Source organism: Pseudomonas sp. CH235 (assembly GCF_004368175.1).
Lineage (GTDB): Bacteria > Pseudomonadota > Gammaproteobacteria > Pseudomonadales > Pseudomonadaceae > Aquipseudomonas > Aquipseudomonas paraglycinae.
On the sequence record NZ_RRZJ01000011.1, the window covers coordinates 57,333 to 115,003 of the forward strand.

The 57,671-nt window shown below is 61.5% G+C and carries 48 protein-coding genes and 1 tRNA gene (2 of these 49 cut by a window edge); 29 read left to right on the forward strand and 20 right to left on the reverse strand.

Annotation, left to right across the window (positions count from 1 at the left end; translation table 11 throughout):
* The 13 genes from EIY71_RS14045 to EIY71_RS14105 form a co-directional block, all read left to right on the forward strand.
* Positions 1 to 2,842, forward strand: the 3' portion of a protein-coding gene (locus EIY71_RS14045) for a bifunctional diguanylate cyclase/phosphodiesterase (protein WP_129972180.1). It extends 905 nt beyond the left edge of the window; the window shows 2,842 of its 3,747 coding nt (coding positions 906–3,747); its start codon lies beyond the left edge, outside the window; the stop codon is at positions 2,840 to 2,842.
* 15 nt (positions 2,843 to 2,857) lie between these two features.
* Positions 2,858 to 2,934 (forward strand) — tRNA-Ile (locus EIY71_RS14050).
* 214 nt (positions 2,935 to 3,148) lie between these two features.
* Positions 3,149 to 4,237 carry a pyridoxal phosphate-dependent aminotransferase gene (locus tag EIY71_RS14055; RefSeq protein ID WP_134022029.1) on the forward strand — a complete coding sequence of 363 codons (1,089 nt, stop codon included), beginning with the start codon at positions 3,149 to 3,151 and terminating at the stop codon, positions 4,235 to 4,237.
* Between the two features lie 107 nt (positions 4,238 to 4,344).
* Entirely contained in the window at positions 4,345 to 4,806 is a 462-nt protein-coding gene (locus tag EIY71_RS14060) for an Lrp/AsnC family transcriptional regulator (RefSeq protein WP_064599860.1), read from the forward strand.
* A 146-nt stretch (positions 4,807 to 4,952) separates the two neighbouring features.
* Positions 4,953 to 6,635 (forward strand): NAD(P)/FAD-dependent oxidoreductase, encoded by a 1,683-nt coding sequence (locus tag EIY71_RS14065; RefSeq protein WP_085746599.1) that lies wholly within the window; start codon positions 4,953 to 4,955, stop codon positions 6,633 to 6,635.
* Positions 6,636 to 6,647: 12 nt separating this feature from the next.
* A complete protein-coding gene (locus tag EIY71_RS14070) occupies positions 6,648 to 7,442 on the forward strand; it encodes a carbon-nitrogen hydrolase family protein (protein ID WP_134022031.1) in 795 nt (264 codons plus the stop codon).
* 38 nt (positions 7,443 to 7,480) lie between these two features.
* Complete coding sequence (pqqF, locus tag EIY71_RS14075; protein ID WP_134022033.1) at positions 7,481 to 9,907, forward strand: pyrroloquinoline quinone biosynthesis protein PqqF; 2,427 nt, start codon at positions 7,481 to 7,483, stop codon at positions 9,905 to 9,907.
* A gap of 159 nt (positions 9,908 to 10,066) precedes the next feature.
* Entirely contained in the window at positions 10,067 to 10,141 is a 75-nt protein-coding gene (gene pqqA / locus EIY71_RS14080) for a pyrroloquinoline quinone precursor peptide PqqA (protein ID WP_003444522.1), read from the forward strand.
* Between the two features lie 84 nt (positions 10,142 to 10,225).
* The gene (gene pqqB, locus EIY71_RS14085) at positions 10,226 to 11,137 is read left to right on the forward strand and encodes a pyrroloquinoline quinone biosynthesis protein PqqB (protein ID WP_102685695.1); all 912 of its coding nucleotides are present in this window, start codon (positions 10,226 to 10,228) and stop codon (positions 11,135 to 11,137) included.
* Between the two features lie 21 nt (positions 11,138 to 11,158).
* Positions 11,159 to 11,911, forward strand: a complete 753-nt coding sequence (gene pqqC, locus EIY71_RS14090; protein ID WP_011336228.1) for a pyrroloquinoline-quinone synthase PqqC — start codon at positions 11,159 to 11,161, stop codon at positions 11,909 to 11,911.
* Positions 11,908 to 12,183, forward strand: coding sequence for a pyrroloquinoline quinone biosynthesis peptide chaperone PqqD (gene pqqD, locus EIY71_RS14095; RefSeq protein WP_064380313.1), 276 nt, complete (start codon positions 11,908 to 11,910; stop codon positions 12,181 to 12,183). The genes pqqC and pqqD overlap by 4 nt, the downstream gene beginning before the upstream one ends.
* Complete coding sequence (gene pqqE / locus EIY71_RS14100) at positions 12,176 to 13,315, forward strand: pyrroloquinoline quinone biosynthesis protein PqqE (protein WP_372239287.1); 1,140 nt, start codon at positions 12,176 to 12,178, stop codon at positions 13,313 to 13,315. Before pqqD ends, pqqE begins: the two co-directional genes overlap by 8 nt.
* Positions 13,281 to 15,089 (forward strand): S9 family peptidase, encoded by a 1,809-nt coding sequence (locus EIY71_RS14105; RefSeq protein WP_134022037.1) that lies wholly within the window; start codon positions 13,281 to 13,283, stop codon positions 15,087 to 15,089. The genes pqqE and EIY71_RS14105 overlap by 35 nt, the downstream gene beginning before the upstream one ends.
* 3 nt (positions 15,090 to 15,092) lie before the next feature.
* On the opposite strand, the gene EIY71_RS14110 is transcribed toward EIY71_RS14105, so the two are convergent.
* Together EIY71_RS14110 and EIY71_RS14115 are read right to left on the reverse strand one after the other, a co-directional pair.
* Positions 15,093 to 15,251, reverse strand: coding sequence for a YqaE/Pmp3 family membrane protein (locus tag EIY71_RS14110; protein WP_003228885.1), 159 nt, complete (start codon positions 15,249 to 15,251; stop codon positions 15,093 to 15,095).
* 202 nt (positions 15,252 to 15,453) lie between these two features.
* Positions 15,454 to 16,737 carry an aspartate aminotransferase family protein gene (locus tag EIY71_RS14115; protein WP_134022039.1) on the reverse strand — a complete coding sequence of 428 codons (1,284 nt, stop codon included), beginning with the start codon at positions 16,735 to 16,737 and terminating at the stop codon, positions 15,454 to 15,456.
* 169 nt (positions 16,738 to 16,906) lie between these two features.
* Here EIY71_RS14115 and EIY71_RS14120 point away from each other — a divergent pair, with 169 nt between their 5' ends.
* A complete protein-coding gene (locus EIY71_RS14120) occupies positions 16,907 to 17,836 on the forward strand; it encodes a LysR family transcriptional regulator (RefSeq protein ID WP_129972185.1) in 930 nt (309 codons plus the stop codon).
* Between the two features lie 227 nt (positions 17,837 to 18,063).
* On the opposite strand, the gene EIY71_RS14125 is transcribed toward EIY71_RS14120, so the two are convergent.
* The 11 genes from EIY71_RS14125 to bioB form a co-directional block, all read right to left on the reverse strand.
* A complete protein-coding gene (locus EIY71_RS14125; protein WP_127800256.1) occupies positions 18,064 to 19,842 on the reverse strand; it encodes an acyl-CoA dehydrogenase C-terminal domain-containing protein in 1,779 nt (592 codons plus the stop codon).
* Positions 19,843 to 20,026: 184 nt separating this feature from the next.
* A complete protein-coding gene (locus tag EIY71_RS14130; protein WP_134022041.1) occupies positions 20,027 to 21,823 on the reverse strand; it encodes an acyl-CoA dehydrogenase C-terminal domain-containing protein in 1,797 nt (598 codons plus the stop codon).
* A 90-nt stretch (positions 21,824 to 21,913) separates the two neighbouring features.
* Positions 21,914 to 23,203, reverse strand: coding sequence for a GGDEF domain-containing protein (locus EIY71_RS14135; protein ID WP_064380305.1), 1,290 nt, complete (start codon positions 23,201 to 23,203; stop codon positions 21,914 to 21,916).
* A 209-nt stretch (positions 23,204 to 23,412) separates the two neighbouring features.
* Entirely contained in the window at positions 23,413 to 25,527 is a 2,115-nt protein-coding gene (locus tag EIY71_RS14140; RefSeq protein WP_134022043.1) for a cytochrome-c peroxidase, read from the reverse strand.
* Between the two features lie 260 nt (positions 25,528 to 25,787).
* Complete coding sequence (locus EIY71_RS14145) at positions 25,788 to 27,593, reverse strand: phenylacyl-CoA dehydrogenase (protein WP_102685701.1); 1,806 nt, start codon at positions 27,591 to 27,593, stop codon at positions 25,788 to 25,790.
* A gap of 275 nt (positions 27,594 to 27,868) precedes the next feature.
* Positions 27,869 to 28,165 (reverse strand): hypothetical protein, encoded by a 297-nt coding sequence (locus EIY71_RS14150; protein ID WP_007959856.1) that lies wholly within the window; start codon positions 28,163 to 28,165, stop codon positions 27,869 to 27,871.
* Positions 28,166 to 28,271: 106 nt separating this feature from the next.
* Positions 28,272 to 28,952 (reverse strand): dethiobiotin synthase, encoded by a 681-nt coding sequence (gene bioD, locus EIY71_RS14155; RefSeq protein ID WP_007959854.1) that lies wholly within the window; start codon positions 28,950 to 28,952, stop codon positions 28,272 to 28,274.
* Entirely contained in the window at positions 28,949 to 29,755 is an 807-nt protein-coding gene (bioC, locus tag EIY71_RS14160; protein WP_134022045.1) for a malonyl-ACP O-methyltransferase BioC, read from the reverse strand. The genes bioD and bioC overlap by 4 nt, the downstream gene beginning before the upstream one ends.
* On the reverse strand, positions 29,748 to 30,479 hold the full coding sequence (locus EIY71_RS14165; protein ID WP_085746611.1) for an alpha/beta fold hydrolase: 732 nt from the start codon (positions 30,477 to 30,479) through the stop codon (positions 29,748 to 29,750). Before EIY71_RS14165 ends, bioC begins: the two co-directional genes overlap by 8 nt.
* Entirely contained in the window at positions 30,472 to 31,650 is a 1,179-nt protein-coding gene (bioF, locus tag EIY71_RS14170) for an 8-amino-7-oxononanoate synthase (RefSeq protein WP_085746612.1), read from the reverse strand. Before bioF ends, EIY71_RS14165 begins: the two co-directional genes overlap by 8 nt.
* A 68-nt stretch (positions 31,651 to 31,718) precedes the next feature.
* The gene (bioB, locus tag EIY71_RS14175; protein ID WP_007959840.1) at positions 31,719 to 32,774 is read right to left on the reverse strand and encodes a biotin synthase BioB; all 1,056 of its coding nucleotides are present in this window, start codon (positions 32,772 to 32,774) and stop codon (positions 31,719 to 31,721) included.
* Positions 32,775 to 32,865: 91 nt separating this feature from the next.
* Between bioB and EIY71_RS14180 the strand changes: the two genes are divergently transcribed.
* The 5 genes from EIY71_RS14180 to rarD all read left to right on the forward strand — a co-directional run bounded on the left by EIY71_RS14180 (position 32,866) and on the right by rarD (position 38,445).
* Complete coding sequence (locus EIY71_RS14180) at positions 32,866 to 33,606, forward strand: ComF family protein (protein ID WP_134022047.1); 741 nt, start codon at positions 32,866 to 32,868, stop codon at positions 33,604 to 33,606.
* A gap of 58 nt (positions 33,607 to 33,664) precedes the next feature.
* On the forward strand, positions 33,665 to 34,429 hold the full coding sequence (locus tag EIY71_RS14185) for a TOBE domain-containing protein (protein WP_085746615.1): 765 nt from the start codon (positions 33,665 to 33,667) through the stop codon (positions 34,427 to 34,429).
* Positions 34,430 to 34,498: 69 nt separating this feature from the next.
* Positions 34,499 to 36,400: a PhoX family phosphatase gene (locus EIY71_RS14190; RefSeq protein WP_085609069.1), complete on the forward strand. Its 1,902-nt coding sequence runs from the start codon at positions 34,499 to 34,501 to the stop codon at positions 36,398 to 36,400.
* 116 nt (positions 36,401 to 36,516) lie between these two features.
* Positions 36,517 to 37,491, forward strand: a complete 975-nt coding sequence (locus tag EIY71_RS14195; RefSeq protein ID WP_085609068.1) for a serine/threonine protein kinase — start codon at positions 36,517 to 36,519, stop codon at positions 37,489 to 37,491.
* Between the two features lie 66 nt (positions 37,492 to 37,557).
* On the forward strand, positions 37,558 to 38,445 hold the full coding sequence (gene rarD, locus EIY71_RS14200) for an EamA family transporter RarD (protein WP_007959831.1): 888 nt from the start codon (positions 37,558 to 37,560) through the stop codon (positions 38,443 to 38,445).
* Positions 38,446 to 38,668: 223 nt separating this feature from the next.
* Here rarD and EIY71_RS14205 read toward each other — a convergent pair whose 3' ends face one another.
* Entirely contained in the window at positions 38,669 to 39,187 is a 519-nt protein-coding gene (locus tag EIY71_RS14205) for a glycine cleavage system protein R (protein ID WP_011336250.1), read from the reverse strand.
* A 454-nt stretch (positions 39,188 to 39,641) separates the two neighbouring features.
* On the opposite strand from EIY71_RS14205, the gene EIY71_RS14210 reads away from it, so the two are divergent.
* The gene (locus EIY71_RS14210; protein ID WP_134022049.1) at positions 39,642 to 41,819 is read left to right on the forward strand and encodes a malate synthase G; all 2,178 of its coding nucleotides are present in this window, start codon (positions 39,642 to 39,644) and stop codon (positions 41,817 to 41,819) included.
* 263 nt (positions 41,820 to 42,082) lie between these two features.
* On the opposite strand, the gene EIY71_RS14215 is transcribed toward EIY71_RS14210, so the two are convergent.
* Positions 42,083 to 42,529 carry a response regulator gene (locus EIY71_RS14215; protein ID WP_108563414.1) on the reverse strand — a complete coding sequence of 149 codons (447 nt, stop codon included), beginning with the start codon at positions 42,527 to 42,529 and terminating at the stop codon, positions 42,083 to 42,085.
* A 254-nt stretch (positions 42,530 to 42,783) separates the two neighbouring features.
* Between EIY71_RS14215 and EIY71_RS14220 the strand changes: the two genes are divergently transcribed.
* From EIY71_RS14220 to EIY71_RS14255, 8 genes are all read left to right on the forward strand, one after another.
* A complete protein-coding gene (locus EIY71_RS14220; protein ID WP_129972192.1) occupies positions 42,784 to 44,724 on the forward strand; it encodes a putative nucleotidyltransferase substrate binding domain-containing protein in 1,941 nt (646 codons plus the stop codon).
* Positions 44,721 to 45,428 (forward strand): PolC-type DNA polymerase III, encoded by a 708-nt coding sequence (locus EIY71_RS14225; RefSeq protein WP_102718886.1) that lies wholly within the window; start codon positions 44,721 to 44,723, stop codon positions 45,426 to 45,428. Before EIY71_RS14220 ends, EIY71_RS14225 begins: the two co-directional genes overlap by 4 nt.
* A gap of 110 nt (positions 45,429 to 45,538) precedes the next feature.
* Positions 45,539 to 46,057, forward strand: coding sequence for an RNA polymerase sigma factor (locus EIY71_RS14230; protein ID WP_102685714.1), 519 nt, complete (start codon positions 45,539 to 45,541; stop codon positions 46,055 to 46,057).
* The gene (locus EIY71_RS14235; RefSeq protein WP_134022051.1) at positions 46,054 to 47,025 is read left to right on the forward strand and encodes a FecR family protein; all 972 of its coding nucleotides are present in this window, start codon (positions 46,054 to 46,056) and stop codon (positions 47,023 to 47,025) included. The genes EIY71_RS14230 and EIY71_RS14235 overlap by 4 nt, the downstream gene beginning before the upstream one ends.
* 201 nt (positions 47,026 to 47,226) lie before the next feature.
* On the forward strand, positions 47,227 to 49,665 hold the full coding sequence (locus tag EIY71_RS14240) for a TonB-dependent siderophore receptor (RefSeq protein WP_102718888.1): 2,439 nt from the start codon (positions 47,227 to 47,229) through the stop codon (positions 49,663 to 49,665).
* A gap of 74 nt (positions 49,666 to 49,739) precedes the next feature.
* Positions 49,740 to 50,870, forward strand: coding sequence for a PepSY domain-containing protein (locus EIY71_RS14245; RefSeq protein ID WP_085746622.1), 1,131 nt, complete (start codon positions 49,740 to 49,742; stop codon positions 50,868 to 50,870).
* Positions 50,867 to 51,046 (forward strand): hypothetical protein, encoded by a 180-nt coding sequence (locus EIY71_RS14250; protein WP_085697754.1) that lies wholly within the window; start codon positions 50,867 to 50,869, stop codon positions 51,044 to 51,046. Before EIY71_RS14245 ends, EIY71_RS14250 begins: the two co-directional genes overlap by 4 nt.
* Positions 51,047 to 51,110: 64 nt before the next feature.
* Positions 51,111 to 51,740, forward strand: coding sequence for a glutathione S-transferase (locus EIY71_RS14255; RefSeq protein WP_085746824.1), 630 nt, complete (start codon positions 51,111 to 51,113; stop codon positions 51,738 to 51,740).
* 87 nt (positions 51,741 to 51,827) lie between these two features.
* On the opposite strand, the gene creD is transcribed toward EIY71_RS14255, so the two are convergent.
* The 4 genes from creD to EIY71_RS14275 all read right to left on the reverse strand — a co-directional run bounded on the left by creD (position 51,828) and on the right by EIY71_RS14275 (position 56,112).
* Positions 51,828 to 53,198 carry a cell envelope integrity protein CreD gene (creD, locus tag EIY71_RS14260; protein WP_085746623.1) on the reverse strand — a complete coding sequence of 457 codons (1,371 nt, stop codon included), beginning with the start codon at positions 53,196 to 53,198 and terminating at the stop codon, positions 51,828 to 51,830.
* An 82-nt stretch (positions 53,199 to 53,280) separates the two neighbouring features.
* Positions 53,281 to 54,696, reverse strand: a complete 1,416-nt coding sequence (gene creC / locus EIY71_RS14265) for a two-component system sensor histidine kinase CreC (RefSeq protein WP_134022053.1) — start codon at positions 54,694 to 54,696, stop codon at positions 53,281 to 53,283.
* A complete protein-coding gene (creB, locus tag EIY71_RS14270) occupies positions 54,696 to 55,376 on the reverse strand; it encodes a two-component system response regulator CreB (protein ID WP_085746625.1) in 681 nt (226 codons plus the stop codon). Before creB ends, creC begins: the two co-directional genes overlap by 1 nt.
* A 232-nt stretch (positions 55,377 to 55,608) precedes the next feature.
* On the reverse strand, positions 55,609 to 56,112 hold the full coding sequence (locus EIY71_RS14275) for an ATP-dependent zinc protease (RefSeq protein ID WP_007959815.1): 504 nt from the start codon (positions 56,110 to 56,112) through the stop codon (positions 55,609 to 55,611).
* A gap of 193 nt (positions 56,113 to 56,305) precedes the next feature.
* Here EIY71_RS14275 and EIY71_RS14280 point away from each other — a divergent pair, with 193 nt between their 5' ends.
* Entirely contained in the window at positions 56,306 to 57,193 is an 888-nt protein-coding gene (locus EIY71_RS14280; RefSeq protein ID WP_129972196.1) for an acyltransferase, read from the forward strand.
* Between the two features lies 1 nt (position 57,194).
* On the opposite strand, the gene EIY71_RS14285 is transcribed toward EIY71_RS14280, so the two are convergent.
* Positions 57,195 to 57,671, reverse strand: partial view of a DUF2780 domain-containing protein gene (locus tag EIY71_RS14285; RefSeq protein ID WP_007959813.1) — the 3' portion only. 81 nt of this gene lie beyond the right edge of the window; only the last 477 of its 558 coding nucleotides appear in the window; its start codon lies beyond the right edge, outside the window; its stop codon occupies positions 57,195 to 57,197.

Sequence of the window (57,671 nt, forward strand, 5' to 3'; positions counted from 1 at the left end):
CCTTGAACAGGAACTGCGCAGCAGCGAATACCACTATCGCGGGCTGGTGGAGAGTCTCTCAGCCATCGCCTGGGAAGCGCGGATCAGCGATTTCACCTACAGCTATGTTTCGCCCCACGCCGAGGATCTGCTCGGCTATCCGCTGTCCCATTGGCTGATTCCAGGCTTTTGGCGCAACATCATTCACCCTGCCGATCTGACTCGTGCCCAGAGCTTCTGCGATCACGAAGTGCTGGCCGGGCGCGATCACAGTCTCGATTACCGCGTCATCACCGCAGACGGCCGTTGCTTGTGGGTACGCGACATCGTCAGCCTGATCGAACACGGCCACGAACCGGTGATGCGCGGCCTGATGATCGACATCAGCGAAACCAAACGCACCGAAGAGGCGTTGCGCCTGTCGGAACAGAAATTCGCTTCGGTATTCCAGCAATGCCCGGACATTCTGGTCATCGCCCGGCTCTCCGACGGCTGCCTGCTGGAGGTCAACGAAGCTTTTGAAGAACAGATCGGGCTCAAGGCCGAAGAAGTGATTGGCCAGACAGCCACCGAACTCAACATCTGGGGCATTCCAGGGGTTGGCCCGGGCCTGCTTCAGCGCCTGCAAGCCGGCAGCATTCGCAACCTGGAGATGCCCTTTCGTCGCAGCAATGGCCAGGTGTTTACCGGGCTGATTTCCGCCGAGCCCTTCGAGCTCGACACGACACCGGCGCTGGTCGTGGTGGTGCGCGACATTACCCAGCTCAAGGAAACCCAACAGCAACTGCAAACCTCCGAAGAAAAGTTCGCCAAGGCCTTCCACGCCTCGCCGGACGGCCTGCTGTTGTCGCGCCAGAGCGATGGCCTGCTGCTGGAGGTCAACGAAGGTTTCAGTCGTATCACCGGTTTCAACAGCGCGATGTCGGTGGATCGCTCGGCGCTGGACCTGGGAATCTGGGTCAACCTCAACGAACGCAAGCAAATGCTCGACCTGCTGCACCGCGACGGTTTTGTCCGCGATTTCAGCTGCCACATCCGCCGCAGCGACGGGCAGATCCGCCTCTGCGAAGTGTCCAGCCGTCCGCTACCGATCGGCGACGAAGACTGCATGCTGACCATCGCCCGAGACATCACCGAGCGCCACCTCATGCAGGAAAAGCTGCAACAGGCTGCGACCGTGTTCGAAAGTACTGCCGAGGGCGTGCTGATCACCGACACCCAGCAACACATCAGCGCCGTGAACCGGGCCTTCACCGAAATCACCGGTTACAGCGAAAGCGAAGCGCTCGGTCATACCCCGCGCCTGCTTGCGTCCGGCCTGCACGACAGCGCGTTTTACGCGGCGATGTGGCATCAATTGACTGACGAAGGCCATTGGCAGGGCGAAATCTCCAACCGGCGCAAAAATGGCGAGCTGTACCCGAGCTGGCTGACCATCAGCGCCGTGCGCAACCGCGACAAGTTCATCACCCACTTCGTTGCGGTGTTCGCCGATATCTCCAGCCTCAAGCACGCCCAGGCCAAACTCGACTATCAGGCGCATCACGACCCGCTCACCGGCCTGCCAAACCGCACGCTGTTCGAAAGTCGCCTGCTGATGGCACTCAACAGTCAGCAGGAAAACGGCGGTCAGGGCGCAGTGCTGTTCCTCGACCTCGACCGTTTCAAGCACATCAACGACAGCCTCGGTCACCCGGTCGGCGATTTGCTGCTCAAGGGCATCGCCGTGCGCCTCAAGGAGCAACTGCGCGATATCGACACCGTCGCGCGGCTGGGTGGCGACGAATTCATCATTCTGCTGCCTGGCTTGCAGCAGCCCGGCGATGCAGACAACATCGCCACCAAACTGCTGAACTGCTTTGGCGCACCGTTCCAGGCTGGCGAGCACGAGTTTTTCATCAGCGCCAGCATCGGCACCAGCCTTTACCCGCGCGACGGCTGCGATGTCGCGACCCTGATCAAGAACGCGGACGCAGCGATGTACCGCTCCAAGGCCAAGGGCCGCAACCGGGTCGAAAGCTACACCCGCGACCTCACCGCCCAGGCCAGCGAACGCGTGGCACTGGAGCACGAACTTCGCCGGGCCATCGAGCGCGAAGAGTTGTACCTCTATTACCAACCGAAAATCAGCCTCGACGATCACAGCCTGGTCGGCGCCGAAGCCTTGATCCGCTGGCGCCACCCGAACTTCGGCGATGTGCCGCCGGAGCACTTCATCCCGCTGGCGGAAGAGAACGGGATGATTCTGCAAATCGGCGACTGGGTGCTGGAAACCGCCTGCCGGCAGATGTTCGAGTGGGGCCAGATCTACGAATCCCTCGGCCCGCTGTCGGTGAACCTCGCCGGCGCACAACTGCGCCAGCCGAACCTGTTGGGACGCATCGAGCAACTGCTCAAGGACAACCGCCTGCGGCCGGAATTACTGCAACTGGAAATTACCGAAAACTTCATCATGAGCCAGGCTGAAGAAGCGCTGGCGGTGCTGCATCAGCTCAAACACCTGGGCGTGCAACTGGCCATCGACGACTTCGGCACCGGTTATTCCTCGCTGAGTTACCTCAAGCGCCTGCCTCTGGACATCCTCAAGATCGACCAGTCTTTCGTTCGCGGACTGCCCGACGACCCGCACGACGCGGCGATCGTCCGCGCCATCATCGCCCTGGGCCGCAGCATGCAATTCACCGTGATCGCCGAAGGCGTGGAAACCCAGGCCCAGCAACAATTCCTCGCCGCCGAAGGCTGTGAACAGATCCAGGGCTACATCGTCAGCCTGCCGCTGCCACCAGAAGAGTTTGCCGCGACGTTTCTTCGCATAGCCGTATCAGATTTTTCGGATAGCACAGCCGAGAAACCGTCGCTATAATCCGCGGCCTACTGAGGGCCTATAGCTCAGTTGGTTAGAGCAGAGGACTCATAATCCTTTGGTCCACGGTTCAAGTCCGTGTGGGCCCACCAAACATGAAAAAGCCGCGCTTATGTGCGGCTTTTTCGTTTCTGTCTTTCCCGCCACGAGGCCGTCGTCCCATCTCCCTTCAAAGCGTGCGACTTCTGAAAGCGTAAACAGGGCTTGCCTCATGCCCGTCTAAATCGACAACTAACCATTTCGTTACACCATATGTCCTGGCACCCAAAGCCGAGGCTCATCTGATGATTCGAAAAAGGAATTTTTATGGTTGATGTCACTCGCCGTTCACTGATGGGAATCGCCGCAGCACTTCCCCTGCTCGCGCAGTCATCCTGGGGGCAGGCGCAACGTCAGGATGCACCGGCACCAGTACCCGGCGATGAGGTACTGATCAATTTCAACGAGAGCCCCTGGGGACCGGCGCTCGCCGCCCGACAGGCGATGCAGGAAGGCATTGCACTGTGCGGGCGTTATCCCTACAAGATCCAGTACCGACTCAACGCTCTGTTTGCCCGCCAACAAGGCATACCGGAGGAGTATGTTCAGACTTTCTGCGGCTCCAAACTGGCCTTGCAGCATGCGGTTCACGCCTTCACTCGACAGGGTAGCCTGGTCGTTGCGTCGCCCTCTTATGAAGACCCTGTCGAGGCGGCTCGCGGCAGACAGGTCGCGGTCCACGAGATAGCACTGAATCCTGATCATGCCCATGATCTTCCACACATGCTGGCGGCCGATCCGCAGGCGGGACTGATCTACGTCTGCAATCCGAATAATCCGACCGGTACTGTGACGCCACACGCAGATATCCTGCTCGCGCTGGCGAACAAGCCAAAAGGAACGATTCTGTTGGTGGACGAGGCCTATATCGACTTCTCGAATGCGCCGACCTGCATTCCGCTGGTCAAGGATCATCCCGAACTGATGGTGCTGCGAACTTTCTCGAAAATCTATGGCATGGCAGGCGCCCGTCTGGGTATCGCGATAGCCAACCCCGCCCTGCTGGAGCAACTGGAGGTGTTCGGCAATTACAACGTGCCGGCGGCCCCTTCGCTGTTGGGCGGCATAGCCAGTCTCGAGGACACGCAGTTGCTGCCACAGCGCAAGCACACCAACACGAGGCTGCGTGACGAGACAATCACCTGGCTGACCGCTCGCGGTTTTCGCTGCACGGTGTCGCAGGCCAACTGCTTCATGATCGACGTGAAACGTTCTGCCAGGGAGGTGGTGCAGGCGTTGGCCGATCGCCGGGTCAAGGTGGGCCGGGTATGGAAAGAGTGGCCGACGTGGATTCGGGTCAGCGTTGGTACGGAAGACGACATGCGACGGTTTCGTGAGGCATTTGCCAGCGTCTGATATCAAGACAGTCCCTATGGAAAACCGCGCGAGTATCGCCCACAAGCTTACCGCCGGCCGAGCCTGTAACATGCGCAACCAAAGATCCGCGCCCATGGAGACGCCCCTTGTCCGACATCCGCCCACCCGTGCTTGATGAAATTGACCGACAGTTGATCGCGGCCCTGCAAATCAACGCCCGCGAGAGCGTGGCGATGCTGGCCCGGCAATTGGGGATCGCCCGCACGACCGTGACTTCGCGACTGGCGCGTCTGGAAAAGGCCAAGGTCATCACTGGCTACGGCGTGCGTCTGGGTCAGCGTGTCGTGGATGGCGGCTTGCAGGCTTACGTCGGAATCAAGGTGCAGCCACGCTCCGGCAAAGAGGTGTTGCGCCGGTTGAGCGCGATGGCTCAGGTGCAGCAATTGTGCGCTGTTAGTGGTGAATTCGATTATGTGGCGTGGCTGCGGACCGATTCGCCGGAGCAGCTCGATCAGCTTCTGGATCAGATCGGCAGCGTAGACGGTGTGGAGAAGACCACGACGTCGATCATCCTCAGCAGCAAGATCGATCGCGGGCATCCAGTTTGACCATCGCTTTCGTCATATCGCAGTACTAACGCTCAAAACGACGACATTTTGCGTCTTATTAACGTGTTCTACGCTCCCTAGAATGGCTGGCATCTTTTCCTATACTCAGACGCGCATCCAGCGTCGGGTCGCCAGCAAGGTCAGCCATGAACAAGAACAATCGCCATCCTGCAGACGGTAAGAAACCGATCACCATTTTCGGTCCGGACTTTCCTTTCGCCTTCGACGACTGGATCGAACACCCGGCCGGCCTGGGTAGCATTCCCGAGCACAACCACGGTGCCGAAGTGGCAATCGTGGGTGCTGGCATCGCCGGTCTGGTGGCGGCTTATGAGCTGATGAAACTCGGCCTGAAACCCGTAGTGTACGAGGCCTCGAAGCTTGGCGGTCGCCTGCGCTCCCAAGCGTTCAACGGCACTGACGGCATCGTCGCCGAGCTCGGCGGCATGCGCTTCCCGGTGTCGTCCACCGCGTTCTATCACTACGTCGACAAGCTCGGCCTCGAAACCAAGCCCTTCCCCAACCCGCTGACGCCGGCCTCCGGCAGCACCGTGATCGACCTGGAAGGCAAAACCCATTACGCACAGAGCCTGAAGGATCTTCCTGCACTGTTCCAGGAAGTGGCTGACGCCTGGGCCGACGCTCTGGAGGCCGGTTCGCAGTTCGCCGATATCCAGCAAGCGATTCGCGACCGTGACGTGCCACGCCTCAAGGAGCTGTGGAACACTCTGGTTCCGCTGTGGGACGACCGCACCTTCTACGACTTCGTTGCCACCTCGAAAGCCTTCGCCAAACTGTCGTTCCATCACCGCGAAGTGTTCGGCCAGGTCGGTTTCGGTACCGGTGGCTGGGACTCGGATTTCCCCAACTCGATGCTGGAAATCTTCCGCGTCGTGATGACCAACTGCGACGATCACCAGCATCTGGTGGTCGGCGGCGTGGAGCAAGTGCCACAAGGCATCTGGCGTCATGCGCCGGAGCGCTGCGTGCACTGGCCGCAAGGCACCAGCCTGAAATCTCTGCACCACGGCGCACCGCGCTCCGGGGTGAAGAAAATCGCCCACGCACCTGACGGACGTTTCGCGGTCACCGACAACAACGGCGACACCCGCGAATACGCCGCCGTACTGACCACCTGCCAGAGCTGGCTGCTGACCACCCAGATCGAATGCGACGAAAGCCTGTTCTCGCAGAAGATGTGGATGGCGCTGGACCGCACTCGCTACATGCAATCGTCGAAGACCTTCGTGATGGTCGACCGCCCGTTCTGGAAGGACAAGGACCCGGAAACTGGCCGTGACCTGATGAGCATGACCCTCACCGATCGCCTGACCCGTGGCACCTACCTGTTCGACAACGGCGACGACAAGCCGGGCGTGATCTGCCTGTCGTACTCGTGGATGAGCGATGCGCTGAAGATGCTCCCGCACCCGGTGGAGAAACGCGTGAAACTGGCGCTGGATGCGCTGAAGAAGATCTACCCGAAAGTCGACATCGCCGCGCGGATCATCGGCGATCCGATCACCGTGTCGTGGGAAGCCGACCCGCACTTCCTCGGCGCGTTCAAGGGCGCCCTGCCCGGCCACTATCGCTACAACCAGCGCATGTACGCGCACTTCATGCAGGACGACATGCCGCCGGAGCAGCGCGGGATTTTCATCGCCGGCGACGACGTGTCGTGGACCCCGGCCTGGGTCGAAGGCGCGGTACAGACCTCGCTCAACGCGGTGTGGGGAATCATGAAGCACTTCGGCGGGTCCACACATAAAGAGAACCCCGGCCCGGGTGATGTGTTCAAAGACATCGGCCCGATCGCCCTGCCCGAGTAAGAGGAATCCCCGATGCGTGTAGCCCTTTACCAATGTCCACCGCTGCCACTGGAACCCGCCGCCAACCTTCAGCGCTTGCATCAACTGGCGATGGAGGCCAAAGGCGCCGACCTGCTGGTGGTGCCGGAGATGTTCCTGACCGGCTACAACATCGGCAAGGATGCGGTTGCGACATTGGCCGAGGTCTATAACGGCGAATGGGCGCAGCAGGTTGGGCGAATCGCCAAAGCTGCCGGCCTGGCGATTCTCTACGGTTATCCTGAGCGCACCGCCGAAGGACAGATCTACAACGCTGTGCAGTTGATCGATTCGAACGGCGAGCGCCTGTGCAATTACCGCAAGACGCATCTGTTCGGCGATCTGGACCGTTCGATGTTCAGCCCCGGCGATGGCGAGTTTCCCATCGTCGAGCTCAACGGCTGGAAGCTCGGTTTCCTGATCTGCTACGACCTGGAGTTCCCGGAAAACGCCCGGCGCCTGGCCCTTGAAGGCGCCGAGCTGATTCTGGTGCCGACGGCGAACATGATTCCTTTTGATTTCATTGCCGATGTTTCCGTGCGCTCCCGCGCCTTCGAAAACCAGTGCTACGTGGCTTACGCCAACTACTGCGGCCACGAAGGCGACATTCATTACTGCGGGCAAAGCAGCATTGCCGCGCCGGATGGCAGCCGCATCGCCCAGGCCGGACTGGACGAAGCCTTGATCGTCGGTGAGCTGGATCGCCAGTTGATGGTCGACTCGCGCAACGCCAACCGCTACTTCAACGACCGCCGCCCCGAACTTTACGACGCGCTCAACAAGCGCTAATCCGCTAGCATTGGCACTTCACTGTTCTGGAAGTGCCCATGCCTGCGTCGACTCACCCCCGCCCCCACACCGAAACCCTGACCAACGGCTTGCGCGTGACCCTGCGCCACATGCCCGGTCTGAAGCGCAGCGCCGCCGCGTTGCGGGTGGCTGCCGGCAGTCATGACGTGCCGTTGGCGTGGCCGGGGCTGGCGCATTTTCTTGAGCATTTGCTGTTTCTCGGCACCGAGCGTTTTCCTGCACAGCAAGGGCTGATGGCCTACGTGCAAGGTCACGGCGGTCAGGTGAATGCCAGCACCCGCGAGCGCACCACCGATTTCTTCTTTGAATTGCCGCCAGCGTCGTTCAGCGCCGGGCTGGAGCGTCTGTCAGACATGCTCGCCCGGCCGCGTATGGATCCGGACGATCAGTTGCGGGAGCGGGAAGTGTTGCAGGCGGAGTTTGTCGCGTGGACGCAGGATGCTGCGGCTCAGCAGAAAGAGGCGCTGTTTGAGGGATTGTCGGCAGCACATCCTTTGCGCGGCTTTCATGCCGGAAACCGCGACAGCCTGCCGGTTGAACAAGCGGATTTTCAGCAGGCGTTGAGAGATTTCCATCAGCAGTTTTACCGCACCGGGCAGATGATCCTGAGTCTGGTCGGACCGCAGAACGTGGAAGAACTGCGAGCGCTGGCGGAGCAGTTTGCCGCCGCGCTGACAGCTGGGGATAAAACTTCACAGGCAGCCCCCGTTCGCTTGATGGACATTCCACAGAAAAGTTATCAACAGGTCGGCGAGCGGCACGGCAATCTGCTGTTTGCGTTAGAGGATTTGCCGGAGTCGTCGGCCGAGGCACTGGCGTTTTTCTGTCACTGGTTGAACAGCGCCAAACCCGGTGGGCTGCTCGCTCACTTGCAGCAGCAGGGATTCGCGGAAGACTTACAGGCCTGTGTGCCTTATCAATTTGCTGGGCAAGCTTTTCTACATCTTCAGTTCACTGGGGCATCCGGGTCACTCGACGCCATCCGCGCACAGTTTCTCGACTGGTTGAGCTTCTTCGCAGCGCAGCAGGACTGGCCGGCACTACGCGAGGAATATTCGGCACAGCTTCAACGTCAGCAGCAGGTCAGCGGTGCGTTGCAACTGGCGCGACTCGACAGCGAACAACTCGAAAGCGGCCTCTGCGAATCGGCCGTTGCAGCGCTCAAAGTGATTCTCGGCAAAATCGGCACTGTGGATAACTTCAGCAGTCACTGGCATCTGCCCGCTGCCAATCCGTTCCTGCGCGTAGCCGAACCGCTGGCCAACGCCGGCCTGATCCGCGGCCAAACCAGCGCCCACCGTGGGCTGCGCACGTTCGCTCAGGATCGCTCGCGCAGCCGACGCGAACGTTCGCCGATGCAATTCAGCCAGGCGCTGCCGGATAACGATGACGAAGGTGCGGTGTATGTTCGCTGGCAGACGGAAGCAGCGGCCACGGCCGAGCTGCAAGCGAAACTGCAACGCAGTCTGCGGGAGATTTCCGACGACGCGCGTCAGGCCGGGGTCGAGTTGTCCTTCAGCGCCGCAGCTAATCAGTGGCTGCTGAAACTCACTGGCCTGCAGGACACGCTGCCCGTTGTCCTGGAGCACGCACTGAAATCTCTGACACAAGTGGGCGCCGATTCCGCGAAAGGCGAGCCGCAACCTGCGCTGATACCGATCCGCCAGCTGCTCAAAGTACTGCCGGAAAAATGCCTGCCAGCGGTAGGCAAATCCGATGACGCCGCTCACCTGTGGACAACTTCCCGCTGGGACGGTCTGGCTTTGGGGTTAAGCCCACAAACCCAGTCAGCCATGGGTCTGGCCCTGAGTCGCATCCCCGGCATCCCGGACAATCAAATTCCCGCACCCTCGGCAATCAACGCCGGATACCGGTGGAGTCAGATCGACAGCGCGTCCAGCGAACACGCCTTGCTGCTGTTCTGCCCGACCGCCAGCCACGAGATCGCCGACGAAGCCGCGTGGCGCCTGCTAGCGCATCTGTGCCAGACACCGTTCTACCAACGCCTGCGCGTCGAACTGCAACTGGGTTATGCGGTGTTCAGCGGGCTGCGTCAGCTCCACGGCCAGACCGGATTGCTGTTCGGTGTGCAATCGCCCACGGCCACCGCCGCGCAATTGCTCGGTCACATTCAGCAGTTTCTCGATAGCCTGCCAGCCCTTGTCGAACGACTTGATGACGCGAGCCTCGCCCGGCAACGCCAGACGCTTGTCGATCAGTTCGATGACAGCGTCCTGTCCGGCAAAGATGCGGCCGAACTCCTGTGGCAGGCCCGCCTCGCCGGCCACTCGTCGGATTATCTGGCCCATCTGCGCAGCGCCATCGCCCAACTGGATCGCCCGGCATTGCTGGCCGCCGCACAACGTCTGATCCGCGCCGAGGGCGGCTGGCACGGCCTCTCCAACGCCGCTTCGCCGGACGCGCCATGGCAAGCGGCAAAATGATCATTACCGGGGCTGCAAGGAGCTTTCTCAAAGATTCACGGGCCAACCCCCTGAAATTTTGAGTAACATAGCCACCTAACTATTTGGAACATCCCTGCGCTGCCGTGGACTATACCTATGGATAGCGCTATCCCACCCACCTGAAAAAGGAGTCACCCGATGGCTTGGACCAAACCTGCTTACACCGACCTGCGCATCGGCTTCGAAGTCACCATGTACTTCGCCAGCCGCTGAGTCCTGCCTCAAGCAGAACACTGCAGTGCAACGCCTCGGCTCGCCGGGGCGTTTTATTTTCAGCGTTGAAATGATGGAGCGTTCATGTTCGTCCAGATTCTGGGTTCGGCCGCCGGTGGCGGTTTTCCGCAGTGGAACTGCAACTGCGTCAATTGCGCCGGTTTTCGCGACGGCAGCCTGAATGCCCAGGCCCGTACCCAATCGTCCATCGCGATTTCCGATGACGGCGTGAACTGGGTGCTGTGCAACGCCTCGCCGGACATCCGCGCGCAGCTTCAGAGCTTCGCCCCGATGCAGCCGGGCCGTGCCCTGCGTGACACCGGCATCAGCGCGATCATCCTGATGGACAGCCAGATCGACCACACCACCGGCCTGCTCAGCCTGCGCGAAGGCTGCCCGCATCAGGTCTGGTGCACGGACATGGTCCACGAAGACCTGAGCACCGGTTTCCCGCTGTTCACCATGCTCAAGCACTGGAACGGCGGGCTGGACTGGAACCGCATCGAACTTGACCAGAGCTTCACCGTCGCCGCCTGCCCGAACCTGCGCTTCACCCCGCTGCCGTTGCGCAGCGCGGCACCGCCCTACTCGCCGCACCGCTTCGACCCGCACCCAGGCGACAACATCGGCCTGATCGTCGAAGACCTCAGCACCGGCGGCAAGCTGTTCTATGCCCCAGGCCTGGGCAAGGTCGACGCGCCGCTGCTGGAAATCATGTCCGGCAGCGACTGCGTGCTGGTAGACGGGACGATGTGGGACGACGATGAAATGCAGCGCCGTGGCGTCGGCACCCGCACCGGCCGCGAGATGGGCCACCTGGCCCAGAACGGCCCCGGCGGCATGCTCGAAGTGCTGGAACAGCTTCCCGAGCAACGCAAGGTGCTTATCCACATCAACAACACCAACCCGATTCTCGACGAAGACTCGCCGGAACGCGCGGAACTGGTTCGGCGCAATGTTGAAGTGGCGTATGACGGCATGAGCATCGTCCTGTAACGAATGGCCCGGAGAACCGCAATGACCGACACCCCGCTGTCCCCCGCCGAATTCGAAGCGGCCCTGCGCGCCAAGGGCGCCTATTACCACATTCATCACCCGTATCACGTGGCGATGTATGAAGGCCGGGCCACCCGCGAGCAGATCCAGGGCTGGGTCGCCAACCGCTTCTACTATCAGGTGAACATCCCCCTGAAAGACGCGGCGATCCTCGCCAACTGCCCGGATCGCGAGATCCGCCGCGAATGGATTCAGCGCCTGCTCGACCACGACGGCGCGCCCGGCGAAGACGGCGGCATCGAAGCCTGGCTGCGTCTGGGCCAGGCCGTCGGTCTCGATCCGGATCAATTGCGTTCGCAGGAACTGGTGCTGCCCGGCGTGCGTTTCGCCGTCGATGCCTACGTCAACTTCGCCCGCCGCGCCAGTTGGCAGGAAGCTGCCAGCAGCTCGCTGACCGAGCTGTTCGCGCCGCAGATCCACCAGTCGCGTCTCGACAGCTGGCCGCAGCACTACCCGTGGATCGACCCGGCCGGCTACGAATATTTCCGCACCCGTCTCGGTCAGGCCCGGCGCGATGTCGAGCATGGTCTGGCCATCACGCTGGAGCACTACAAGACCCGCGAAGGCCAGGAGCGCATGCTGGAAATTCTCCAGTTCAAACTGGACATCCTTTGGAGCATGCTCGATGCCATGAGCATGGCCTACGAACTGAACCGCCCGCCGTATCACAGCGTCACTGATCAACGGGTCTGGCATAAAGGAATCGCCTTATGAGTTTCGACCGCAGCAAGACCCCGACCTGGCGTCCCGGCTACCGTTTCCAGTACGAACCGGCGCAGAAAGGCCACGTGCTGCTGTACCCGGAAGGCATGATCAAACTCAATGAAAGTGCCGCGCTGATCGGCGGCCTGATCGACGGTGAACGGGATGTCGCGGCGATCATCGCCGAACTCGACAGACAGTTCCCCGGCGTGCCCGAGCTCGGTGACGACATCGAGCAATTCATGGAGGTTGCCCGTGCGCAGCACTGGATCACCCTTGACTGATCTGCCGCCCAAGCCTGAGGTCGGCCTGCCGCTGTGGCTGCTCGCCGAGCTGACTTACCGCTGCCCGCTGCAATGCCCGTACTGCTCCAATCCGCTGGATTTCGCCGAGCAGGGCAAAGAGCTGAGTACCGAGCAATGGATCAAGGTGTTCCGCGAAGCGCGGGAGATGGGCGCGGCGCAACTGGGCTTCTCCGGCGGCGAACCGCTGGTGCGCCAGGACCTCGCCGAGTTGATCCGTGAAGCGCGTCAGTTGGGTTTCTACACCAACCTGATCACCTCCGGCATCGGCCTGACCGAACAGAAGATCAGCGACTTCAAAAAGGCCGGGCTCGATCACATCCAGATCAGTTTCCAGGCCAGCGACGAGCAAGTGAACAACCTGCTGGCCGGCTCGAAAAAAGCCTTCGCGCAGAAACTGGAAATGGCCCGCGCCGTGAAGGCCCACGGCTATCCGATGGTTCTGAACTTCGTCACCCATCGGCACAACATCGACAAGATCGACCGCATCATCGAGCTGTGCATCGCGCTGGAGGCCGACTTCGTCGAACTCGCCACGTGCCAGTTCTACGGTTGGGCGCAACTCAATCGTGTCGGCCTGCTGCCAACCAAAGAGCAACTGGTTCGCGCCGAACGCATCACCAACGAATACCGCGCCAAGCTGGAAGCCGAAGGGCATCCGTGCAAGCTGATTTTCGTAACCCCGGACTATTACGAAGAGCGCCCGAAAGCCTGCATGAATGGCTGGGGCAGTCTGTTTCTGACGGTCACACCAGACGGCACCGCCCTGCCCTGTCATGGCGCCCGACAGCTGCCGGTACAATTTCCCAATGTGCGCGACCACAGCATGCAGCACATCTGGTACGACTCGTTCGGCTTCAACCGCTTCCGCGGCTACGACTGGATGCCCGAGCCATGCCGCTCCTGTGACGAAAAGCAACAGGACTTCGGCGGCTGCCGCTGCCAGGCCTTCATGCTCACCGGCGACGCGAGCAATGCCGACCCGGTGTGCAGCAAGTCCGAACATCACGGTGTGATCCTCAAGGCCCGCGAAGAAGCTGAGCACGCCACCCAGACCATTGAACAACTGGCCTTTCGCAATGAACGAAACTCGCGCCTCATCGCCAAGGGCTGAGCCTTTCAGCGCCACCGCCGCGGTTGCTGCCGGCGTGGATTTTGCCGAGCTGCAACTTGGCACCCATGGTTTGTTCTGGAATGAATATCGCCCGACAGACGCCGCGTGCCGGATCTGGCACTGGCGCGATGGTGTGGCGAAATGTCTGACGCCTACGGGTTTCAGCGTGCGCAGCCGGGTGTACGAATATGGCGGTGGGGCGTTTTGCCTGACGCCTGACGGGGTGGTTTTCGTCAACGAGGCGGACCAGCAGTTGTACCGACAGACGTTGGACGGCGAGCCCGTGGCATTGACCTCCGGAGATTGCCGATATGGTGATCTGCACTTTGCCAACGGGCAGGTGCTGGCCGTTGAAGAGAACGGTGATCGGCATCGGCTGGTGGCTATCGATCTGGCGAATGGCGACCGCCATAGGCTGATTGAAGGCGCGGATTTTTATGCATCGCCGATCATCAGCCCGGACGGCCAGCGCTTGGCATGGATCGAGTGGAGCCGTCCGCATCAGCCGTGGACATCCACCCGACTGATGCTCGCCGAGCGCTCGGATAGCAGGTTTTCCGTCCCACGCTGTGTGGCGGGTGAAACCCTTGAAGAGTCGATCCAGCAACCGCGTTTTGATGCCAATGGCCGACTGGGCTGTCTGACCGACCGTGGCGGATATTGGCAACCGTGGGTCGAGTCGGCAAATGGTTTGCAACCGTTAGCTAGCGCCGAAGCCGATCACGCGCCAGCCCCATGGCAACTTGGCGGCTGCACCTGGTTGCCCACCGACGAAGCATTCCTGGCAAGTTGGAGCGAAGGCGGTTTCGGTCGTCTGGCGCTCAATGGTGAAGACTTCACCGGCGACTACAGCCGCTTCCGCCATCTGGCTGTCGATGATCAATTCATTTACTGCATTGCCGCTTCACCGATCAGCCCTTCAGCAGTGATCACCATCGATCGCGAATCTCGTGAAGTGAATGTCCTGGCCGGCGGTGTTGCACCGCTGCCCGCCGAGCGCATCAGCCGCCCGCAAACCCTGCGCTACCCAAGCGGTGCGGGTGAAGCACACGGCTTCTTTTACCCGGCCACGAATGGCGATGTGAAACCGCCGTTGGTGGTGTTCATCCACGGCGGCCCCACCTCCGCCTGCTACCCGATGCTTGACCCGCGCATCCAGTACTGGACGCAACGCGGCTTCGCCGTCGCCGATCTCAACTACCGAGGCAGCAGCGGTTATGGCCGGGAGTATCGACAGGCTCTGCACCTGAGCTGGGGCGCAGTGGATGTCGAAGATGCCTGCGCAGTGGTGGCCTATCTGGCCGAACGCGGCATGATCGACGGCGAGTGTGCGTTTATCCGTGGCGGCAGCGCCGGTGGTTACACGACGTTGTGTGCCCTGGCGTTCCATCACGTGTTCCGTGCAGGCGCCAGCCTTTATGGTGTCAGTGACCCGGTCGCCCTGGCCCGCGCGACACACAAGTTCGAAGGCGATTATCTGGACTGGCTGATCGGCGATCCGGAGCAAGATGCCGAACGCTACGCCGCCCGCACGCCGTTGCTGCACGCAGGCAACATTCGCGTACCGGTGATTTTCTTTCAGGGCGAACTGGACGCCGTGGTCGTGCCGCAACAGACCCGCGACATGGTCACGGCTCTGGAGCAAAACGGCATTGAGGTCGAAGCGCATTACTACGCCGATGAACGTCACGGCTTCCGCCGGGCCGCCAACCAGGCCCATGCGCTGGAGCAGGAATGGCGGTTTTACCGGCGGGTAATGGGTTTGACGGACTGACCCTCAGCGCTTGGCGATGATGTACACCGCGTGCACGATCCCCGGGATATAACCGCACAACGTCAGCAGAATGTTCAGCCAGAACGCGCCGCCGAACCCGACTTGCAGAAACACACCCAGTGGCGGCAACAGAATGGCGATGATGATGCGGATAAAGTCCATGGGGCAGCTCCTGATTGGGGGTTGGCTCACCTGAGCCATACAAGCTAATCGACCTGTGCCGTTTGTCAGGGTTCAGTGCAAACCGCAATCTCGCCATCTGATCGCCATTACACGGCCACAAAAAAAACGCCCCACGCCAAAAGAATCAGGCGTGGAGCGTGCGTTATACCGCGAGACGGTTCTTGAATTCGGGTGGGAAACTTCAGACGGCAATCCCTTTGCGGCATTGCAGCTGCGCGGTGCGTACCCGGGAGAAGGCGCGGGCCAGACGCAGGAGCATTTCGTCGATGTTGGCCTTGCTGACGTTGAGCGCCGGGGTGAAGCGCAGGCAGTTGGCCTGTTGGGCGTTGAGCAGCAAGCCTTCATGCAGCGCGGCTTTGACGACGGCCTCGGCGGAGTCTTCCGACAGGGTCAGTCCCCAGAACAGTCCTTGCCCGCGCAACTCGCCGTGTTCATAACGATGGGCCAGACGGGCGAGCCCTTCGCGCAGATGCTGGCCGTTGTCCCGGATTTGTTCGAGGAATGCGCGGTCCTGCACGCTGTCGAGCACCACCAGCCCTGCGGCGGTCATCAGCGCGTTGCCGTGATGAGTGCCGCCCAACTCGCCGGAGTCGAAACAGCAGGCCTTGCCTCGCGCCAGCAGCGCCGCCAGCGGCACGCCACCACCGAGGCCCTTGCCGAGCACGACGATATCGGCGCGCACGCCGTAGGATTGTTCGGCGAGCAAGGTGCCGCAACGGCCGATGCCGGTCTGAACCTCATCGAGAATCAGCAGAATCCCCAACTCACGGCACAAGCGCTCGACACCCTTGAGGTAATGCTCGGTCGCTGGAATCACCCCGGCATCGCTCTGGATCGGTTCGAGCATGATTGCCACCGTCTGTGCATCGACTGCCGCATGCAGCGCTGGCAGGTCGTTGAACGGCACCAGATCGAAACCCGGCAGCAACGGTGCGAAGCGGTTTTGTAGGTTGCAACTGTCTGACGCCGAAATCGTCGCCAGACTACGCCCGTGACAGCCTTGTCTGGCGACAATGATCCGCGAGGCGCCACTGCGATGCAGCTGGCCCCATTTGCGCGCCAGTTTGATCGCCGCCTCACAGGCCTCACTGCCACTGTTGAGCAGATACGCCTGATCGCTGGAAGTACTGGCACACAGGCGCTCGGCGAGGCTGAGCATGCCGCGGTTGTGCAGATTGAAGCCGGGATTGATCAGAGCCTGGGCTTGATTGGCGATGGCCTTGACCAGCGCCGAAGGGCTGTGGCCGAGGCTGTTGGCGCCACCGGCCTGGGAAAAGTCCAGGTAGGCGCGATCATTGCTGTCCCATAGCCAGGAGCCCTGGCCGCGAACGAATACCTGTTGTGGGCGCTCGACGCTGGGCATGAGACGTTCGGCATTCAGGCCATCAGAAACGTCCGATTCCTGGGTTTCAAAAGCCAGGTCATCGAGGCTCGGCGTCTGGCGCCGCAAACTGAACAGATTCATTGAAAAAAACCTCGATCGAGGTTTTTTGAACTGCCTATGCAAACACTTTCAAAACAAACGCTGGTCATTGCGCTTTCCGGCCCTGTAAGCCTTGTGAATGCGGTTAGACTAGGCCTGTTCCTGCCTTCGAGCCATTTCGATTTCCCAGCATTTTCGATAAGTATTACTTATGGATTTCAAACAACTGCGTTATTTCGTCGCGGTCTACGAAGAAGGACATGTCGGGCGTGCCGCCGAGCGCCTGTCGATCTCTCAGCCCGCGCTGTCACAGCAGATTCGCCAGCTGGAACAAAACCTCGACGTTACCCTGTTCGAACGCAGCAGCAAACGCCTGCTGCCGACCCTCGCCGCCCACACCTTGTACAACCACGCCTTGCCACTGCTCGACGGCCTGCAGCGGGCGCGTGAGGCGCTGGGCAACTTCAAGGGTCAGGCACTGCGCACATTGGCGATCGGCGTGCTGCAAACCGTGCACACCAGCCTCGTGCCGCAAATGCTGGAGAGAGTGCGCAAGGCCCAGCCGCATCTGGTGGTGCAGATTTATGAACTGACAGGGCTTGAGATCGAGCGGCGACTGCTCAACGGCTCACTGGACATCGGCATCAGCTATCTGCCGCCACGCCAACCGGGTCTGCACGGCGTGATGTTGTACGAAGATGAACTGACGCTGGTCATCCCGGCGGATCATCCGCTGCGGGAATTCAAGAAAGTCTCGATGAGTCAGGCCGCTGAATTGCCGATGTTGTTGCTGGGTGAGGAATTTCAGATCCGCCAGATCTGGCAGGCGCAACTGGCCAGCCTCGGACGACGCCCGCAAGTGCAGGCCGAACTGAACAATATGGTGGGGATTCTCGACAGCCTGCCGCATACCCGTCTGGCGACGGTGCTGCCTGGTCGTTCGCAAAAGGAGTACGACGATCAGGACCTGCTGTGGAAACCGTTGAGTGAGCCGCGCGTGCCGTTGAAGGTCGGGCTGGTGTGTCGCGATGTGCAGCGCCAGCAGGCGCCATTGGCCTTGCTGCGAACGTTGCTGGAAGAAGTGATGCAGCGTGAGGACAAACCGCTGAAAGGTGCGCCGTCACTGGACGCGCTGAGCTGAAAAGTTTTCTGCGGGCATAAGAAAACCCCGCCGAAGCGGGGCTTTGCAGACTGTTTCCCTGACATCCATTTCACTCCGCCACCCTGGCAGAATCCTACGTGTCCGTGTTGTTGCTTTGCGCTTCCTGCGCGACGTCCATGGAAAGTAGATTAGCTCTGGATCCAATCTACGCCTATGGGAGAACAGCAGCACGTCATGTAAGAGATCGCTTACATGACGTTACATCATCAAAACTGCGCAGCGTCCAGCAGGAACAGCGACTCGCTGCCGGCCTTCACCGACGCGCTCAACGAGTGAATCCGCGGCAGCAGACGGGCGAAATAGAACCGCGCCGTGCCGAGTTTGCTCGCATAGAAATCGTCCTGCGCTTCTTTGCCCAGCGATGCCTTGGCCATCAGTGCCCACATGTAGGCGTAAGCGGTGTAGCCGAACGCTTGCAGATACTCGACCGATGCCGCGCCGATTTCGTTCGGGTTGGTTTTCGCCCGGTCCAACAGCCACGAGGTCAGCTCGTCGAGGGTGTCGACGGCGTCATTCAGCGGCTTGGTGAACTCGCCCAGATCGGCACCGGCGGTGGCGGTGAAATGGCGGATCTCGTCGGCGAACAGCTTGTAGAACGCACCGCCGCTGCCGACGATCTTGCGACCCACCAGGTCCAGTGCCTGAATGCCGTTGGTGCCTTCGTAGATCTGGGTGATGCGCACGTCACGCACCAGTTGCTCCTGGCCCCACTCACGGATGTAGCCGTGGCCGCCGAAGATCTGCTGGCCGTGTACGGTGGTTTCCAGACCCAGATCGGTCAGGAACGCCTTGGCCACTGGTGTCAGCAAGGCCACCAGATCTTCCGCACGTTTGCGGGTGGCGGCGTCTTCGCTGAACTTGGCGGTATCGAGTTGCATCGCCACGTAGGTGGAGAACGCACGACCGCCTTCGTTCGAGGCTTTCATGGTCAGCAACATGCGACGCACGTCCGGGTGGACGATGATCGGGTCGGCCACCTTGTCCTTGTTCTGCGCGCCGGTCGGCGAACGGCTTTGCAGGCGGTCACGGGCGTATTCGATGGCGTTCTGGTAGGAACGCTCGCCGGTGGCCAGGCCCTGAATGCCGACGCCCAGACGCTCGTAGTTCATCATGGTGAACATCGCCGCCAGGCCCTTGTTCGGCTCGCCGACCAGGTAACCCACCGCTTCGTCGAAGTTCATCACGCAAGTGGCGGACGCCTGGATGCCCATCTTGTGTTCGATCGAACCGCAGTTCGCCGGGTTGCGCGCGCCCAGGCTGCCATCGGCATTGACCATGAACTTCGGCACCAGGAACAGTGAAATGCCCTTCGGCCCAGCGGGTGCGTCCGGCAGTTTGGCCAGCACCAGGTGGATGATGTTTTCGGTCAGGTCGTGCTCACCGCCGGTGATGAAGATCTTGGTGCCGCTGACCTTGTAGGAGCCGTCGGCCTGAGGTTCGGCTTTGGTGCGGATGATGCCCAGGTCGGTGCCGGCATGCGGCTCGGTCAGGCACATGGAGCCGGCCCAGACACCGGCGTACATGTTCGGCAGGTAAGCGGCTTTCAGCTCTTCGCTGGCGTGGGCATTGATCGACAGGCACGCGCCGGCGGTCAGCATCGGATACAGACCGAAGGACAGGCTGGCGGAGTTGACCATTTCTTCGACCTGAGCCGAGACGGCTTTGGGCATGCCCATGCCGCCGTAAGCCGGATCACCACCAACACCGACCCAGCCGCCTTCGGCATAAGTCTGATAGGCCTGTGGGAAACCGGCCGGCGTGGTGACGGCACCGTCGGCCCAGTGGCAGCCTTCTTCGTCGGCGGCACGGCTCAGGGGCGCGATGCTTTTGCTGGTGACCTTGCCGGCCTCTTCGAGAATGGCTTCAACGGTTTCCGCGTCCACGGTCTCGGCCAGGGCCGGCAGTTCGGCCCAGAGTTTGGCGACTTCGAACACTTCATTGAGGACGAAGCGCATATCGCGCAGCGGCGCTTTGTAGTCAGCCATGGCAAACCTCGCAAAGATCTAAACAGGTGATTCGTGGAAGGGTGATTTCGTTGAGCTGGAGTGTAACCCAACAACTTTTGCGACACATAGGGTCAGGCGGTGACTGATTTGTTATTTTTAGTCATCAGCAATCAACCATAAAGAAGCCCGCAATCAGCGGGCTCTTTTGTTTAACAGTGCCGTGTTACAGCGCGAACAACTGCGCCGGCAGTTTCATCAGGCAATCGCTGCCCGCCTCGATCGCCGCACGATGCGCAGCGGTGCGCGGCAGCAACCGCTTGAAGTAAAACTCGCACGTCGCCAGTTTGCCCTGGCAGAAATCACCATCACCCTCACTCGACTCCAGCTGCGCCTGGGCAACCAGCGCCATGCGCAGCCACAGGTAGCCGAGAACGATGTAACCGCTGTACATCAGGTAATCCACCGACGCGGCGCCGACTTCATCCGGGTTCTTCATCGCGGCCATACCGACCTTCATGGTCAGGTCGCCCCACTGCTGATTGAGGCCATCGAGCTGCGCGACAAACTCGCCAAGTTGCGGATGCCCGGCGTTGGCCGCGCAGAATTTGTGGACGATCTTGGTGAAGTTGCGCAGCAGCTTGCCCTGACTGCCCAGCACTTTGCGCCCGAGCAGATCCAGCGCCTGAATGCCGTTGGTTCCCTCATAGATCGGCGCGATCCGGCAATCGCGAACCAGTTGTTCCATGCCCCACTCGCGGATAAATCCGTGGCCACCGAACACCTGCATGCCGTGGTTGGTCACTTCCAGCCCGGTGTCGGTCATGAACGCCTTGCAGATCGGGGTCAGGAACGCCAACAGGTCTTCGGCCTCCTGACGCGCCTGGGCGTCCGCGCTCAGGTGCGCGACATCGAGCATCTGCGCGGTGAAATAGGTCAGCGCGCGGTTGCCTTCGTTGAAGGCTTTCATGGTCAGCAGCATGCGCCGCACGTCCGGGTGGACGATGATCGGGTCAGCCGGTTTGTCCGGAGCTTTGGCACCAGTCAGGGCACGCATCTGCAGACGGTCGTTGGCGTATTTGATTGCGCCCTGGAAACTCGCTTCGCCCAGACACAGGCCCTGCATCCCGGTGCCGAGGCGCGCGTGGTTCATCATGGTGAACATGCAGTTCAGGCCCTTGTTCGGCTCGCCGATCAGGAAGCCTTTGGCGTCGTCGAAGTTCAACACACAGGTGGCCGAAGCCTTGATGCCCATCTTGTGTTCGATCGAACCGCAGGAAACGCCGTTGCGCTCGCCCGCCTCACCGGATGTGTCCGGGAGGAATTTCGGCACGATGAACAGTGAAATCCCCTTGGTCCCCGCCGGTGCGTCCGGCAGTTTGGCCAACACCAGATGAATGATGTTGTCGCTCATGTCGTGCTCGCCGGCAGAGATGAAAATCTTGCTGCCGGTCACTGCATAACTGCCGTCGGCTTGGGGCACAGCACGGGTCTTGATGATGCCCAGGTCGGTGCCGCAGTGGGCTTCGGTCAGGCACATGGTGCCGGTCCACTGGCCGGCAGTGAGTTTGCGCAGGTAGGTGTCTTTCTGTTCTTCGGTGCCGTGGGCGTGGATCGCCGACATGGCGCCGTGGGTCAGGCCCGGGTACATGCCCCAGGAAGTGTTGCTGGAGGCGACCATTTCGCTGATCACCAGCCCCAGCGAACTTGGCAGGCCCTGGCCGCCGTAAGCCGGATCTGCCGCCAGACCGTGCCAGCCACCTTCCACGTATTGTGCGAAGGCTTGCTTGAAGCCTGTAGGCGTTGTCACCACGCCGTTGTCGAAATGGCAGCCCTCTTCGTCGCCGCTGCGATTGAGCGGTGCCAGAACGTTCTCACAGAACTTCGCGCCCTCGTCGAGGATCGCGTTGATCATGTCCGGGCTGGCGTCGTGGGCGCCGAGGGTCGCGTACTGAGTGTGGAAGTCAAAGACGTGGTCGATCAGAAAGCGCATGTCGCGCAGGGGAGCTTTGTACTCGGGCATGGTGGCTTCTCCTTCAGCAGATTGCTTCAACCTACTGCCGGCCACCCTGCCCCACAATCACTGTCCAGACGCTGAATGAGCCGTCATCACTCAACCTGCGGCGCTGTCCATGCGCACCGCGCCACGGCGGTTCTGACCGAACGCCATCACGCAGTTACGGCCTGCGCCCTTGGCGCTGTAGAGGGCCTGGTCGGCGGATTTCAGCACCTCTTCCGGGGTGCGCTGTTCCAGGCGTTCGGCCACGCCGATGCTGACGGTGACCGACACGCTGGACGCGCCCGACCCCGAGCGACGCTGACGGCCCTGCTGATCATCCTGCGGGCGACTTTCCTGATTTCGCAGCTGGATGTTGTAGGACGCAATCGACTCACGGATGACTTCCAGGTGCGGCATGCACTCTTCAAGAGTCTTGCCCGCAAACACCAAGGCGAATTCCTCACCGCCATAGCGATAAGCCCTACCGCCGCCGCTGATTTTGGACAGCTTGCTGGCGACCAGTCGCAGGACCTGATCCCCCACGTCGTGGCCGTGGGTGTCGTTGAATTTCTTGAAGTGATCGACGTCGCTCATCGCCAGCACATAGTTGCGACCCAGACGCTGCATGCGCTCGTTGAGTGCGCGGCGGCCCGGCAAACCGGTGAGCTCGTCGCGGAAGGCCATTTGATACGCCTCGTGCGCTACCGCTGCCGCAATCATCAGCATGACCTGGCTGCACATGATGTTCAGGGTGAACGGCAGGATGAAGGTTTTCGGCAGCATCCAGAACACCCCGAGCAACCCCACCAGTTGCGCCGCGTGCAGCGGCCGCGGGTTGCGCCAGTATTGCCAGGCCAACAGCAGGAACGCCGAGATGAACACCGGATACGACAACTGGATCAGGCTCATCCACGCGCCGTGCAGCGCCGGCCAGCGGATCTCGGAAAGCCACATCAGCAACGCCTGCGGGTAACTTTGCTCAAGCCCCAGCGCCACGCTGCCAAAGGCCAGCAACACGGCGAAGCGCGCGACCATGTCCTGAAACAGGTGAGTGCGTTCCTGCCAGGCGGCGAACAATCCGAACAACAAGGGCAACAGCAGGCAGACAAGATGGAACACCACGGCCGCGTCTTCGCGCACCTTGCCGTTGTCGCGGTAATAGTCCGTCTGGGTGTCAAGCAGGAAGTAGGCGATGTACACCGTGACCATCAGGAACAGCTCGCGCTGGCGTCGGTAAACCGCACAGTACGAGCCGCCCAACAGCAACACCAAGGTCGGCAGCACGTTAAACAGTGAGGTGAAGAATACGTTGAGGTCTTTGACGTACGCAGCCGCCAACCCCGCGAGCAACAACAGCAGTGAAGGTAGAAAATGACTGAAACGTACAGCGGAAGAACGCGGCAAGGGAAAAAGCTCCGATCCGTCATAGCAAAGAGATGGCATTGTGCCTGCAATGTGGCCAGTTAAGCACACACAATGTGATCCAGATCACAGGCTGTCTCTTTAACGGCCGAAATCGGCAGTTGCTGAGTAATTCAGTAAGGTTTTTTGCGCAATGGCCGCTAGACGGCCACCATGGCCATCATTCTTGATGGCCATGGTGTGTTTTCTGCTCAGAGATCGTTGTAGAACGGCTGCAATGGCCCTTCTGCCGCCGGCCGGCCTTCAGCACCGTAAGGCTTGAGATTGAGCGATGCGTCCATCGCCTGGCGGGTCGTGACTTTCGGACTGGCCGGGCGCTGGGTCACGGCATTCTCGTCGCCGATATGGCCCTGCGGGATCACCAGCGATGGATGATCGAACGGTGCGCGTTCCCAGGCCACGCGCGGATCGGTCAGGCCGACTTCCATGAATTTCACCACGGCATCGATTTCGGCAGGCGTCAGGTTCAGCGCCGTCATGTCCGGATCGAGGTTGGAAGTGTTGTGCTGGTTCACCGCCGGATGCTCGAAGCCGCTGGTGTTGTTGGCGTCTTCGCCGCGCCGGTCACCGCCACGGTTGTAGAACTCCATCACCTGTTTAAGCGTCGAGCGGCTGCCGTTGTGGAAATACGGGCCGGTCAGGGCGATGTTGCGCAGGGTCGGCGTCTTGAACGCGCCATCGACCGAATCGCGGAAACCAGCATTTGGTTTGAGCGTGGCATCGCACGGAATCGCAGCGCTCAACGGCGCCTCGAACGTGCAGACATCGACGTCCAGCGGATCCACCGAACGGCCGCCCTGCAACACGCTGTTGTACTGCCGGGTGAACGACCATGGATTGCCCCACGCATCCGCACCGCCGAGGGCCAGGTCTTCCGAAGTCGGACGCACACCGGTGTTGTAGAAGCCGTTGTCGTAAAGGGTGGTCAGGTTGTCGGCCATCACCATGCGTTCGATGCGTTCGCGCGGATGCATCAGCAGGCGGCTGGCGGCGTTGGTCAACTCCGGCCCGCCGTGGCAATTGACGCATTTGCCCTTGCCGAGAAACAGGTTCATGCCCTCGACCTGTTGCGCGTTCATCGCGGTGTGATCGCCCTGCAGGTAGGCATCGATCGGCGCCTGATCGGACACCAGCGTGGCCTCATACATCTGGATCGCCAGGCCGAAGAACAGCGGGAAGTTGGCCTCCATCTGGGTGTACGGCGCACCGCCCACCAGAACGTTTTGCGTGGCGTTCCACAGCCTAGGCTGGAAGGCGTTCTTGATCAGCTCGCGATAGGTCGGCCGCCGCGCGCCGGATACCGGAGCCAGCACCGAGTCGGTAGACGAAATTCGTTGCTGCTTGAGCATCAACGTGTCGAGCATCCTGCGACCGATGTCGGCAAAGGTACGGCCACCGCAGGACATTTCCACCGGGCTGCCGGGCGGGCCGACGGCTTGCGAGGCGGCAGAGGCGTCGTTGAGCGCCAGCCGCACTTTGGTCGCAACCGTGCTGCGTTCGCTGGTCACGTAGATCCCGGCATCCGGATCGCGATTGCCGAACGGCGAGAAACCGTTGAAGACGTTATTGGCCCGACCGTCCCAGAAGTTGCGCACGTTGAACGCGGCATTGATTACCGACGGCGCGTTGCGCCCGGTGCTGCGACGCACGTTGATGCCACCGACCTGGAAAATACCGTCCGGCTGCTGAGTACATTTGTCGAAACGCGCCTGATTGGGTTTGACGAAGTTGGCGTCGAACACGCCTTGCGAGCCAACCACATCGTCCGTCGAGTACACGATGGGCGAATTGCGCTCCAGCGGATTGCTCAGCACGTGGGTCGGGAAGTCGGTTTTCTTCAGCGTGTAGTTCGGGCCGCCCTTGCCTCCGGACAACATCGCGTAGGACGCCACATCACCGGGAATGTCCGAGGCTACAAACGGTTTATTGAAGATCGACGCGACGTTGGCGTTGGTGTGCGCCTGGCCGGGGTTGAGCTGGTTGGTGATGCGGTGATCGACGCCGGCGTGGTAGTGGCAGGACGCACAGGCCGTGGAGCCATCGCTGCCGATCTCCATATCCCAGAACAACGCCTTGCCCAACAGGATCGCGGCCTGGCGATTGAGCACGTAGTCGGTCATCAGGTCGACCTTGCGCCCGCCTTCGGTTCCGGACGGATCGGGGGGCACCATCCCGCGCAACGATTGCAGCGAGGGAACCTCCGGCAAGGGAGGATCGACTTCGGCGGGGTCGGCGGCCCATGCGCTTTGGACTGATAGCGCAACGGGTAACCAGAAGGTCAAACGAGCGAGTCGACTGATGTTCATAGGCTTCACCCTGACTGTTGTTGTTAAATGCCGGGCGTCTTGCTTCTTTGAGCAGGCAGTTCTGGTTAGCACCGGTAAATCGGGCAGTGCAATTAATTGGCCAGTCTTCTGGAAACATTTTGAATCAACAAGCGCAAGGGGTCGGCTGAGCAGCGCCCTCATCAATGCTGGGGAATCAGCCCCGGAATTGGGGAAATCCGGGCACAAAAAAACCGCTGCCCCCGAAGGAGCAGCGGTTTTTTGAAGGACTGCGTTAAGGCTTAGTAGCCCAGTGCGAAGTCTTCTTCTTTCATGTCCATCAGGTTGTTGGCGCCCGACAGCATGGTTGCCACGTGCGTACGGGTACGCGGCAGGATGCGCTGGAAGTAGAAGCGCGCGGTTTGCAGCTTGGCGGTGTAGAACGCCTCATCGGTGGTGCCGGCAGCCAGTTTTTCAGCAGCCAGACGCGCCATGTCAGCCCAGAAGTAGGCCAGGCAGGCGTAACCGGAGTACATCAGGTAGTCCACGGAGGCCGCGCCGACTTCTTCACGATCTTTCATGGCGGCCATACCGACCTTCATGGTCAGCTCGCCCCACTCTTTGTTCAGTGCAGCCAACGGTGCGACGAATTCTTTAACGGCTTCGTTGCCTTCGTTGTTCTGGCAGAACTTGTGGACGATCTTGGTGAAGCCTTTGAGAGCCTCGCCTTGAGTCATCAGCACTTTACGGCCCAGCAGGTCGAGTGCCTGGATGCCGGTGGTGCCTTCGTACAGCATCGAGATGCGGCTGTCGCGAACGTTCTGCTCCATGCCCCACTCGGCGATGAAGCCGTGGCCGCCGTAGATCTGTACGCCGTGGTTGGCGGATTCGAAACCGACTTCGGTCATGAACGCTTTGGCGATCGGAGTCATGAAGGCCAGCAGTGCGTCGGCTTTCTTCTTCTCTTCTTCGTCCACGCCGTATTTGACGATGTCGACCTGCTTGGCGGTGAAGTACACCATCGCACGGTTGCCTTCGGCGAATGCTTTCATGGTCAACAGCATGCGGCGTACGTCTGGGTGAACGATGATCGGGTCAGCGGCCTTGTCCGGCGCTTTCGGGCCAGTCAGGGAACGCATTTGCAGGCGATCGCGAGCGTACTTCAGGCCGCCCTGGAAGCCGATTTCGGCGTGGGCCAGACCTTGCAGCGCGGTACCCAGACGTGCGGTGTTCATGAAGGTGAACATGCAGTTCAGGCCTTTGTTCGCCGGGCCGATCAGGAAACCGGTCGCGCCGTCGAAGTTCATCACGCAGGTCGCGTTGCCGTGGATGCCCATCTTGTGTTCGATCGAACCGCAGGTCACGGCGTTGCGTGCACCAACAGTACCGTCAGCGTTTGGCATGAACTTCGGAACGATGAACAGGGAAATGCCTTTGGTGCCGGCCGGTGCGTCCGGCAGGCGGGCCAGCACGATGTGGACGATGTTGTCGGCCATGTCGTGTTCACCGGCCGAGATGAAGATCTTGGTGCCGGAAACTTTGTAGGAACCGTCGGCCTGAGGTTCGGCCTTGGTGCGCAGCATGCCCAGGTCGGTGCCGCAGTGCGGCTCGGTCAGGCACATGGTGCCGGTCCACTCACCGGAGACCAGTTTGGTCAGATAGGCTTCTTGCTGTTCTGGGGTGCCGTGCTCGGAGATGGTGTTCATCGCGCCGTGCGACAGGCCTGGGTACATGCCCCAGGACCAGTTGGCTTCGCCGACCATTTCGCTGACTGCCAGACCCAGCGACTCAGGCAGGCCTTGACCGCCGTGCTCGACGTCATGGGCCAGGCTTGGCCAGCCGCCTTCGACGAATTGCTTGTAGGCCTCTTTGAAGCCGGTCGGGGTTTTCACGCCGGACTCGCTCCAGGTGCAGCCTTCGGTGTCACCCACGCGGTTCAGCGGTGCCAGCACCTGCTCACAAAACTTGGCGCCCTCTTCGAGAATGGCGTCAACCATGTCCGGCGTTGCCTCTGCACACGCTGGAAGGCTCTGATAGTGCGCTTCGTAGCCGAGCAGTTCGTCACGAACGAAGCGAATATCACGCAAGGGGGCCTTGTAGTCAGGCATAGCGATAAACCTCTGCTGATGTAACCGGGAATGAACGACCGCGTTGATTTGTTGTGACGGTCAAACAGTTGTTTGAAACATACGTTTACGCCGAAATCTTGTCAAGCGTCGTTCTTTTGCCATTCGTCATCAGATTTTCCGAACGCCGGACACAGCAACACGACATGCGCCCGACCGAGCCATGTGCACTGAAAAAAGATTAGTTGAGGGAGAAGGACTTACAACGAAAAACGCCGCGAACAGTCGCGGCGTCTGGCAAAGCGCAGATCAAAAAATCAGGCGAAGGTATCGATGATCGTACCGAGCATTTCATCGGAAGCCTTGGCGACTTTCACGCCCAGTTCCGCCTGAAACTTGCCTTGAGCCATCTCGACCATGTTGCTTGCCAGATCCGATTGCTGGGCGCGATCCACGGAACGCAGACGATCGACCTGTACTTCCGAAGATTGGCTGGTGACCGAACGCTCGATGGTGCTGCTGGCAATCTGGCTGGCGGCCTGATCGACGCGGTTCTGCCCGGTCTGAATGGTGCTCAGACCTGCATAAAAAGCTGTGTTTCCGGAGATTTCCATGGGAGCTCTCATCCTTGGGAAGGATCAATGGGTGCCATTGAACCAGAGGCGTCAGAAAAACACCCGTCAAAAACACTAATGGCACAGTGCCTTGTCATAGCCAAAATCAGTCGAGCAGATCCAGTTGCAAGTGATCGGCGACCGCTTCGGCGCTGACCGCCTTGAGTTTCGGCACCCGCCCCAGGCACGGCGCCGGAATCCGCTCGGCCAGTGTCGCGAGGTTTTCCTCCAGCCGCGACGTCTTCGGATCAATGATATTCGCCACCCATCCCGCCAGTTGCAGCCCGTCCCGGGCAATCGCCTCGGCCGTCAGCAACGCATGGCTGATGCAACCCAGACGCACGCCGACCACCAGAATCACAGGCAGCTTCAGCGCAATCGCCAGATCCGACAGATTGTCCTGATCCGCCAACGGCACCCGCCAGCCGCCCGCGCCTTCGATCAGCGTGAAGTCGGCATTCATGGCCAGAATCTCGCGCATCGGCGCCAGCAACGATTGCACGGTCAGCGCCACACCCGCCTCGCGCGCTGCCAGATGCGGCGCGATCGCCGGCTCGAACGCCACCGGGTTGACCTGTTGATACGTCAGCGGCAACGAGCATTCGGCCTGCAACGCCAGCGCATCGGAATTGCGCAAACCTCTGGGCGTCACCACACAACCGGACGCCACCGGTTTGCCCGCCGCCGTACTCAGCCCCGCCGACCGCGCAGCGTGCAGCAACCCGGCGGCGACGGTGGTCTTGCCAACGTCAGTGTCGGTTCCGGTGATGAAATAGGCTGCGCTCATAAGGGTTTCTCCAACACGGCGTAGACCACCTGATAAGTCGCCGGCAAGCCCTGCGGCTGACGGAACTGCTCATAGGCTTCGACCAGCCCCAGAATCCGCGCCCGACCGGTCAATCCGCCCGGCCGGCCGGGGTTCAGGTTATGCGCACCCAAGGCCTTGAGTTCATGGGTCAGGCTGCGCACATCCGGGTAATGCAGCACATGCGGCCGGTTCTCCAGACAAACACTGCGCAAACCACTGGCCGAGCACAATTGCTCGTAGCGGGCGAACTCGCGGAAACGGTTGACGTGCACCAGACCATCGACCTGACGCCAGCTGTCGCGCAATTCGTACAGCGTCCCTGCACAAAGACTAGCAAACGCGAAAATCCCCCCCGGTTTCAGCACCCGAAACGCTTCGCCGAGCACAGCTTCGAAGTCCGCGCACCACTGCACGGCGAGGCTGGAGAAGATCAGATCACACGTAGAATCCTGCAACGGTAAACGTTCGGCATCGCCAGCAATGAAGTGCGTGGCCCCGCCCAACGGCCGCGCGTGATTGAGCATGCCCTCCGCGATATCCAGCGCCAGCCCCTCACCAAATCGCTCGGCCAGTGCCCGAGTGAAATACCCGGTGCCGCAGCCCAGATCCAGCCAGCGTGCCGGCCGAAAATCCACCGGCAAGCGATTCATCAACTGCGCACCGACATCGCGCTGCAACTCGGCGACGCTGTCATAGCTGGCCGCTGCGCGAGAAAAAGAAGCCGCGACCTGGCGCTTGTCAGGCAAGCCGCCGGGCAACGCCGCAACAGACAAATCAGTCATCACCGCACTCACTTAAAAACGCCTGGATCGCACCGGCCACACCGTGGGGATCTTCCAGAAGAAACGCATGGCTGGCCTGCTCGATCAGACCGACCTCGACATCTGCCAGCAACGCGAACAGCTCGCCCGCGGCCTCCGCCGGCACCAACCCGTCCAGCCCGCCAAACAGATGCAATTGCGGACCACGAAACGCCTGCAAGGCATCGCGCGTATCGATCTGGGCCAACAGTTCAAGTCCCGCCATCAACGCGGCCGGCGAGGTATTCGGCGCGCCGCCGAGCAACAGCCGCGACAAGCCGCGCGCGTCTTGCGCGCCCTGGGCGCACAGCAGAGAGAATCGCTTGAGGGTCGTGCGCGGATCGACGCTGCAGCCGGCCAGAAACGCATCGAAGGTCTCGCCGGGCATCGCGCTCGGCCACTGTTCATGAGCGACAAACGAAGGATTGCTCGCCAGGGTCAGCAAGCCGCAGCAATGTTCGCCACGCCGCGCCGCCAGCTCGGACGCGAGCATGCCTCCCAGTGACCAGCCACCGAGCCAGGTATCTTCGGAGATGCGCTCATCGAGCTCGTCGAGCCAGTCTTGCAGATCGCTGGAGTCCAGCTCCGGCAGCGGCTCAATGTCGACCTGCAGGTGTTCGTCGAGTCCGCGCAACGCAGCGACCAGCGGCTCCAGCGGCGAAACGCCGAGCCCCCAACCCGGTAGCAGAATCAGGCGATCACGCATGGCTTGGCTCCGATTTGAGTTGAGCAAAGCAATCGGCCAGTCCTTCTAACAATAGCTGCACCTGCGCCTCGCTGTGGGCGGCGGTCAGCGTCACCCGCAACCGCGCGCTGCCGGCAGGCACGGTCGGCGGACGGATCGCGGTGACCATCAGCCCACGCTCGCGCAGCATCTGCGACAGACGCACAGCGCGACCGGCATCGCCGATCAGGATCGGCTGAATCGGCGTGAAGCTGTCCATCAGTTCCAGACCTATCTGCTCGGCGCCATAGCGGAACTGGCGGATCAGCGTTTGCAGATGCTCTCGACGCCAGTGCTCGCTGCGCAGCAGCTCCAGACTTTTCAAGGTTGCGCAGGCCAGGGCCGGCGGTTGGCTGGTGGTGTAGATGTATGGGCGGGCAAACTGGATCAGGCTTTCGATCAGCTCTTCACTGCCGGCCACAAAGGCGCCAGCCGTACCGAACGCTTTGCCGAGCGTGCCGACCAGCACCGGCACGTCTTCCTGGCTCAAACCGAAATGCTCGACGATTCCGCCACCGTTTGTCCCCAGCGGACCGAAACCGTGAGCGTCGTCAACCATCAGCCACGCACCTTTGGCCTTGGTTTCCCGGGCCAGCGCCGGCAGATCGGCGAGGTCGCCGTCCATGCTGAACACGCCGTCAGTAACCACCAGCGTATTGCCGGTGGCTTTCTCCAGACGCTTGGCGAGGCTGTCGGCGTCGTTGTGCAGATAACGATTGAAGCGCGCGCCGGACAACAATCCGGCATCCAGCAAAGACGCATGGTTGAGCCGGTCTTCCAGCACCGTATCGCCCTGCCCGACCAATGCGGTGACCGCGCCAAGGTTGGCCATGTAACCGGTGGTAAACAACAGCGCGCGGGGCCGCCCGGTGAGGTCGGCCAAGGCTTCTTCCAGTGCGTGATGCGGGCCGCTGTGGCCGATCACCAGATGCGAGGCACCGCCACCGACGCCCCACTTCGACGCACCGGCGCGCCAGGCTTCGATCACTTGCGGATGATTGGCCAGGCCCAGGTAATCGTTGTTGCAGAACGCCAGCAACGGCTGACCGTCGACCACCACTTGCGGCCCTTGTGGGCTTTCAAGCAGCGGTCGCTGGCGATAGAGATTTTCGGCACGACGGGCAGCAAGGCGTGCGGCGAGATCGAAAGACATGCAAGCCTCACGGGTGGCAAATGAGTCAGCAGGCGCCGCCCGAGGCAGCGCCTGAGAAGAACGGGCGATCAGACCGCCGCGTTGTAGAACTGCTCGCTGCTCTTCTGCTCCACCAGCGCCTGCTCGATGGCAGCCTGATGCACTTCGTCGGCGTGCTCTTCACGAGCTTCCGGCTGAATGCCCAGACGCGCGAACAGTTGCATGTCCTTGTCGGCCTGCGGGTTGGCGGTGGTCAGCAGTTTGTCGCCGTAGAAGATCGAGTTGGCGCCGGCGAAGAACGCCAGGGCCTGCATCTGCTCGTTCATCGCTTCGCGGCCGGCGGACAGGCGCACGTGGGATTGCGGCATCAGGATGCGCGCCACGGCGAGCATGCGGATGAAGTCGAACGGATCGACGTCGTCGGCGTTTTCCAGCGGCGTGCCGGCGACTTTCACCAGCATGTTGATCGGCACCGATTCCGGATGCTCCGGCAGGTTGGCCAGCTGGATCAGCAGGTTCGCACGGTCATCGAGGGACTCGCCCATGCCGAGGATGCCGCCGGAGCAGATTTTCATCCCCGCGTCGCGCACGTAGGCCAGGGTCTGCAGACGCTCGCTGTAAGTGCGGGTGGTGATGATGCTGCCGTAGAACTCCGGCGAGGTGTCGAGGTTGTGGTTGTAGTAGTCGAGCCCGGCCTTGGCCAGCGCTTCGGTCTGATCCTGATCGAGACGACCCAGGGTCATGCAGGTTTCCAGGCCCATGGCCTTCACGCCTTCGACCATTTTCAGCACGTAAGGCATGTCCTTGGCCGACGGGTGCTTCCACGCCGCGCCCATGCAGAAACGGGTCGAACCGATGGCCTTGGCGCGTGCGGCCTCTTCGAGGACCTTCTGCACTTCCATCAGCTTTTCTTTTTCCAGCCCGGTGTTGTAGTGACCGGACTGCGGACAATATTTGCAATCTTCCGGGCAGGCGCCGGTCTTGATCGACAGCAGGGTGGAAACCTGGACGCGGTTGGCGTCGAAATGCGCGCGGTGCACCGTCTGCGCCTGGAACAGCAAGTCGTTGAATGGCTGAACGAAGAGTGCTTTGACTTCGGCCAAAGTCCAGTCGTGACGCAGGGTGGCAGTGGTGCTGGCGCTCATGGGCGTTTCCTTGGTTATGCTTGGCTGGCGCCTGGGGAAACGGAATACCCACAGGCACGACACGGATGTTCGGCATATTTAAGGAAGAGCCATGCGCTGTCAACCACACTACGAAAGGCCGGTTTACATCTGGTTAAAAAACAAACAGAACTGTTTATTGTGCGATGAACCGGCAGACGCGCAAATCCCGATCTGCACCGCCTGCGAAACCGATCTGCCATGGCTGGGCGATCAATGCCTGACGTGCGCCCTGCCCTTGCCCACTGGCGGCCTGACCTGTGGGGGCTGCCTGAACGATCCACCGGCCTTTGAACAGGTGGCCGTGCCATGGACTTACAGCTTTCCGGTGGACACGTTGATCACCCGTTTCAAGCACAACGCCAAATGGCCACTTGGCCACTTGCTCGCCGACGTTCTCGGCGAGTTCCTGCAACATCGCTTCGAAGAAGACCTGCCTCGCCCGGACGCCTTGCTGCCGGTTCCACTTGCACCGAAACGCCTGCGCCAGCGCGGCTTCAATCAAGCGGCGATGCTGGCGCAGTGGCTGGGCAAGGCACTCGACCTGCCCTGCGAGGAACACAGTCTTTTGCGCGTGCAGGATACCGACGCCCAGCAGGCCCTCAGCGCCAAGGCGCGCAAACGCAATCTACGTCACGCCTTCGCCTTGAGCCCCGATGCCCAGGTGAAAGGCCGGCACCTGGCCCTGGTCGACGACGTGCTGACCACCGGCGCCACCGCCCAGGCGCTGGCCCGGTTGCTGATGGACGCCGGCGCCGCGCGGGTGGATGTTTACTGCCTGGCCCGCACGCCAAAACCCGGCGACGCGGCTTGACGGATACGCCTCGAGCCGCCAACGTCCTCCCTCAACCTTTCAGCACAAAGCGTCCGCCATGTCCCTGCCCTCTCTGTTGTCCCAGCACATCGTCCGCCGTCCGCAGCGCATCGCCTTGCTGCAACACATCGCCGAACAGGGTTCGATCACCCGCGCCGCAAAAAGCGCCGGTCTGAGTTACAAGGCGGCGTGGGATGCCATCGATGAGCTGAACAACCTCGCGCAAAAGCCTCTGGTCGAGCGCGCGGTCGGCGGCAAGGGTGGCGGTGGCGCCAAACTGTCGAGCGAGGGCGAGCGGGTGCTGCGCCTCTATCAAAAGCTGCAAGCCTTGCAGGCCCAGGTGCTGGAAGCGGCCGAGGACGCCAGCGATCTGGACCTGCTCGGTCGGCTGATGCTCAGGACCAGCGCGCGCAATCAACTGCACGGCAAAGTCGTGCTGATCGAAGGTCAGGGCCGCAACGACCTGATCCGCCTCGAACTCGCCGAAGGTCTGTCGATCGATGCGCAGATCACCCACGACAGCACCGTGCATCTGGAGCTGCAACCGGGCACCGAAGTGGTGGCGCTGATCAAGGCCGGCTGGCTCGAACTGCTCGCGCCAGAGGCCACGCCTGCCGTCGGCCACAACCTTTTGAGCGGTCGGATCGATGCGATTCTCGACGCCGAGGACGGCCCGAGCGAAGTGCGCATCGCCCTGCCCAACGGCCAGACCTTGTGTGCGCTGGCCGAACCGCTGGACTTGCGCACCCGTGGCCTGACGGTCGAGCAAGCGGTGCAGGTGCAGTTTTCCCCGTCCAATGTGCTGCTCGGAACACCGCTCTAAACAGCGCTGCAACGAAAGCGTCATCGACCCGCATTAAGGTGGCTGCCAAAACCATGCAGGGAGCCTGATGTGAGCCTATTAGAAGAAAACCAATCCACAGACCTGGAAAAAATGGTCGGCCTGAGCCGTCGCGGTTTCATCAGCGCCGGCGCGCTGTGCGGCGCGGCGATGTTCCTCGGCGGCAACCTGCTGAGCCGCAGCGTGCTGGCCGCCAGTGTCAGCGCCGGCAACAGCCGTCTGCTCGGCTTCGACAGCATTCCGGCGGCCACCACCGACACCATCAGCCTGCCCAAGGGCTACAAGTCGTCGGTGCTGATCAGCTGGGGTCAGCCGCTGCAAAAGAACGGCCCGGCCTTCGACCCGAGCGGCAACGGCACAGCGGCTGCGCAGGAAGTGCAGTTTGGCGACAACAACGACGGGATGAGCCTGTTTGAATTCCCGGGCGAGAAAAACCGTGCGTTGATGGCGATCAACAACGAATACACCAACTACCGCTACCTCTATCCGCACGGCGGCATGCCGCAATCGGCCGAGGACGTGCGCAAGGCCCTGGCCTGCGAAGGCGTGTCGGTGATTGAGGTGCAGCGCAAGAATGGCCAGTGGCAGTTCGTCCAGGGCTCGCGCTACAACCGGCGCATTCACGGTAACTCGCCGTTGCGCATCAGCGGCCCGGCCGCCGGTCACGAGCTGATGAAAACCAGCGCTGACAAGCACGGCAAGAAAGTCCTCGGCACCTTCCAGAACTGCGCCAACGGCAAGACGCCGTGGGGCACCTATCTGACCTGCGAAGAGAACTTCACCGACTGCTTCGGCAGCAGCAACGCCCAGCAACAGTTCGACCCGGCGCAGAAACGCTACGGCGTGTCGGCCGCCAGCCGCGAGATCAACTGGCATCCGTTCGATCCGCGCTTCGACATGGCGAAGAACCCCAACGAGCTCAACCGTCACGGCTGGGTCGTGGAGATCGATCCGTTCGACCCGCAATCGACCCCGGTCAAACGCACCGCGCTGGGCCGCTTCAAACATGAAAACGCCGCACTGGCCGAGACCGACGACGGTCGCGCCGTGGTGTATATGGGCGACGACGAACGCGGCGAGTTCATCTACAAATTCGTCAGCCGCGACAAGATCAACCACCGCAACGCCAAAGCCAACCGCGACATCCTCGATCACGGCACGCTGTACGTGGCCAAGTTCGATGCCGGCGACGGCAATCCGGATCATCCGAAAGGCCAGGGTCAGTGGATCGAACTGACCCACGGCAAGAACGGCATCGACGCCAGCAGCGGTTTCGCCGATCAGGCTGAAGTGCTGATTCACGCACGTCTGGCAGCCAGTGTGGTCGGCGCCACGCGCATGGACCGTCCGGAATGGATCGTGGTCAGCCCGAAAGACGGCCAGGTTTATTGCACCCTGACCAACAACGCCAAACGGGGCGAAGACGGCCAACCGGTGGGCGGGCCGAACCCGCGCGAGAAGAACGTCTACGGTCAGATCCTGCGCTGGCGCACCGACCGCGACGATCACGCGTCGAAGACTTTCGCCTGGGATCTGTTCGTGGTCGCCGGCAACCCGGGCGTCCACGCTGGGACGCCGAAGGGCGGTTCGTCGAATATCACCCCGCAGAACATGTTCAACAGCCCGGACGGCCTCGGTTTCGACAAGGCCGGACGGTTGTGGATTCTCACCGACGGCGACTCGAGCAACGCCGGTGATTTCGCCGGGATGGGCAACAACCAGATGCTCTGCGCCGATCCTGCAACCGGTGAAATTCGCCGGTTCATGGTCGGGCCGATCGGTTGCGAGGTCACCGGGATCAGTTTCTCGCCGGATCAGAAAACCCTGTTCGTCGGGATTCAGCACCCGGGCGAGAACGGCGGTTCGACCTTCCCCGAGCACCTGCCGAACGGCAAGCCACGCTCATCGGTGATGGCGATTACCCGTGAGGATGGCGGGATCGTCGGCGCCTGATCGGGCGACGCTCTGATCGTTCCCGTGCGCTGCGCGGGAACGATCCCACTCAAGACAGCCCGTCTGCGCTACCATGCTGAGCCGGACGCGGCAGCCTGCTGCGCGCAGGAGTCAGCATGGCCCACCCGTTTGAAACCCTCACCCCAGACCTCGTGCTCGATGCCGTCGAAAGCATCGGCTTCCTGAGCGACGCGCGCATTCTGGCGCTCAACAGTTATGAAAACCGCGTCTATCAGGTCGGCATCGAAGACTCGGAACCACTGATCGCCAAGTTCTATCGCCCGCAGCGCTGGACCAACGAAGCTATCCTGGAAGAACACCAGTTCACCTTCGAACTGGCCGACGTCGAAATCCCGGTGGTGGCGCCGTTGATCCACAACGGTGAAACCCTGCACGAACACGCCGGTTTTCGTTTCACCCTGTTTCCCCGTCGTGGTGGCCGGGCGCCGGAGCCGGGCAATCTCGACCAGTTGTATCGCCTCGGCCAGTTGCTCGGGCGCATGCACGCGGTCGGCGGCACCAAACCGTTCGAGCACCGCGAAGCGTTGGCCGTGAAGAACTTCGGCCATGACTCGCTGACCACCCTGCTGGAAGGCAACTTCATTCCCAAGAGCCTGCTGCCGGCCTACGAGTCCGTCGCCCGCGACCTGCTCAAGCGTGTGGAAGACGTCTACGCCAACACGCCGCACCAGAACATCCGCATGCACGGCGACTGCCACCCCGGCAACATGATGTGCCGCGACGAGATGTTCCACATCGTCGACCTCGACGACTGCCGCATGGGGCCGGCGGTACAGGACATCTGGATGATGCTCGCCGGCGATCGTCAGGATTGTCTGGGACAGTTGTCGGAATTGATGGACGGCTACAACGAATTCCATGACTTCGACCCGCGTGAACTGGCGCTGATCGAACCGCTGCGCGCCCTGCGCCTGATGCATTACAGCGCGTGGCTGGCCCGACGCTGGGACGATCCGGCGTTCCCCCGCAGCTTTCCTTGGTTCGGCAGCGAGCGGTATTGGGGCGATCAGGTACTGGCGTTGCGTGAGCAACTGTCGGCGTTGAACGAAGAGCCGTTGAAGCTTTTCTGACACGACACGTCTATACAACTGCCCGTACAATCGCTGCTTTGTTAGCTGCCTAAGCAAGGATTCTGCATGCAAGCCGCCAACCCGCGTCGCGGGTACATTCTGGGCCTTAGCGCCTACATCATCTGGGGACTGTTCCCGCTCTACTTCAAAGCCATCGCCGAAGTGCCGGCGGTGGAAATCATCATCCACCGGGTGCTGTGGTCGGCGCTGTTCGGCGCGCTGCTGTTGATGGTGTGGAAGCATCCCGGCTGGTGGCAGGAGCTGCGCGACAACCCGAAACGCCTGGCGATTCTTGCACTGAGCGGCACCTTGATCGCGGCCAATTGGCTGACCTACGTCTGGTCGGTGAACAACGGCCGGATGCTGGAAGCGAGCCTCGGTTACTACATCAACCCGCTGGTGAACGTATTGCTTGGCATGCTGATCCTGGGCGAACGCCTGCGGCGCATGCAGTGGCTGGCGGTCGGTCTGGCGGCGGTCGGCGTTGCGCAGCAGGTCTGGCAGGTCGGCAGTCTGCCGTGGGTGTCGCTGGTGCTGGCGCTGACCTTCGGTTTCTACGGGCTGATCCGCAAGCAGGCGCCGGTCAAGGCGTTGCCGGGGCTGGTGGTGGAAACCTGGATGCTGGTGCCGATCGCCCTTGCGTGGCTGCTGTTCAATCCGACCGCGACCAGTGCTCAGGCCGAGTTCTGGACCACCTCCGAAGCCTGGTGGCTGGTGGCGGCCGGTCCGGTGACGCTGGTGCCGCTGGTCTGCTTCAACGCGGCGGCACGGCACCTGCCCTACACCACCCTCGGATTCCTGCAATACCTGGCGCCGACTTTGGTACTGCTGCAAGCCGTGCTGCTGTTCGGTGAGCACTTGTCGTCCAGCACGCTGATCGCCTTCATGTTTATCTGGGCCGGTCTGGCGGTGTACAGCGTCGATGCGTGGCTGAGCCTGCGCCGGCGCAGCTGATCAAAAAACGCACAAACCTCCGCAGGCCACGGTTCTCGTGGCCTGTATCGTTCCTTCCCAAGGTTATCCACAGCGTGATCCCCGCCGTTTGTGCGCAAGTTACTGAATGCTGGCGGTTTTTTGATCAATCTTCGCCAAGCCACGGCGGACGTGGCTTGGCGGTCAGTCTCTACAGGTTATCCACAGGCAGGTGCACGTTTAAACTGGATAACCCGATCCCTCTTCACAGGTCGGTGCGCAGCACCAATTCCACCATCAAGTCATCGGCCAGGGTTTCCAGGCGCGATTGCAGCACGTCCAGCGACAGGGTCAGCGGCACCGCCAGAATCGCCTCGGCGTGGAACAGCGGTTCGCTGCTCATCGGTGCCGGGCGCACCTCGGTCACCAGCCGCTCCAGGTTTACGCCCTGCTCGCTCAGCAACCGGGTGATGTCACGCACGATGCCCGGACGATCATTGCCCACCAGCTCCATGGCGATCGGCTTCCACGTGCAGGCCTGCTCGATACCGCTTTCGGCCACCAGCACGCGGATGCCCTGTGCCGACAAAGCTTGTAGGGCATCGACTAATTCGTCGTAAGCCTCCGCTGGCACGCCGACCCGCAGGATCCCGGCGAACTGCCCGGCCATGCGTGACATGCGGCTTTCCAGCCAGTTGCCGCCGTGTTCGGCGATACATTGGGCGATGCGCTCGACCTGCCCGGGCTTGTCCGGTGCGAAGACGGTGAGTACGAGGTGATCCATGGCGCAGCCCTCTTGTCATGACTTTTGTTATAGAAAAGCAAGTATAGGCAAGCGTTCGACAGACGCCTCAGACGCTCGAAATCACAAATCGTGTACAACTTTTTATATTTAACTGGAACAATCCATTGGTTTTTTGAGAACATCCCGTTCCGCGCCGTGACCGCAATGCGTCATGGGGTCGCAGAACGACGTAATTAGTCTGATTTTCACAACCGCAACTCATCATGTAGTATGCCGCAGCGCGCACTACATAACGCTGGATCGATGTCTGCCCAAGGCACGTTCGCAACCCTGAAAGCCCCGTCAGCAAGGCCCCCAAGCCGTTGATTGGTCCCAGCCCAGCCGCCAGCGATGGCATGTACTGGTCGAGGGGTTTGTGGTTTAAATGGCCAGAGGCTTCATTGTTAAATTGAAGAGCTGAAAAGCGAAATAGCTGAGCAGAGTGAGGCAAGCAATGACTGAACACGTTCAAGTCGGTGGCCTGCAGGTCGCCAAAGTCCTGTTCGACTTCGTGAACAACGAAGCCATTCCCGGTACCGGCCTCACCGCCGACAAATTCTGGGAAGGTGCCGACAAGGTCATTCACGACCTGGCGCCGAAGAACAAAGCCCTACTCGCCAAACGCGATGACTTCCAGGCTCGTATCGATGGCTGGCACCAGAGCCGTGCCGGTCAGCCGCACGACGCCGTGGCCTATAAAGCCTTCCTGCAAGAGATCGGTTATCTGCTGCCAGAAGCGGCTGATTTCCAGGCAACGACGCAAAATGTCGATGACGAAATCGCCCGTACCGCCGGCCCGCAACTCGTGGTTCCGGTGATGAACGCCCGCTTCGCCCTCAACGCCTCGAACGCCCGCTGGGGTTCGCTGTACGACGCCCTGTATGGTACCGACGCCATCAGCGAAGCCGGCGGCGCGGAAAAAGGCAAAGGCTACAACAAGGTGCGTGGCGACAAAGTCATCGCCTTCGCCCGTGCGTTCCTCGACGAAGCCGCGCCACTGGCGAACGGCTCCCACGTCGATTCCACCGGCTACAAGATTGCTGACGGCAAACTGGTGGTCACCCTCAAGGGCGGCAGCACCAGCGGCCTGCGCAACGAAGCTCAGTTGATCGGCTTCCAGGGCGACGCCAATGCGCCGATCGCGATCCTGCTGAAAAACAACGGCCTGCATTTCGAAATCCAGATCGATGCCAGCACCCCGGTCGGCCAGACCGATGCCGCCGGCGTCAAAGACATCCTGATGGAAGCGGCGCTGACCACCATCATGGACTGCGAAGACTCCGTCGCTGCCGTCGATGCCGACGACAAGGTTGTGATCTACCGCAACTGGCTCGGCCTGATGAAGGGCGATCTGGCGGAATCCGTGTCCAAGGGCGGCCAGACCTTCACCCGTACCATGAACCCGGATCGCACTTACACCAAGGTCGACGGCAGCGAACTGACCCTGCACGGCCGCTCGCTGTTGTTCGTGCGTAACGTCGGTCACCTGATGACCATCGACGCGATCCTCGACAAGCACGGCAACGAAGTGCCGGAAGGCATCCTCGACGGTCTGGTGACTTGCCTGGCGGCGATGCACAACCTGAACGGCAACACTTCGCGCAAGAACACCCGCACCGGCTCCGTCTACATCGTCAAACCGAAGATGCACGGCCCGGAAGAAGCGGCGTTCACCAACGAGCTGTTCGGTCGCATCGAAGACGTGCTGGGCCTCAAGCGCAACACCCTGAAAGTCGGGATCATGGACGAGGAACGCCGTACCACGGTCAACCTCAAGGCCTGCATCCAGGCGGCCAGCGAGCGCGTGGTGTTCATCAACACCGGTTTCCTCGACCGCACCGGCGACGAAATCCACACCTCCATGGAAGCCGGCCCGATGGTGCGCAAGGCTGACATGAAGGCCGAGAAGTGGATCGGCGCCTACGAGAACTGGAACGTCGATATCGGTCTGAGCACCGGCCTGCAAGGTCGTGCGCAAATCGGTAAAGGCATGTGGGCGATGCCCGACCTGATGGCGGCGATGCTCGAACAGAAAATCGCTCACCCGCTGGCCGGCGCCAACACTGCCTGGGTTCCGTCGCCGACCGCCGCTGCGCTGCACGCGCTGCACTACCACAAGGTCGACGTGTTCGCCCGTCAGGCCGAGCTGGCCAAACGTGCCCGCGCTTCGGTCGATGACATCCTGACCATCCCGCTGGCGGTCAACCCGAACTGGACCCCGGAGCAGATCAAGAACGAACTGGACAACAACGCCCAGGGCATTCTCGGTTACGTGGTGCGCTGGATCGACCAGGGCGTGGGTTGCTCGAAGGTGCCGGACATCAACGACGTCGGCCTGATGGAAGACCGTGCGACGCTGCGTATCTCCAGCCAGCACATCGCCAACTGGCTGCGCCACGGCGTGGTGACCGAAGCGCAAGTGATGGAAAGCCTCAAGCGCATGGCGCCGGTGGTGGACCGTCAGAACGCCAACGACCCGCTGTACCGTCCGCTGGCCCCGAACTTCGACAGCAACATCGCCTTCCAGGCGGCGATCGAACTGGTGATCGAGGGCACCAAACAGCCGAACGGCTACACCGAGCCGGTCCTGCACCGTCGTCGCCGCGAGTTCAAGGCTGCCAACGGCCTTTAACCTGCGCTGATGCCGGACATGAAAAAGCCCTGATCTTTTGATCAGGGCTTTTTTTGTGCTCGTGAATTTGAGATTGGTGAAGGGCTTTGGATCGCCCCCTCACCCCAACCCTCTCCCCAAGGGGTAGAGGGGGAAAGGGAGCAAATAGGGGGCTTTTCAGAACCTGAGTTCGACTCAATATTTCAGGTCGGCGTATCTCTAACATTCACCTCGGTCAGTCCCCTCTCCCTTCGGGAGAGGGTTAGGGTGAGGGGGCTTTGGCGTTAAGGCTCGATGCCCAGCTCATGCTTGACCAGTCCAAGCAATTTGGCGGTATCAATCGGCTTGAGCAAAAAATCCACCACGCTCAAATGCATCGCCGCAATCGCATCCTTCACGTCGGCATCGCCGGACACAATGATGATCGGCATCGCCGCCCTGACGGATTCGCGCACCTGGCGGATCAGCTCCAGGCCATCGACGTTGCCCATGCGCAGATCGGTGATCACCAACCCGATCGAAGGTTTTTCCGCGAGCATTTTCAGCGCGGTTTCGCCGCTGGCGGCGGTCATGCAACGGATACCGTCCAATCCCAGAATCTCCGACAACAGCTCCCGGGCGTCCTTGTCGTCATCGACGATCAATACACGCTGCGGTGGCAGATCGGGTTCGAGCATTACAGCGCTGAGCGCTTCCCGCTCGGCGTCGCTCAAAATATCGTGGTCGGACATGGCGTTCTCTACGTTTTCAAAATCGATCCCCTGGCACAGTGGTCAGACATCGCTGGGCAGAGCTTCAATGTGCACTTCGTCGGATTTTTTTCCAAGGGGCGAACCGAAGAATTTCCGACTGATTTTGTAGGGCATATCCGAAAACTACCCAACGGCATGCCCAACCTAGACTTACGTCCAATGGGCACCCCGCGCGATGGGGTCGACCATGGCTGCAACGATCCGACAACAACAATTCGAAAAAGACTGCGGTAATGGTTATGAGTAAAGCGGACGCCTTCACCCAGGCAGGGAAAACCGCGGTGTTGCAGAACATTCAGGGCACTTTGCAATTCCTCCAGCGCTTCCCCCCTTTCAATCAAATGGAACACGCCCATCTGGCCTATCTGGTGGAGCAATGCCAGCTGCGCTTCTACGGTCAGGGCGAAAGCATCATCAAACCCGCCGACGGGCCGGTCGAACACTTCTACATCGTCAAGCAGGGCCGGGTGGTCGGCGAGCGTCCGCACACGGCCAAGGGCGGCACCGAAACCACGTTTGAAATTACCACCGGCGAGTGTTTTCCCCTCGCCGCGCTGCTCGGCGAACGGGCGACCCGGACCGAGCATCTGGCCGGCGAAGACACCTTCTGCCTGCAACTGAACAAACTGGCGTTCATCAAGTTGTTCGCCCTCTCCAACACCTTCCGCGATTTCGCCCTGCGCGGGGTCAGCAGCCTGCTCGATCAGGTCAATCAGCAAGTCCAGCAGAAAGCCGTGGAAACCCTCGGCACCCAGTATTCGCTGAACACCCGTCTCGGCGAATTGGCCATGCGCCATCCGGTGACCTGCAGCCCTTCCACCCCACTGCGCGAAGCGGTGAAGCTGATGCACGAACAACAGGTCGGCAGCATCGTCGCGGTGGACGAACACAAGGCGCCGCTGGGGATTTTCACCCTGCGCGACCTGCGCCATGTAGTGGCTGAAGGGGTTGGCGATTTCAGCGAGCCGATCGAACGGCACATGACGCACTCGCCGTTCCATCTGTCGCCGGATCACAGCGCCTTCGACGCCGCGATTGCCATGACCGAACGGCACATCGCCCATGTGTGCCTGGTCAAGGATCGACGCCTGTGCGGCGTGGTTTCCGAGCGCGATCTGTTCTCGCTGCAACGGGTCGATCTGGTGCACCTGGCGCGGACCATTCGCAGTGCCCAGCGGGTCGAACAACTGGTGACCCTGCGCGGCGAGATCGGCCAACTGGTGGAGCGCATGCTCGCTCACGGCGCATCGTCGACCCAGATCACCCACATCATCACCCTGCTCAACGATCACACCGTATGCCGGGTGATCGAACTGACCCTCGCCGAAAAAGGCGATCCCGGTGTGCCATTCAGCTGGCTGTGCTTCGGCAGCGAAGGCCGACGCGAGCAGACCCTGCACACCGATCAGGACAACGGCATTCTGTTCGACGCGCGGGATGCGGCCCACGCGGCGGAGATTCGCGGCAAGCTGCTGCCCATCGCCCAGCAGATCAATAACAGTCTGGCGCAATGCGGCTTCACCCTGTGCAAGGGCAACGTCATGGCCGGCAATCCGCAGCTGTGCCTGTCCCGCGCCGAATGGGCCCGACGCTTTGCCGCGTTCATTCGCGAGGCGACGCCGGAGAACCTGTTGGGCTCAAGCATTTATTTCGACCTGCGGGTGGTCTGGGGCGATGAACAGGGATGCGAGCAACTGCGCCGGGGAATTCTCGATCAGGTCGCTGATAACCGACTGTTCCAGCGAATGATGGCCGAGAACGCCTTGCGCAATCGCCCGCCAGTGGGGCGTTTCCGTGAGTTCGTGCTGACGAAAAAGAACGGCGAGAAAGCCACGCTGGACCTGAAAATTCAGGGCCTGACCCCGTTTGTCGACGGTGCCCGCCTGCTCGCGCTGGCCCATGGCGTCGATGCCAACAACACCCTCGAACGCTTCCGCCAGCTTGTGGATAAAGAAGTCATCGACCGCCTGGATGGCGCCGCGTACGAAGAGGCTTACCACTTCATTCAGCAGACGCGCATGCAGCAGCATCAACTGCAGACCCGGGAAAACCTGCCGTATTCGAACCGGGTCGATCCCGACAGCCTCAATCATCTGGACCGGCGCATCCTGCGTGAATCCCTGCGCCAGGCCCAGCGCCTGCAAAGCAGCCTGACCCTGCGGTATCAGCTATGAGCCTGTTTTCGTGGCTGCGTCCGGCCAGTCCCGTCGTGCCGGACGATCTGCAACAGCGCCTGGCGAAACTGCCGGCCATCGGTGAGCTGCGTGAATGCAGCCTCCGCGAACAGCGTTGGGTGGTACTGGATCTGGAAACCACCGGGCTGAACCTGAACAAGGATCGGGTGCTGTCGATTGGTGCGGTGGCGATTGAGGACGGTGCGATCGACTTTAGCCAGCAATTCGAACGCACCTTGCAATGCCGCGAGCTGAAACTCGGCCCGAGCGTGTTGATTCACGGTCTGGCACCGAGCGCGATTGCCGCCGGCAGCGAGCCCACCGAAGCCCTGGTCGAGCTGCTGGAGTTTATCGGCGACAGTCCGGTGCTGGCGTTTCATGCTTCGTTCGACCAGCACATGCTCGGGCGCGCCTTGAAGGAACATCTGGGGCACAAGTTGCAGACCGTGTTCCTCGACGTGGCGCAGATCGCCCCGCTGGTTTGCCCGCAGGCGCACATTCGCGAAGCGGGGCTGGACGAGTGGATTGACTGGTTCAAGCTCGAAGTGTTCGAACGCCACCACGCGAGCGCCGATGCTCTGGCCACGGCGGAACTGGCGCTGATCCTGTTCAGCCGGGCACGCCAGCAGCAGATCCAGAGCCCGCTGAATCTGCAGCAACGCCTGAGTCAGTGGAAACGCCGCCAGCAGACGCATTCGTTCTGAATCCGGGTTGTCGCCCGACAACCCGACCGGTGGCCAATTGCTAACCATTCCCACCTCTGCCACAATCGCGAACAATTCTCGTTAGTTAACACTTCCCAGTCGGTGTCGTCGTGTCTTCAGCCCAAAGCCCTCACAGTGAGCTCGTCGGTGCGTTGTATCGCGACCACCGCGGCTGGCTGCTGGCCTGGCTGCGCCGCAACGTGGCTTGCCCGCAACGCGCCGAAGACCTGAGCCAGGACACCTTCGTACGCCTGCTCGGCCGCGACGAACTGCTGACCCCGCGCGAACCCCGGGCGTTTCTGGTGGCGATCGCCAAAGGCTTGTTGTTCGACTACTTCCGCCGGGCTGCGCTGGAACAGGCGTATCTGACCGAACTGATGCTGGTCCCCGAGGGCGAACAGCCCTCGGTCGAAGAACAGCAACTGATCCTCGAAGACCTCAAGGCCATCGACCGCATGCTCGGCAAGCTGTCGACCAAGGCCCGCGCCGCTTTCCTCTATAACCGCCTCGACGGCCTGACCCACGCCGAGATCGCCGACAAACTCGGCGTGTCTGTCCCCCGCGTGCGCCAGTACCTGGCCCAGGGCATCCGCCAGTGCTACATCGCACTGTACGGTGAGCCGACATGAGCCCGGCCAGTTCCCGACCGGTCCCGGCCCATGTGCTGGACGCGGCGATTGCCTGGCAATTGACCCTCGATTCCAGCACGCCGCTGGAGCGCGAAGAGTTCGCCAAATGGCACGCGGCCAACGAAGAACACGCTCGCGCCTGGCGCCAGTTGGGCATGCTCGACCAGCGTTTCAGCGTGGCCAACGGCCCGGCACGCACCGCATTGCTGCAATCGCGCGAAGGCATCCGCCGCCGCGTGCGCCAGCTGGGCAGCGGGCTGGCCAGTGTCGTGGCGGTGGTCGGTCTGGCGCTGTTTGCCGGCGAACGTTATCTGCCGCTGGATTACTGGCTCGCCGATCAACGCACCGCCACCGGCGAACAGCGCACCGTGCGCCTGGCCGACGGCACCGTGCTCAACCTCAATACCCACAGCGCGGTGGATGTCCGCTTCGATGAGAAGCAACGGCTGATCGTGTTGCAGGAAGGCGAAATCCTCGTCGAAACCGGTCACGGCGATGCGCGGCCGTTCATCGTCGAAACCGCCGAGGGCAGCATGCGCGCCCTGGGCACGCGGTTCCTGGTCAAGCGCGAAGACGCCGGCACGCGCCTTAGCGTGCTGCAATCAGCGGTGGCGGCGCATCCGCAATCCGATCCGCAAGAGCAGATTCTGCGCGAAGGCCAGCAAGTGCTGATCCGCCACAACGGTCTGGATTCGGTAGTGGCGCTCAACCCCGGCGCCGATGCCTGGACCCGCGGCATGCTGGTGGTGGACAACGCGCGCCTGGAAGACCTGGTGCATGAACTCGGCCGTTATCGTCGAGGCCATCTGGGTATTGCGCCGGAAATCGCCGACCTGCGCATCACCGGCAGCTTCCCGCTGCACGACACCGACAAGGCGCTGAACGCCCTGCTGCCGACCCTGCCGGTGCAGATCGAACAGCACACGCCATGGTGGGTGACCGTGGCCAAGGCTGATCCGAAGCCCTGACATTCAGCGCTTCCTGAGCAATCGCTGTCGCGAGCAGGTCGCGACAGAAACCCCCATCACACCCCATGAAAACGGACTTTCTGCTGACTTGTGCAGCAATGTCGTTCGTTAATCGAAATTATTTTCATCCAGCCCTATCACTTTTCGAATCTCGTCCGGCACACAGGCAATTGAGAAATATTTCCATTCAGGAGCCGCCGTATGTCCCGTTCGCTAGACACCTTGTTGCGCCCCAGTTTGCTGGCGGTCGCCATTGCCCTCTGCACCCCGCTGGCCAGCAGCCAACTGATCGCCGCTGAACAGGCGTCGAGCGTACGCGCCTACAACCTGCCGGCGGCTCCGTTGTCGACCACCCTGAACCAGATCGCCAGCCAGGGCGGCCTCACGCTGTCGCTGAACCCGTCGCTGGCGGCGGGCAAGACCTCGGCGCCGGTCAACGGCCAATATGACGCGGCCGGCGCCCTGCGCGCGGCCCTGCGTGGCACCGGTCTGCAACTGGAACAGAGCAGCGCCGGCACCTACACCCTGGTCGCCGTGCCGGAAGGCGTGATGGCCCTGCCGGAAACTTCGGTGATCGGCGTTGAAAACTATGAAAGCGCCTGGGGCCCGGTCGAAGGCTACACCGCCACCCGCACCGCCGCCGGCACCAAGACCGACACCGCGCTGGTCGAAGCGCCGCGTTCGATTTCGGTCGCCACTCGCCAGCAAATGGACGACCGTGGCGTGCACAGCCTCGATGACGCCGTGCGCTACATGCCTGGCATCACCGCCAGCAGCTACGGCAGCGACACCCGTATCGACTGGCTGCGCGTGCGCGGTTTCGAACCGACCCAATTCCTCGACGGCCTGCCGTTGCCACGCGGCATCTACGCCAACCCGAAACCGGAAACCTGGAACCTCGATCGCCTCGCCCTGCTGCGCGGCCCGGCTTCTTCGGTGTACGGCCAGACCCCGCCGGGCGGCCTGCTGGACATGGTCAGCCGTCGCCCGAGCGATGTGCAAAGCAGCGAAATCCAGTTGCAGTACGGCAGCGACAATCACCGCCAGATCAACTTCGCCAGCACCGGCAAGATCGATGAAGCGGGTCAGTTTTTGTATGGCATCAGCGGCGTGGTGCGTGACAGCGACACGCAGATCGACCACATCGAAAACAAGCGCTACAACATCGCCCCGAGCCTGACCTGGAACATCGACGAAGACACCAAGCTGACCTTGCTCTCGCAGTTCACCCGCGACGATACCGGTGTCACCAGCCAGTTCTACCCGATCCAGGGCACCAAGATCGACATGCCGTTCGGCAAGATTTCCCATCACAAGAACCTGGGCGATCCTGACTACGACTTCTACGACCGTACCTACTACGCGCTCGGCTATGCCTTCGAACATCGCATCAACGACGTATGGCAGTTCAAACAGAATCTGCGTTACACCAAGTCTGATCTGTCGTTCCAGACGGTGACCGTCAACAGCTACAACCCATCCTTCGCCGGCTTCACCGTCGATGATCAGGGCAATGTCGGCCGCGGCACCACCAACGTCGATGAGGACATCAGCCAGTTCGCCGTGGACAACAACTTCCAGGCGGACTTCGCCACCGGCGATATCCGTCACACCCTGTTGCTCGGTCTCGATCACCAGCGCAGCAACGACAACTACACCTCGATCTTCGGCTCCGCACCGGACATCAACGTCAATAACCCGGTCTACGGCCAGACGATCATTCGTCCACCTCGTTCCTCGGCGTTCTATGACTACAACCAGAAAACCTACCAGAGCGGCCTCTACGTGCAGGACCAGATGGCCCTGGACCAATGGCGTCTGACCCTGGGCGGTCGTGAAGACTGGGTGCACACCAGCACCAAGTTCTTCAACAAGGGCGACGCCACCAACACCCAGCGTGACAAGGCGTTCAGCGGTAACGCGGCGATCAGCTACGTGTTCGACTCGGGTTTCGTGCCGTACCTGTCGTACGCCGAATCCTTCCAGCCAACCAGCGGCGCCGATGCCACTGCCACCGACTCGTTCAAACCGACCGAGGGCAAGCAATGGGAACTGGGCATCAAGTACCAGCCACCGGGCAGCAAGACCCTGCTCAGCGCAGCGGTGTATGACCTGACCCAGAAGAACGTCTCGGTCAACTCCATCGTCAACAACGTGACCATCACCAGCCAGACCGGCGAAGTGAAAGTCAAAGGCCTGGAGCTGGAAGCCGTCTCCGACGTTACCGACAACCTGAAAGTCATCGCCGCCTACACCCTGGCCAAGTCCGAAGTGCAGAAAGGCGTCGACAAGGGCAACCGTCTGCAACTGATGCCGAACCAGCAAGCCTCGCTGTGGACCGATTACACCTGGCACAGCGGCGTGCTCGACGGCTTCGGCATCGGCGGCGGCGTGCGCTACACCGGCAACACCTACGGCGACAAGGCCAACACCTGGCTGGGCAAGGCGGACGCCTACACCGTGTTTGACGCCGCCGTGCATTACGACCTCGGCCGTCTGGACAACAGCCTCAAAGGGGCGTCGCTGGCACTCAACGCGACCAACCTGTTCGACAAGGACTACATTTCCACCTGCGACGGTTTCTACTGCTACTACGGCGACCAGCGCAGCGTCATCGCCAGCGCCACCTACAAGTGGTAAGCGCCTGAGCTGAAACAGGCCCTGCAACCAGGCCGTCCCTCGTGGACGGCTTTGGTGTTTTTGAAGGTCATGAAATGAAAAGTAAAACAATTCGCCGCTGGTCCTTCGTCCACACCTGGACCAGCCTGATCTGCACCGTGTTTTTGCTGCTGCTGGCCCTGACCGGCCTGCCGCTGATTTTCCATCACGAGATCGACCACCTGCTGGGCGATGCGCCCGAGTTGCGGGTGATGCCGGCGGATACGCCGCATCTGAACCTGGCGCAACTGGTCGAAGCGGCGGAGAAGCATCGGCCCGGTGAAGTCGTGCAGTACTTCGGCTTCGAAGACGACGAACCGAATGCCGTGCTGACGATCATGGCCAAGACCGCCGGCACCGAGCCCAACTCCTCGCACACCTTCATGCTCGATGCGCGCACCGGCGAAGCCCTGGAAATGCCTTCGGCCAACGGTGGGCTGATGCTGTTCATCCTGCGCCTGCACGTCGACATGTTCGCCGACCTGCCGGGCAAGTTGCTGCTGGCGTTCATGGGTTTGCTGTTCGTGGTCGCGATCGTGTCCGGCACGGTGTTGTACCTGCCGTTCATGCGCCGCTTGAAGTTCGGCACCGTGCGCCAGGACAAATCCACCCGCCTGCGCTGGCTCGACCTGCATAACCTGATCGGCGTGGTCACCCTGACCTGGGCACTGGTGGTCGGCGTTACGGGAGTGATCAGCGCCTGTGCCGACCTGATCATCGCCGCCTGGCGCAGCGATTCGCTCAACGCCATGATCGCGCCCTATCGCGATGCCCCGCCGCTGACGCAACTGGCCCCGGCCACCCGGGTGCTGGACATCGCCGGCAGCGTCACACCGGGGATGAAACCGGACTTCATCGCCTTCCCCGGCACCCGTTTCTCCAGCGAGCACCATTACTCGGTGTTCATGAAGGGCGGCACCCACCTGACCTCGCACCTGCTGACCCCGGTGCTGATCGACGCCAGCACCCTGCAGGTCACGGCGGTGGCAGAACGACCGTGGTACATGGACGCCATGGGCATGTCTCAGCCGCTGCACTTCGGTGACTACGGCGGCATGCCGATGAAAATCCTCTGGGCCACGCTGGACGTGCTGACCATCATCGTCCTCGCCAGCGGCGTGTACTTGTGGGTGGTAAGGCGCAAGGCCGCGAAACCGGTACTGGAACCGGCGGAGGCCTCTGCATGAAGCCGCGTCAGTCGAATTTCTGGAAGGTCTTCAGCACACCGCTGGTGATCGCGCTGCTGAGTGCGGCGGGCCTGTTCGCCGCGCTGCTGGGCGACGGGATCTGGGATGGCTTGAGCTGGATTGGTCTGGGCGTTCCGGCCGCCATTGCCCTGCGTGGACTGCTGCAACGTCGCTGAACGGCTTGAGCCTGACGGGCAACGCGCTATGCTGCCCGTCTTGCCCTTGACCGAGACCCTGCCAATGTCCGCTCCCAGCATGACCCTGTTTCACAACACCCTGTCCCCGTTCGTGCGCAAAGTCATGGTGCTGCTGCACGAGACCGGCCAGCAGGATCGCGTCGCGCTGCAGGACTGCGTACTCAGCCCTGTCAGCCCGGACGCCGCCCTCAACGAAGACAACCCGCTGGGCAAGATCCCGGCCCTGCGCCTGGCCGACGGCAATGTCATCCATGACAGCCGGGTGATCCTTGATTACCTCGACCACCAGCACGTCGGCAACCCGCTGATCCCTCGCGACGGCGCGGCCCGCTGGCGGCGCCTGACCCTGGCCTCGATGGCCGACGGGATCATGGACGCCTCGGTCATGGTGCGTTACGAGCAAGTGCTGCGTGCCCCGGAAAAGCACTGGGACGAATGGCTCGAGGCCCAGCGCGAGAAGATCCGCCGCGCCCTCGCCCTGCTGGAGCGCGACGCGATTGCCGAACTGACCTGCCACTTCGACGTCGCTTCGATCAGCGTGGCCTGTGCGCTGGGTTATCTGGATCTGCGCTTCCCGGATCTGGGCTGGCGTGACGCCAACCCGCAACTGGCCAACTGGTTCTTTGAAGTGAGCCAGCGGCCGTCGATGATTGCGACGATGCCGAAGGCTTGACGCACCGGGCGGGAGGCAACGACGCAAAGATCAGCGTCATCAACACTTCGACCTCCCGCTGCTCCTCACGCAACCCCACAAACCGGCTCATTGCACCGCTCCGATATCGAACTCCAGCGGTTTGGCCGGTTTCTGCCCGATCCCGTACCAGTCCAGATTGCGGGTCAGCACCATGAACACACCCAGCAGACCGAACAGCAGCAGCGAGCCCATCAGCAGCGCGTAATCCTCGGCGCTCAGCAAGCCGTAGAGCAAACCGTACAACGCCGCCAGCCCCGCCGAAAAACTCAAGCCATGCCGCACGCTGCGCAGCACATGGCAGACGTAGAACCCGATCAACAACACACAACCGCTGGCCGACAACAGATACGCCAGGGCAAAACCGATGTGCTCCGACAACGACAGCAGCAACAGATAAAAGAACGCCAGCGCCACACCTACCAGCGCGTATTGCACCGGGTGCACTGCCAGGCTTTTCAGTACTTCGAACAGGAAGAAACCGGCGAACGTCAGGACGATGAACAACAACGCATATTTGATCGCCCGATCGCTCTTCAGGTACTGATCCACCGGATCGATGAAGCTCACGCCGAAACTGCGCCCGTTGAACGTCTCGCAATCATTGCCCGACACGCAGCGGCTCATCGCCTCTTGCAAATTGGTGGAGAAAAACGAGGTCTGCCAATCGGCGGTGAAACCCTGATCGGTGATCTCGCGTTTGGCCGGCAGGAAGTTACCGATGAAGCTTGGGTGCGGCCAGTTGGCAGCGAGGTTCACGCGGCTGGTCTTGCCCACCGGCAGCACCTGCAACGAGCCGGTGCCTTGCAGGCGCAGGTCGAAGCCGAAGGCCAGTTCCGTGGTCTTGCTGGTGTCCAGCGCCGGCAGCGTCACTCGCACACCCTCGCCCAGCCAGCCGACCTGAGTACCCGGAACGAAGTCCAGGCGTTGCGCGCCAAGCTCCAGCTTCAGCGCATTTTCGATACCGCGAATATCACTGATGCCGACCGCCAGGAACGGCGCATCGAAGGTGTAATCGGCAAAATCCTCCTTGATCCCCAACTGCGCCGGCAGCGAGAAATGCCCGCTGATACGGTTATCGGCATGGAACAGCCGCGCCTCGTAAATGCCACGGGCGCGCAGTTCGGTCTGCACCTGGCCGTCGAGTTCAAAACGCTCCGGCAGAAAATACAGGCGCCCGCGCTCTTCGCCGATTTCCTGGTAGCGCTCGTCGCTCTTCTCCTTGGTTTTCCAGGTGCGCACCACTTTGCGATACGGCACAACCATCACCGGCCCGCTGAGTTGCTGGCTGTAGCTTGAGCTTCTGGCAATGTCTTCCAGCACACCGTCACGCAGTTGCTGGCGATCGTCGATGATGCCGTCGATCATCAGCAGCGGCACCAGCAATACCAGGATCAGCAGGGCAATGGCCCCGAGTTTTATCGTCAGACTTTTGTTCATGGGACTCTCCCTGTTTCGATGGGCAGAGTCTGCAAAGGGGATGTGGGGGTTTTATGGGAGGAATGTGGAGTTTGTGTGGAAACTACAACTGCAGAACGACTTCCACCCCACCTTCAACGTTGCCGATGCGCATTGATCCACCGTGCAACTTGACCACCTCCTCGACGAAGTTCAGCCCGAGTCCGGTGCTTTTACGTCCGCTGTCCGGGCGTGGCAAGGAGTAGAAACGCTCGCTCAAACGGGGCAAGGCATAGTCGGGAATCGGCGTGGTTTCGTTGAACAGGCGAAGCTCGACCTGCTCGCCGATTCTCTCGGCACCAAAGCGCAGCAGACCGTGTGACGGCGTGAAATCCAGTGCGTTCTCCAGCAGATTGCCCAGCGCCTGTCGCAGCAGAAATGGCTCGCCGATCAACGCCAGATCCGCCGCGATGGCTTGTTCGATACGCAGTTGCCGGCCTTCGATGCGTGCCATCTGTGCCTGAAGCAGCTCATTCACCAGCGCCGCCAACGGCACGGCGACACGCTCCTCAAGACCCTGCCGCTGTTCGACCTGGGCAAGGTTCAGCAGACGTTCGATCAACTGCTGCATCCGGGCACTTTCACTGTCGATGTTGCCGACAAAGCGCAATCGCTGATCCGCCGGCATCTCGCCCTGCAACAACTCGGCGGCACCGCGAATCGCCGCCAGCGGGCTCTTCAATTCATGGGTCAGGGTGTGCACATAGCGTTCGACGTAGGCCTTGCCTTCGAGCTGGGTGCGCATCTGTTCCACGGCGGTCGCCAACTGCTCCAGCTCGCCGCCGCGATAATGCGGCACCGCCACCCGCCGGCCCTCGCTCACAGCCTGGGCGTACACAGTCAAGCGGTGCAGCGCGCGGCTCAGCCACCACGACAGCACGGCGCCGAGCAGCAGGCCGAGGCCGATCAATCCGGCGCCGTACCCGAGCAAACGGCGTTCGGTGCGATCGACGTAGGGTTGCAGTGAACTGTTGGGTTTGGCCACGGTGACCACGCCGATGATCGCGCCGTTGTCGCGGATCGGCGCGCCGACGTGCATCACTGAAGAATTCGGATCATTCGGGTCACTGCGGCTGGAGCGTGCGCCGTATTCGCCGCGCAGGGTCAGGTAGACGTCGTTCCAGCGCGAGTAGTCCTGACCGACGGCCAGACCACTGGAGTCCAGCACCACGATGCCCTTGGCGTCGGTGACGTAGATGCGGTGGTTGACCTGGTTTTTCGCCAGTCCCCAGATCGTCGCCTTCGGCTGGCGTTCGCCATAAGCGCGGAGCAGCTCCGGCCAGCGATTCTGGTTGAGGGTGCCGGCCTTGAAATCATCCCGCAGGATTTCCGCCATCAGGTTGGCGGTGTCGACCAGGGTTTCTTCGGTGGACTGGCGCACACCGGGACGGATTTCTTCCATCACGGTGTTGAGCACGAAATACCCGGTCAGGCCGATGAACAGCACGTACACCAGGAAAATCCGCAGCCCCAGCGACATCAGCTGTGCCCCGGGCTGTAGCTGTAACCGAGGCCGCGATGGGTCTGGATCGGCTCGGCCTCGGCGCGCACCAGACGCAATTTGGCGCGCACGCTTTTGATATGGCTGTCGATGCTGCGCTCGTAACCGGCATCCGCCGCCACGCCCAGCGCATCGAGCAGTTGCTCGCGGCTGAACACCCGCTCGGGTTGTTCGAGCAGGCATTGCAGCAGACGGAATTCGTGGCGGGTGAGGCTCAGGGGTTGGCCGCGATAGCTGATCTGCACACGTTCGGGATCGACGCGAAACAGCGCCGAGGACGCCTCGATGACCGGACGTGGCGCCATGCGCTTGAGAATCGCCCGGACTCGTGCCGCCACTTCGCGCGGGCTGAACGGCTTGACCACGTAATCATCGGCGCCGATTTCCAGGCCCACCACGCGGTCGATTTCGGCATTGCGCGCGCTGAGGAACAGCACCGGCACTTCACTGAAGCGACGCAGCTGTTTGCAGGTCTCGAAGCCGCTGATGTCCGGCAGGCCGATGTCGAGGATGATCAGATCCGCCGGGTTCTGGCGCTGATGCTCCAGCGCCGCCGCGCCCAGGCTCAGCCAGGTCGTGGTGAAGCCCTCGCCCTGCAAGGCAAAAATCAGCGTGTCGGCAATCGCCGCTTCGTCTTCGACAATCAGGATATGAGGCATGGCGTCCGAGCCTGTGGGTTAAGTGCGCGAACGGTGCCCCAAGCCCGGCGTTACGTCAATGAGACCACCAGCGTCGCGTCTCACAAATGCGTTCCTTTTTTGACGAGTGGCTGTTGTCGTCAGGCAAGGCGCCGCGACGAGTCATAGCCCGCTATGGCGAGGAGCGGCAACGCAGCATGACGGCAACAGACACCGTCAAAAAGGAACAGCATTTGCGAGACACGACGCTCGATCAGCAATCAGGTTTGTCAGCGGTGAAGCGTCGCGCTGGGTTCACCGCCGCGCCGAATTCGCGCAGGGCCTTGGCCCCGATCAGCAACGGGTAGTTGAAGTTGCTGCGGTCAGTCAGGTTGACCTCCACGGTACGCTTGACGTCGCCCAGGCACAGCTCCAGATCGACCACCGGACGCTTGGCCACTTCGGTGCTTTCGCCCTCGTCTTCTTCATCCGAGCGACTCTTGATCTTGCTGATCCGCGCGACCTTGTGCTCGTACACCTTGTTGCTGGCGTCCTTGGTGGCCAGACGGAAACGCACCCAGTCTTCGCCGTCGCGTTTGAACGTCTCGATGTCCTTGGCCGACAACGAGGCGGTCAGCGCGCCGGTGTCCATCTTGGCCTTGAGCACTTCGCCGCCGATTTCCGGCAGCGCGATGTATTCGTAACGACCGTACAGGGTCGGTTCGGCGGCGAGCACCGGCAGGGCGACGAGGGAAAGCAGTGCAAGGAGGGATTTCACGTAAAGGGCTTCCTTGGGAAATGGGGGCGTCAGACGCGAGATTTTAGACCGTTGTTTACTTGATCGTTCCCACGCTCCGCGTGGGAACGATCAGACTAACGCGCCACAGGTGAAACATTCGTCACCGGCGGATTTGGCCTGTCGACCGAAGCCACTTATCATGGCGCGCCCATCCGTTTTCCAAGAGTTGCTTATGCGCCGCCTGCTCACCGGCTGTTTCGTCACCCTGCTGCTGTTGTCCAATACCCTCGTGCTCTTCGGACCGCTGATGGTGTTCGCCCTGCTCAAGCTGATCCTGCCGGGGCGCTTTCGCGACTACGCCTCGTGGGCGGTGATGTGGATCGCCGAAACCTGGGCGGAAATCGACAAGCTGATCTTTCGCCTGTGCATCCCCACCCAATGGGACATTCGCGGCGGCGAAGACCTGCGCAGCGACACGTCTTACCTGGTGATCAGCAACCATCAGTCCTGGGTCGATATCCCGGCGCTGATCCAGACCCTCAACCGGCGCACGCCGTTCTTCAAGTTCTTCCTCAAGAAAGAGCTGATCTGGGTGCCGTTCCTGGGCCTGGCCTGGTGGGCGCTGGATTACCCGTTCATGAAGCGTTACACCAAGGCGTTTCTGGCGAAGAACCCGGAACTGGCCGGCAAGGATCTGGAAATCACCAAGGCCGCCTGCGAGCTGTTCAAGCGCCAGCCGGTGACGGTGGTGAACTATCTGGAAGGCACGCGTTACACCGCTGCCAAAAGCACTCAGCAGCAATCGCCGTTCAGTCACCTGCTCAAACCCAAGGCGGGCGGCGTGGCGTTTGTACTGGCGGCGATGGGCGAACAGCTGGACGCGATTCTCGACGTGACCGTGGTTTATCCACAGCAGAAGATTCCGGGGTTCTGGGATCTGATCAGCGGCAACGTGCCGCGCGTGATCATCGACATCCAGACCCGCGAGCTGGATCCGGCCCTGTGGCAGGGCGATTACGAAAACGATCCGGCGTTTCGCGAGAAGGTCCAGAACTGGGTCAACCAGCTCTGGACCCTCAAGGATCAGCGCATCGCCGAACTCAAGGGCGAGCGCCGCTGAGTCACCCGTTGGTGCCGGTGCCCCAGATGCTGCCCAGGCTTTGCAGCAACGAACCGCCGACACCCTGCTGACCGAGGTATTGCAGGAGGATCGGGGCAAACTGGCCGACCATACCGCTGTCCATGCCCAACGCACCGAAAGCGTTGTTCAGGTCATTGGTGTCCTTGACGTTGCCCAGCGCATTTTCCAGCCCGGCGGACTTGCCCGACGAGCCGAGCAAGCCGCTCAACGCCGCCAGATTACCGCTGCCGCCCGACAGCTTGTCGATGCCCGGCACTTCCTTGGCCAGCTCGGAATAGTCCGTGTTGCTCAGTTGGTTCTTCGCCAGGCCCAACATGGCACTGGTACCGCCGACCGCTTGCTGCGGCGTGACGTTCAGCGCGCTCAAGGCACTCAACAGACCGGCGGTTTCCGACGTCGGCGCCGCGGCGGCGGCCTTGTCCCCGCCCTGCATGCCCGATACCGCACCGGCCACGTC

Coding starts and splice junctions, on each gene's coding strand:
- EIY71_RS14125 (WP_127800256.1), bottom strand. CDS start 19,842: ATGGCTGACTACAAAGCGCCGCTGCGCGATATGCGCTTCGTCCTCAAT.
- bioC (WP_134022045.1), bottom strand. CDS start 29,755: ATGACTGATTTGTCTGTTGCGGCGTTGCCCGGCGGCTTGCCTGACAAG.
- EIY71_RS14105 (WP_134022037.1), top strand. CDS start 13,281: ATGAACGAAACTCGCGCCTCATCGCCAAGGGCTGAGCCTTTCAGCGCC.
- EIY71_RS14210 (WP_134022049.1), top strand. CDS start 39,642: ATGACTGAACACGTTCAAGTCGGTGGCCTGCAGGTCGCCAAAGTCCTG.
- EIY71_RS14070 (WP_134022031.1), top strand. CDS start 6,648: ATGCGTGTAGCCCTTTACCAATGTCCACCGCTGCCACTGGAACCCGCC.
- EIY71_RS14235 (WP_134022051.1), top strand. CDS start 46,054: ATGAGCCCGGCCAGTTCCCGACCGGTCCCGGCCCATGTGCTGGACGCG.
- rarD (WP_007959831.1), top strand. CDS start 37,558: ATGCAAGCCGCCAACCCGCGTCGCGGGTACATTCTGGGCCTTAGCGCC.
- EIY71_RS14140 (WP_134022043.1), bottom strand. CDS start 25,527: ATGAACATCAGTCGACTCGCTCGTTTGACCTTCTGGTTACCCGTTGCG.
- EIY71_RS14240 (WP_102718888.1), top strand. CDS start 47,227: ATGTCCCGTTCGCTAGACACCTTGTTGCGCCCCAGTTTGCTGGCGGTC.
- creD (WP_085746623.1), bottom strand. CDS start 53,198: ATGAACAAAAGTCTGACGATAAAACTCGGGGCCATTGCCCTGCTGATC.
- EIY71_RS14195 (WP_085609068.1), top strand. CDS start 36,517: ATGGCCCACCCGTTTGAAACCCTCACCCCAGACCTCGTGCTCGATGCC.
- pqqC (WP_011336228.1), top strand. CDS start 11,159: ATGACCGACACCCCGCTGTCCCCCGCCGAATTCGAAGCGGCCCTGCGC.
- pqqB (WP_102685695.1), top strand. CDS start 10,226: ATGTTCGTCCAGATTCTGGGTTCGGCCGCCGGTGGCGGTTTTCCGCAG.
- EIY71_RS14205 (WP_011336250.1), bottom strand. CDS start 39,187: ATGGATCACCTCGTACTCACCGTCTTCGCACCGGACAAGCCCGGGCAG.
- EIY71_RS14110 (WP_003228885.1), bottom strand. CDS start 15,251: ATGGACTTTATCCGCATCATCATCGCCATTCTGTTGCCGCCACTGGGT.
- EIY71_RS14055 (WP_134022029.1), top strand. CDS start 3,149: ATGGTTGATGTCACTCGCCGTTCACTGATGGGAATCGCCGCAGCACTT.
- EIY71_RS14185 (WP_085746615.1), top strand. CDS start 33,665: ATGTCCCTGCCCTCTCTGTTGTCCCAGCACATCGTCCGCCGTCCGCAG.
- bioD (WP_007959854.1), bottom strand. CDS start 28,952: ATGAGCGCAGCCTATTTCATCACCGGAACCGACACTGACGTTGGCAAG.
- EIY71_RS14120 (WP_129972185.1), top strand. CDS start 16,907: ATGGATTTCAAACAACTGCGTTATTTCGTCGCGGTCTACGAAGAAGGA.
- bioB (WP_007959840.1), bottom strand. CDS start 32,774: ATGAGCGCCAGCACCACTGCCACCCTGCGTCACGACTGGACTTTGGCC.
- EIY71_RS14130 (WP_134022041.1), bottom strand. CDS start 21,823: ATGCCCGAGTACAAAGCTCCCCTGCGCGACATGCGCTTTCTGATCGAC.
- EIY71_RS14180 (WP_134022047.1), top strand. CDS start 32,866: ATGCGCTGTCAACCACACTACGAAAGGCCGGTTTACATCTGGTTAAAA.
- EIY71_RS14280 (WP_129972196.1), top strand. CDS start 56,306: ATGCGCCGCCTGCTCACCGGCTGTTTCGTCACCCTGCTGCTGTTGTCC.
- EIY71_RS14115 (WP_134022039.1), bottom strand. CDS start 16,737: ATGAATCTGTTCAGTTTGCGGCGCCAGACGCCGAGCCTCGATGACCTG.
- EIY71_RS14220 (WP_129972192.1), top strand. CDS start 42,784: ATGGTTATGAGTAAAGCGGACGCCTTCACCCAGGCAGGGAAAACCGCG.
- EIY71_RS14150 (WP_007959856.1), bottom strand. CDS start 28,165: ATGGAAATCTCCGGAAACACAGCTTTTTATGCAGGTCTGAGCACCATT.
- EIY71_RS14250 (WP_085697754.1), top strand. CDS start 50,867: ATGAAGCCGCGTCAGTCGAATTTCTGGAAGGTCTTCAGCACACCGCTG.
- pqqF (WP_134022033.1), top strand. CDS start 7,481: ATGCCTGCGTCGACTCACCCCCGCCCCCACACCGAAACCCTGACCAAC.
- EIY71_RS14245 (WP_085746622.1), top strand. CDS start 49,740: ATGAAAAGTAAAACAATTCGCCGCTGGTCCTTCGTCCACACCTGGACC.
- EIY71_RS14225 (WP_102718886.1), top strand. CDS start 44,721: ATGAGCCTGTTTTCGTGGCTGCGTCCGGCCAGTCCCGTCGTGCCGGAC.
- bioF (WP_085746612.1), bottom strand. CDS start 31,650: ATGTCTTTCGATCTCGCCGCACGCCTTGCTGCCCGTCGTGCCGAAAAT.
- EIY71_RS14165 (WP_085746611.1), bottom strand. CDS start 30,479: ATGCGTGATCGCCTGATTCTGCTACCGGGTTGGGGGCTCGGCGTTTCG.
- EIY71_RS14255 (WP_085746824.1), top strand. CDS start 51,111: ATGTCCGCTCCCAGCATGACCCTGTTTCACAACACCCTGTCCCCGTTC.
- EIY71_RS14065 (WP_085746599.1), top strand. CDS start 4,953: ATGAACAAGAACAATCGCCATCCTGCAGACGGTAAGAAACCGATCACC.
- creB (WP_085746625.1), bottom strand. CDS start 55,376: ATGCCTCATATCCTGATTGTCGAAGACGAAGCGGCGATTGCCGACACG.
- pqqD (WP_064380313.1), top strand. CDS start 11,908: ATGAGTTTCGACCGCAGCAAGACCCCGACCTGGCGTCCCGGCTACCGT.
- creC (WP_134022053.1), bottom strand. CDS start 54,696: ATGTCGCTGGGGCTGCGGATTTTCCTGGTGTACGTGCTGTTCATCGGC.
- EIY71_RS14145 (WP_102685701.1), bottom strand. CDS start 27,593: ATGCCTGACTACAAGGCCCCCTTGCGTGATATTCGCTTCGTTCGTGAC.
- EIY71_RS14215 (WP_108563414.1), bottom strand. CDS start 42,529: ATGTCCGACCACGATATTTTGAGCGACGCCGAGCGGGAAGCGCTCAGC.